This window comes from Acerihabitans arboris, assembly GCF_010131535.1.
Lineage (GTDB): Bacteria > Pseudomonadota > Gammaproteobacteria > Enterobacterales > Enterobacteriaceae > Acerihabitans > Acerihabitans arboris.
In genome coordinates this window covers 1-55,690 of the sequence record NZ_WUBS01000015.1, presented here as the reverse complement: position 1 = coordinate 55,690, position 55,690 = coordinate 1, and the positions used below count along the sequence as shown (strand labels likewise).

The following is a 55,690-nucleotide window of genomic DNA, read 5'->3' as shown; positions in this document are numbered from 1 at the left end:
GCGCCGCGAGGACAGATCGCCCATCACGTTGCCCATGAAATCTTCCGGCGTTTCCACTTCCACCGCCATCATCGGCTCCAGCAGGATTGGCTGCGCCTGGCGCATCCCGTCCTTGAACGCCATCGACGCCGCCATGCGAAACGCATTTTCGTTGGAGTCGACTTCATGATAGGAACCGAAGAACAGCGTCGCCTTGACGTCGACCACCGGATAGCCGCCCAATACGCCGGACGTCAGCGTATCCTGGATGCCCTTGTCGATAGAGGAAATATACTCGCGCGGCACCACCCCGCCTTTAATGGCGTCGACAAACTCATACCCTTTACCGGCCGGCTGCGGTTCGATTTTCAGCACCACGTGCCCATACTGCCCGCGGCCGCCGGTCTGCTTAACGTATTTGCCTTCCACTTCTTCCACGGTTTTTTTAATGGTTTCCCGATAGGCCACCTGGGGTTTACCCACCGAAACCGCCACGCCGAACTCGCGGCGCATGCGCTCCATCAGGATTTCCAGATGCAGCTCGCCCATCCCGGAGATAATGGTCTGGCCGGATTCATCATCGGTCTTGACCCGAAACGACGGATCCTCCTGCATCAAGCGACCCAGCGCAATACCCATTTTTTCCTGGTCGACCTTGGTCTTGGGTTCGATGGCCTGGGAAATCACCGGATCGGGGAATACCATCCGTTCGAGGATAATCGGATGGTCCGGATCGCATAGGGTATCGCCGGTGGTGACATCTTTCATGCCCACCGTGGCGGCGATATCGCCGGCATGGACTTCCTTAATGTCTTTACGTTCATTGGCATGCATTTGCAGCAAACGGCCCAGACGCTCTTTTTTTCCCTTCACCGGATTGTAAACCGAGTCACCGGTGGCAATAACGCCGGAGTACACCCGGAAAAAGATCAACTGGCCGACAAAGGGGTCGGTCATGATCTTAAACGCCAGGGCGGAGAAAGGCTCGGTATCGCTGGAATGGCGCTCCGCTTCCTTATCATCCTCGTCATGTCCAGTAATGGCCGGCACGTCGATAGGCGACGGCAAATAATCCACCACCGCGTCCAGCAGCGCCTGGACGCCTTTGTTTTTGAACGCGCTGCCGCACAACATCGGCACTATTTCATTGGCGATGGTGCGTTTGCGGATGGCGCCCTTGATCTCGTCTTCGGTCAGCGTTTCGCCGTTAAGGTATTTATCGAGCAGCTCTTCGCTGGCTTCGGCCGCGGCTTCCATCATATGGTTGCGCCATTCCTGGGCCGGGGCCAGCAGGTCTTCCGGGATATCCTGATAGGTGAATTTGACCCCCTGGGTAGAATCGTCCCAGACGATGATTTTCATTTTCACCAGGTCGACCACGCCCTGGAAACCCTCTTCCGCGCCCACCGGAATCTGGATCGGCACGGCCACGCCTTTCAGGCGTTTGGCAATCTGGGTCTGTACCCGGAAGAAATCGGCGCCGGTGCGGTCCATTTTGTTGACGAACGCAATGCGCGGCACCTTATACTTATTGGCCTGGCGCCAGACGGTTTCCGACTGCGGCTGCACCCCGCCCACCGAGTCATAGACCATTACCGCGCCGTCGAGCACCCGCATCGACCGTTCGACCTCGATGGTGAAATCCACGTGTCCGGGGGTATCGATAATATTGATATGATGTTCCGGGTAATTGCCGGCCATCCCTTTCCAGAAGGTTGTCGTGGCAGCTGAGGTAATGGTAATCCCACGCTCCTGCTCCTGCTCCATCCAATCCATCGTTGCGGCGCCATCATGTACTTCACCGATTTTATGGCTGACGCCGGTATAAAATAAAATACGCTCGGTGGTGGTGGTCTTGCCGGCATCTATATGCGCGCTGATGCCGATGTTGCGATATCGCTCTATGGGAGTTTTACGGACCATACAATTACCTTAAATGCCCTACAGGACAAATCCTACTGTGAAACACTCCCCTCCGGCCTATGGCGGCGGGGCATATGTAATAAAAAGTCTTATTAACGCGATCCCAGGCTATCCGGCAATGTTGCGTAAAAATGCCGGTGCGCTTTGCCAGAATGCTCCTTTTGCGCACTGTCTTCAACGTCCGCCGGCGGCTTTATTGATTACGCTGTCAACGTCACCGGCCGGCGCACGGTCGCGCCGCCGTTGACATTCCCTCCCGCCTAACGGCATACGCCAAAACCGCGCATGCCGAGATGGAAATGATTGGCATGGGCGGCGTTGTAATCGGGGCCGAGCGAATTGCCGAAAAAATCACAGCTTTGGCCGAACACCGCGTGAAGATAACGGGCCGCCGGATCCTCCCGCCGCCATTGTTGCAGCACCGGAATACGCCGTCCGTCCGCGAGGGTGAAGCCGGCGACATCCAGCGCGTCGGCCTCGGCATGTTCGCTCAGACGCCCTGCGCGACGATGATAGATGTTACGACAGGCATAACTGCCGAGATGATCAATCCGAGCTAAAGGGGAAGCCAAACTGGCCGCCGCCAGGGGCGCGGCCGCCTGGCCGACAAACATGGCGCTGCTTAACGCCAGCGGGCAACTGGCCAGGAAACTTGAACTGAGTGTCACCGGGCCGAAGCCGCGTATCCTGACGGGGGAAGATAGCGGACAGGGACCGGCGGCATCGGGCAGCGCGACAAAAGAGATGCGCCCGGCAGCGGAAGCCCGATCGAGCGCCGCCAGACAGGCTGCCGGGTCGGCGGCCAGCCGTTTGAGCTTGTAGCGGGTGACAAAGGTAGGCGGATCGTCAACCGACAGCGGGGCAAAGGGATCGTAGCCGGGCGGCAGCCGGGGGCGGATGCGGGGCGCCAGCACCGTTAACAGCAGAACCAGGACCAGCAGGCAGGCCAGCAATCGCACCTCTCCCTCTCTCCTTTGTTACTTTAACCGGCCGAACGCCGCCTTTTGTTAACTCAGTATAGACAGTGAAACGCATTGCCGGCGGAAACATACCGCGTCGCCTACCTGCCACGGCCGTAATCAAGTTATTTCCACATAATATGGTTAGATAATTTTAGACGTGGTTGCACTGATGTTTATCTGGACTGGCTATGATTAAAGCGAAGGCGAAAGGCCGTTTTTCGTAATCGGACCCATCCATAAATGAGCTGTTTGATTTGCTGTGAAGTCCTTGCCCGCCCCTCTGTGCGGGCTTTTTTTTGCCCTGCCGGCAGGCAGGTACCGGACGAAATCATCGTTATTACCGCTCTTATTGAACATATGCTGAGCTATCGCCCGGCGGGAGGTAAAAATTGTCGGTTTTAGTGTTTACGGATCCGCTATTTAGGTCCATACTTGCGTCGGTTTCATGTAGCAATGAGCTAGACTTTACGCCTCGAACTTCGGTTCGGGGCATCCTACCAAGATATACTTCGCTCTTCCGTTGCGTATTATCGCGTTAATTCCTCGACAAGCTATCGCCACTCTCGTTAAATGAATGCTCGCCCGGCCTCGGACGTCACAGCCATAGCCTGCGAACGGGCAACCGTACGCTCTTCTCGCCGTGATAATCCCTACAGGGCCGGGACGTCCCGCCAGTGCGCCGGCAGCAAGGCGGGCCAGCATAACCGCTGCGGCGGGTTGACCCAGCCCCGCGCAAGCAGCCGCGCCCTCAGGCCCTGCCAGAAAGTCTCGACATCATCGCGATTGATACCGCACATCGGTAGTGAAATCGGCATGGACCGGTCCGGACGCCTCGGAAAGTCGTCGGTCGGTCAACGATGACGGATGCACCTCGACCTCAGCAGGCCTGAAGGCGTACTCCCCCAGCCATTCAGCGTATCCCCGCACCACGAATCCCCCGGCGCGCCGCTGATATGCGTCGCGATCGGCCAGATAGACCCGGCGCAAGACGTACCAGGGCACGGTGGGCAAATCATGATGAACTAAATGATAGTTCAGATTAAGGAAAAGCAGCCGCCAGGGCCAGGCCGCCTCATTGATAACGGAGCGGGCCTCAGGCTCACGGGCGGCGCGATGCTCCATAAAGGAACGTATTTTGGTCATCGCCAGAGCCGGGTAGCTTATGGCCAGCAGGAAATATCCCACCGACAGCCCCGATAACGCCACCCAGTACAGCAAGGCCGCCAGCAGCGCGCCATGGGTCAGCCACATACCGATTGCGCGGCGATCGCCGCCGGCCACGGAGAACGCCATGCCGCGCAAAGCGCGGTAAATGTCCAGCGCCGGCCCTATCAGCAACCGTCCGGCAAAGGTATTGTGCCACCGCGCCAGGCGCCGACGCAGCGGCGAAAATCCCCGCCAGCGTTCAGCGCTGAAATAATAGCCTTCGGGGTCTTCGTCCGGATCGGTCAGGCGATCGTCGCGGTGATGGCGCAAGTGCGAGTCGCGATACAACCCGTAGGGATACCATACCGCCAACGGCGGCAGCCCGAACAGCCGGTTCAGCCACGGCAGGCGCGTCGGATGACCGTGAATCAGCTCATGCTGTAACGACATATACCAGGTGGTAAACCAGATCAGCAACGGCGTGCCGATCCAGGGTCCCAACGCCGTCCAATAGCCCACGGTGGCGAACCACCCGGCATATATGAACAATATCAGCCCCCAGGTGGGCAGTTCCCACCGCCACAGCCGGGTGGAGGCAAGTTGCTTGATGCGCGCGCGCTGCCCGTCGTGCAGATATTGGGCGCTTTTCCGGTCAGGCATTGGCATGGCGTATTCCCCGGCTGTTTTTTCGCCAGTATTCATCACGCCGGCGGGACAACAAAGGAATTAAAACGGCATTAAAAGGTTATAAATGATATAAGCGCCCCCCCTCGCCGCCGCCATGAACTGGAGATATTAACGGAGATTTGATCATGGCAAGTTATAACATTCGTGTTAATGCAAAAACCGCATAAGTAAATATATTATTTATATAACAATAGGTTACAAAACAGATGTTTTTTATAACGCTATAAGGAAATTGGCCGCATCGGCTATGATGTCGACGGCGGTGAAATTATCAATCGCGCCCGGTTTCAGTATTTATTGTCTCCCGGGGCGTAAACCTCTTAAAGGAAGTCATTCGATGCAAATAAAACTATTGCCATTGGTTATCCTGGCGTCGCTGACCGGCGGCGCCCTGGCGGCAACCCCGCCCGGTATGCTGGTGGTAGCGCAATCCCTGGATGACATCGTGAGTCTCGATCCGGCGGAAAGCAATGAATTGTCCAGTATTCAAACCATACCCAGCCTTTATCAACGCCTGGTGCAGGCCAATCGCGACAATCCGGCCAACGTCATGCCGGTGCTGGCCGCCGGTTGGCAAGGCGACGCGGCGGCCAAGACCCTGACGGTAAAGCTGCGCCCCGGGGCGACTTTTGCGTCCGGCAATCCGGTGACCGCCGATGACGTGATCTTTTCCTACACCCGCGCGGTGAAAATGAATAAATCACCGGCGTTTATCCTTAACGTGCTCGGCTGGCAGCCGGAAAACATAACCGCGCGATTAAAAAAAATCGATGATGAGACCGTGCAGCTCAGCTGGACTGCCGACGTCAGCCCGGCGGTGGCGTTGAATATCCTGTCGACGCCCATTGCGTCCATCGTCGACAGCCGCACCGTGGCGGCTAACGTCAAGGGCGATGACTTTGGCAACGCCTGGCTGAGGATGCACTCCGCGGGCAGCGGTCCGTTTACCATGCGGGTATACCAGCCGCATCAGGCGATAGTACTGGATGCCAATCCGCGGGCGAAGGACGATCGGCCGCTGCTAAAAACCATTATCATCAAAAATGTGCCCGATCCCAGCTCCCGCCGCCTGCTGATACAGCAAGGCGACGCCGATGTCGCCCGCGACCTTGGTCCGGACCAGACCGCGGCGCTCGGCGGCGAGCCCGGCGTAAAAGTGCTGTCCATCCCGTCGGCGGAACAGAATTACCTGGTGTTTAATACCGGCAATACCGCCAATCCGCTGTTAAACAACCCGGCGTTTTGGCAAGCGGCCCGCTATCTGGTGGATTACCAGGGCATTACCCGGGATCTGCTGAAAAACCAATACTTCGTTCATCAAAGTTTCCTGCCGGTGGGGCTGCCCGGAGCGCTGGAGGATAATCCCTTTACCTTCGATCCCGCCCGCGCCAAGGCCATCCTGGCCAAGGCCGGCATCAGCAACGCCGCCCTGACGCTTGACGTCGAGAATAAATCGCCCTTTATCACCATCGCGCAATCGCTGCAGGCCAGCTTTGCCCAGGGCGGAGTGAAGCTGGAACTGCTGCCGGCCGCCGGCAGCCAGGTCTACGCGCGGGTTCGCGCCCGACAGCATCAGGCGGCGATTCGCCTGTGGATCCCGGATTACTTCGATGCCCATTCCAACGCCAGCGCTTTTGCCTATAACGACGGTAAATCCAGCACGGTGGCGGGCCTGAACGGCTGGCAAATCCCGGGCTTAAACCAGCGAACCCTGGCGGCGGTGGCGCAGGCCGATCCCGCCAAACGCCGCGACCTGTATCGCGATATGCAACAAGAACTATTGCGCAATTCGCCTTATGTATTTATCGATCAGGCAAAAACCCAGGTGGCACTGCGCGACAACGTTAAGGGTTACCAGCAGGGGCTGAATGCGGATATGGTATATTACGATCGCGTCAGCAAATAACGCGGGACGGTCCCGCAGGGACTGGTACCACGGCGGGGCGGGAAATGGATTGCCGCCGCCGCGGGTAGCGGGATCCCATTCCCGTTGCCCGCGGTCAATGGTTAAACATCGGCCGCGATTGGCCGATAAATTTAACGATACTTAAGCGCGGCTGAGGAAATCGTCAAGGAATGAACAGGTTTGAGCGGCACGGTTTGCACTATATATGCAAAGAAGATCCTGAATTCGCCATTTTTTATCAGGAATTTCAGGCAATTCATGCTCGTCCGTCCCTGGCTGATTTAAGGGCAAGACTGGCGACCGACCGCCCATCGCGAATCCCTCCGGTTGTCAATAGATAGTGCTGTTGATGGGTATTAACGGGAACGTTGGAAAAAGGCGAATTCCGCCGCCATCCAGCATAATAAAGGATGTTGAAGAGACGAGGTTAAGGATAATTAGTGGAACGTATGAGCGATTTACGACTTTTTATCGAAGCGGCGATGCTTGGCAGCTTCTCGGCGGCCGGGCGTAAGCTGGGCTGTTCACCCGCGGCGGCGAGCGCCTGCATCGTCCGCCTGGAAACCGGCCTTAAGGTGCGATTGTTTGAGCGGACCACCCGCCAGCTCAGGTTAACCGACGAGGGCAAGCTGTTCCTCAGCTATAGCCAACGCGCGCTTGAGCAGTTTAACGACGTCACTGAACTGCTACAGTCGGGCAAAGATGAAATCAAAGGCACGATACGCATTTCCGCCCCTTCCGATTTCGGTCGTAACCGCCTGGTCAGCGAGCTGGAAGGCTTTCGCCACGATTTTCCCTGCGTCAGCCTGATCCTCTCCCTGACTGACTCCATCTCGAGCCTTATCGGCGACGATATTGATATCGCCATCCGCTACGGCCAGCCCGTGGACAGCAGCATGACGGCCCGCAAACTGGCCGAGAGCCATCGGGTGGTGTGCGCCGCGCCGTCGCTTTTGGCGCGTCTGGGCAAACCCCCGGCGCCCATCAGCCTGCAGGGGCTGCCGACCATTGTCCTGCTTAACGCCGCCGGCCGCCAGGATCAGTGGAGCTATCGCGATGAAACTAACGCGCTGCAGCAGATTCTCGTCACCCCCACCCATACCACCAACGACGGCGATATCAGCCGCAAATGGGCCATTATGGGTTACGGCTTCGCCTATAAGTCCATTCTTGATATCAGGAACGATCTGGCCGAGGGCCGGCTGGCGACGGTACTGGACGATTATTTTATTGAACCGGCGCCCCTGTATGCCCTCTTTAACCGCAATAAATTTCAGCCGCCCCGCATGAAGCGACTGCTGGATTTTCTGTTTAACCACCTGACATAACGTTCGGCGGCCAGCGAAAACCTATTACATTGGTTCGTTAGGTACGATACCCGCCCGGCCTGGGCTGAGATTACCCTGTCCCCGGCGCAGATTATTCTGTTTTGGTTAAAAATGCTTCCTGCCCCACCCCTCTTAACGCCGCCACTGCCATGGCCTATGATTAAATCAGGGTCCTTTGTTAATATCCGGAGAATGCTATGCAGATCGATCTGGCAGGAAAAACCGCTATTGTCACCGCCTCCACCGGCGGTATTGGATTTGCCATCGCCACCGGGCTGGCGCGCGCCGGCGCGGCGGTGGTAATCAATGGCCGAAGCCAGGCCACGGTGGACAAGGCGTTGGGCAAGCTCAAGCAGGCATTGCCGCAGGCCAATATCAAAGGCGTGGTGGCCGATCTATCCGATGCTGCGGGCGCGGCGCGGCTGACCGGCGTCGTCCCCGCCGCCGATATCCTGGTTAACAACGCGGGCATCTACGAACCCAAGCCTTTTTTTGAAATCGACGATAAGGAGTGGGAGCGCTATTTCCAGACCAACGTGATGTCCGGCGTCAGGCTGGCCCGCTTTTACCTGCAAGGGATGCTGGATCGCGACTGGGGACGCATGGTGTTTGTCTCCTCCGAGTCGGCGCTCAATATCCCGCCGGAAATGATTCATTACGGCATGACTAAAACGGCGCAGCTGTCCATTGCCGGCGGCCTGGCCAAACTTGCCGCCGGAACCCAGGTCACGGTGAATTCCGTGCTGCCCGGCCCCACGCTGTCCGAGGGCGTGCGGGAAATGCTGAAGGATTCCGCGCGCGAGGCGGGCGTAAGCATTGAGCAAGCCGGGGCTGATTTTGTGCGTAACCATCGCTCCAGCTCGATAATACAGCGGCTGGCTACCCCTGAGGAAGTGGCCAACCTGGTGGTCTACACCTGCTCCCCGCAGGCCTCGGCCACCACCGGCGCGGCGTTGCGGGTGGATGGCGGCGTGGTGAACAGTATCGTCTGAGGTGAATGTGGGCTGAGGGAAACATCATGCGAAAAATTAAGGCATAGCTGGCAAATTCGGGCATAATCACCCCATAAAATTTGTTAACCGGATGTAAAGGTATTGCTATGCAAGATGAGGCAAACGTGGAGATACGGCAAAAAATCCTGCAATCCGTCACCACCGTCGCCAAGGTGGTGTTTCCCACCACGATAAATCATCACTCGACGCTGTTCGGCGGCACCGCCCTGGCCTGGATGGACGAGGTCTCGTTTATCACCGCCACGCGCTTTTGCCGTAAACGCCTGGTTACGGTATCGACGGAAAAGATCACCTTCATCCGGCCCATTCCCTCCGGCACCATTATAGAACTGGTGGGCAAAGTTAGCCGCGTGGGCAGGACCAGTGTCACCGTGGATGTCGTTATTTTCCTGGAAAATATGTACCAGCCGGGCCGGGAACAAGTGGTGCATGGCCAGTTCAATTTTGTCGCGGTGGACGAGAACGACAAGGCCACTCCGCTGTTTTAAACCGCGATGCCAGGCGGCGTTTGCTTAAACAGGGCAAGGCTAGCCGATGAAAAATTCCCCTGGCGGGTTAACCAAAGCTGACTGATTTTGTTAATCGCCTTGGGGGTGATTGTGAAAAGATGCTCTTTTTTATGTGATGTGCGTCACAAATATTTGCATTTATGTGACGGAGGTCATATTATAACCCCATCAAACGCAAACACTGTACAGGGTAAAACCTGATGAGGGGAAGAGCATGAAATTCCGTAAATTCCTGAAAAAAATCCTGCTGTCATACGTTAATACCGTGAAAGATGTGCCGCCAGGCGCCATGTATTAATTTGCATGACCTTTAAAAAGCTGCTTATGGCAGCTTTTTTTATTTGCATAACACCCTGTTTTGCCGCAACTCAATGCTGGCAGATTTTATTTTCGCCGGTGGTAAAACCCGCGTCCCGCGCAACAAATTTTCCGCGGGCGGCCAGGAAGTCAACCAGCGCGCGCGCGTCCAGGTCGGCGGCCGAACAGGTATGAAACCGGGCATCCGGCCCAAACCTGGCTTCAATACCGGCGACGAGCGTGTTGGTGGTGAAGGACTCCTGCGTGGCGAGCATCATATGCAGCACTTCATGTCCATGTATGGATGTCATGGCCGATAACCCTATTATATTATCTGCGTGTAAGCATAATTTACCCTACCGGGCCGGCATATCAACTTTTATCCGCGGTATCCCAATACTGATACTGAGTGGCGGTACTGCGATGCCTTCTGATAATGGACTGCGGGAAAATTTCCGTTTCACGGCCGTAGCTCAAAATACAGTTGCCCACGTCGTCGTTGCGCTGGCACTCTTCCACTTTGGTTATCTGGCTGACCAACGTCCTTGAAATGGAAAAAGAACCTGCCTCCCGGCCATTCGGATCATATTTATAGCTGGTTTTACCGTGCATAGAGGTCATTGAGCTAAAATAGCCATTTTTATCATATGCATAGGTGTATTCATCATTACTAAACCCATCGGTCCCACGGGCGGTGCTTGTGATCAACCGCGATTTGTTATCGTAATCGTAGGTCGTGGTGGTAAATCCCGGCCGATCGTTAATGGTAAAGGCATCGGTCGATGAGGTGATCACGCCCTTTTTGCCGACAAAAAAACGGCTTTTGCCTTGCTTATGGTTAACCACCCTCTGCGCGCCGTCTTTGTCGACGATAATGGCGATATCGTACGCGGTCTCCCACCCCTCCCCGGCTTTTACCGTGTGATTTGACATGCGCAGCGTCATACGCCCTTCCGTCTTATGGTAATCGTACCCTTCCTCGACCAGGCGGCTACAAGGGTCAAAACTGATGCTTGAACGGGCCTGCTCATCCAGATCTTTTCCCACCATGCCCGCCACCACCAACCTGATGTTACCTTTGGCGGTACCGCTTAGCATGATTAAGTTATTGCTGTCATTGATGATTTTGTTGGCCAATGGGCATTTATTTTCGGCCGCGGCCGCGTTGGCGGCAAAGCCAGCGAACAGGGACAACAAGGCCAATCGGTAAATAGGTTTAATCATTTTTATTCCCAGGCATGCCTGTTATCCGGCCATTAACAAGATAAGTCAGGCGGTTACAGCGATTTATAGTTCTTATGCACAGCAAAAGTATAGGCCATGCCGCCCGCCATGTTAAGGTGGCGCCATGATAGTTGCGGTGGCCCGCCGTTTTATAGTATGGCCATTATGCGCGGGAGTTAGCGGAGGACATACATGAGCATTGACTGGATGCATTTTACCCCCTGGCGCGCGCTGACCGGCGGCTTACTGATTGGGCTGGCGGCGGCGCTGCTCATCTTGCTCAACGGCCGGGTTGCGGGGATCAGCGGGATATTGGGTAGCCTGCTTGCGCCCAGGCGCAAGGGTTGGCAGGCCATGTTTATCCTTGGGCTGGTAATCGCGCCGCTCATCTATCGACTCGTCAGCCCGTTGCCGGAGATGCGGTTTACCCACTCCTGGCCCTGGCTGGCGGTGGCGGGCATATTGGTGGGTTTTGGCACCCGCCTTGGTTCGGGATGCACCAGCGGACACGGCGTATGCGGCCTGGCGCGGCTGTCGCCGCGTTCGCTGGCGGCCACGGCGGTATTTATGCTGTTTGGCATTATCACCGTGTTCGTTATCCGCCATCTGCTCGCCGGGGTGGCGTTATGACGCAGCTGTCAGGATTCATCGCCGGCCTGATCTTCGGCATCGGTTTACTGATTTCCGGCATGTCCGATCCGGAAAAAGTAGTGGGTTTCCTGGATATCGCCGGCCGGTGGGATCCCTCACTGGCCTTGGTGATGCTGGGCGCCATTGCGGCGGCCAGCATCGGCTTCGGGCTGGCGAAGCGCCGACCGTTATCGCTGCTTGGCCAGCCCATGTTGCTGCCTGCATCGCGGGCCATCGACCCTAGCTTAATTGCCGGCAGCGTGGTATTTGGCATCGGCTGGGGCATAGCGGGCATTTGCCCGGGACCGGCGCTGGTGCTACTGGGCGCGGGAATCTGGCAGGGCGTGGTTTTTATCGTGGCGATGCTGGCCGGTATGTATTTGTATCAGCTGGCATATAAACCCGGAGCGCAACCGCGCGGGAAATAGTCCGTTGGGTCATGGATCGGCCGAAAGCACCTTGCATTCGCCTATGGTTAAACTGTATATTTAACCAGTAAAAATAAAAGGATGGATCATGCGTGTTGAACTGATTTACGACAAAAGAAACTTCGGGTCATTGGCCAACGCCGGTAGTCTTATCCTGGCCGAGCTGACCAAACGCGTCCAGCGGGTTTTCCCCGACGCCGAGGTCAAAATCAAGCCGATGCAGCGCAACGGTTTGGAAACCGATGCCAGTAAAAGCGACAAGGCGATACTAGCGCGTCTTGTTGAGGAAATGTTCGATGACTCGGCGGAATGGCTTACCGTTCCTGAGTGATATATAAATGCGCCCCGGCGCCGTCCGGGGCGACATTATCCTAAGACCGGTGGGATTCCCGCCACGCTTTCACCCTCTCTTTTGTCACTTCCTTTTTATAGCAGATCGGCGAATATCCCCCTGCCCGGCTCCAGGCGCTTCTGCCGCCGCAGGAACTGCCGTTCCTGGCGGAGTTATAAGGACAAGGACAGTTTCCCGGATAGCTGCTAATGGATTCATCGATAATACTTTGCTTAACCTGCTCGTCGCTGACGGTGGATTTAGCGATGGCCGATCCGGCGGTAAACAACAATGAGGCACTGAACAGGGCGTAAATAAAGGGCTTTAACGCGCGCATGATAAAATCCATCGACTGGTGTTGATTCAGTATTAGCGCGCATCAACCGCACATGATTTGATCGTGGGCAGGATATGGCAACATTTTGCCCAATATTTATGCTATTGCCCCTCTACGGCGTAAAAAACCGCTGAACCGGCCCGGGGATGCGCTTGCCAATCTCGGTAAACGCTGCCCGAGTCGGGCACGGCGCGTTGGTATCGGCCGGGACCGGGCCCTTATTCGGACGGCGGAATGATGGTCTTCCCATCATGCGCGGCCTGTTCGATGGCTTTGGTCTGCCGGCGCTGGAAATAAAAATTGGTAAAATATGTGGCTATGCCAATTACCACGCCCAAAATGATGGCGATTTTGTTCCAGTCCAGATTGGATAGCCAGATGCCGCACTTCCCCATCGCGATAAGAAAACCGGACATAGAATAGGCTCCTGCGGTAGTCAATTTTCCGGGCATAGTCTTTCTCCCGCCAGCCGTTCAGAGGGTTCCGGCAGGAAACACGCCTTTGCCGCACAAGGGCGTCCCCCATCGGTCGTCTATTGCTCGATAATCCGCGCCTCGCTGATGCCGCCGTATTCGCCGCAAAAACAATTGCCGTAAGAGATGCATTGTTCCCTGCGGGCGATAAGCGCATCGCGCAGGCGTTCTTGCGCATCAGGGACGATATCTATTACCGCCAGCCACTGACGCGCGGCGCGGCGCCACAAATATGAACGCTCCAGCCGCTTCGCCAGGGCGACTTCTTTTTCAAAATCGGTCATTCCGTTTTATCCCCTCCTTTCCCGCACCGTGCCGGGCGGCGGTGCCGGATTGATCCTTCCACCGCGGCGGCCGCTTCCCCGACATTATGGTAGGAAATATGGTCTTTTTTCTTCATTAAGACCGTGATGTCAGATATACTGACCTTTAAATAGTAGGATATCTGACATTAAAAAGTCAATAAAACTTACATCATATGATGGTAGGATTACCTACATGGAAATGAGTAGTCGTATTCGCGCCAGGCGAAAAGAGTTAAATATCACCCAACAGGTCCTGGCCAATCTGGTCGGGGTCAGCCGTGTCACGGTGACGGGATGGGAGTCGGGCGATTATCAGCCCGGCGGCGCCAATCTCCAGGCGCTGGCCGCGGCGCTGCAATGCCGGCCCGCCTGGCTGGTCGACGGCAAAGGCGAGGCAATGGCCGACAGCCCAGCGCCACTGCCGACCGCGCGCTTCGGCATCAAGGAAATCCCCGTATTATCCTGGGTGCAGGCCGGAATATGGACCGAATCGGAAAAGCCCGTCACCCTGGACGATGCCAGGGATTGGATCTATACCACGGCCTCGGTCTCGGAATTTGCGTTTGCGCTGAAGGTCAGGGGCGATTCCATGACCAACCCCCACGGCGCGCCCAGCATTCCCGACGGTTCCGTCGTGGTGGTCGATCCGGATTTCGGCGGCAGGGATGAAGCCAATGGCAAGATTGTCGTCGCCCAGCTGGAAGGCAGCAATGAGGCTACGCTCAAGAAATTTACCACCGACGGGCCGTTTAAATATCTGGTGCCGCTCAATCCGAGCTATAAAATGCTCGAAGTGAACGGCAATTGCCGGATTATCGGCGTAGTTAAACAAATCATCATGGATCTGTGACTCGCAGTGGTGTTTAAACGGCGATGAAAACATATTTTGCCCGCCCAGCGTCAGATTTCCGACCTCGGCAGGCATTTACCCATTGCGTCAGTTTTGCAACATCCCGGCGCGGGTTTCGTTATATCGAGCTTTGGCCGCCGTCCACCACCAACGCCGGCCCCGTCACGTAAGATGCCCGGTCCGACAGCAGGAATAACGCGACCTGCGCTACTTCCGCCTGCAGGCAAAAAAAAGCCCGCAATCAATTCCGCGGGCAAAGAACACAATGAAAAAATACCAGCTCCATAGGGAAGCCAATTGTAAGATAGCAAAACGGCTAAAAAAGGTTTGTATTCTGTGCGTACAGAATAAGCGGGGAGATGTTACAAAATAAAAACGAGCGAAACGTTCAGCATCCGCAGGGATGCGGCAGGTCGAGGTATTGCATAGCCGCCGCCGGATTTGCCGCCGGGGCCAACGGTCCGGGCAAAGCTTATTCCCGGCGGTGCTTACGGCCAGGAGTGAATCCAGCAGATGCCGGCAGCCAGGATGAAAAAAGCCATAAAGCACAACGTCGTCACCTGGGAGTATGATAGTTCGCATTTTTCATTAGTCATTTTCTTTCCTCGCTAATCAAACATGCCCATGAAGTTGCCATTACCTTCCAGGCCCTCGGAGCCATGACAGTAATGACAAAGGCACTGCCGATACCTTCGGCGGGTTATTCCTGCCCATCGCCGCTTATAAAGCTATACCAGCGACTCTTTATAAGATCAACACCCTGTTAGAAAAGCGTTATGAATAATTAGTTCCGTGGACGAGCAATAAAAGCACGGTTAATTCATTATTAGTATTTACAGCGCGTTGCAGGGCGCGCGAATAATCTGAATAGTTTTCGCCTTTAAATGAGCGGCGACAGGACATGCCGCTGTGTGCCTCGGCCATCAAACCACAACGAGTGCCTGGAAAAATGCTAAGCGGATTGCGCTGCGAGCAATGAACCATGCGCTATGGGGAACGGCCCATTGATCATCACCCGTCAATCACTATAAATAGCCTGGTCTGTTCATAAAGTATTGAGAATTGATATGCGATCGTAGGTTCCATGAAATTCCTTTTTGCTGTGTATCTTTGGGCCTGCCCTGGCCCCTTTTTTTATAGTCGGACAAAGCCCTAAGGAATTATTTGACCAGGATATGCCATAAGAATGATTGACTGGATTTATTCATGACGGCGGTTGAATCATTATTATTTGGTGAAAGCCCGCCACATAACGTCAAACCCCGCTGCTTTGTACGCATCGATTTCATCGGGTTCGCGTAATGCAAATTCCATCGTGGTTTGGGCAAGCGCCATAAAAATAGCATCCGCAAAAGCCGATTGGCCTTTTATTAACACCCCTTCAATGACGCAGGCCTCGGAGAGTTCCTCGAGATCGGGAAACAGCTCAGCCACACAGGCGATGGTGGCCGGCCTGATCTTGTCAGAAACGGCCAACTGGCGCATAGCCTTGTTGGCTGCCGGGTTAACGAGCCCCCACCCGATGTAGCTGTTCCATACGGAACGCGCGCGCTCTTTAACCTGATCCGTGCGGAGATAATCCTCCATCATCGCATTGCACAGGTTTTGCTTTAGATGGAAATAGAGTTCGTTAAGCAGATGGTCTTTAGTGGCGAAATACCGGAAGAGCGTCCCTTCCGCCACGCCGGCTTGGGCCGCTATGCGCGCGGTCGACGCGCCCAGTCCATGCTCCGCCACGGCATCCACCGCTGCCTCGAGCAATGCGAGCCTTTTCTCTTCACTTTTCGGACGAGCCACGCTACCCACCATTTTTACCGTAATAAACAAGATTGAACCATGCCGGTCCGCCATTTGGCAATTATCAGCCTGTAGACGCTATGTTGAAGATCACGTTGATCTGTTCATCCGCGGCCCCTATGATGAGTATGTAATCACTCACATTCAAGTGATTTATCGATGCTCATGCAACAAGCCCGAGGCTTCTGGCGAACGCCCCCTTACCGATGCCGGTGAATAAGTCACGGATAACGGTGATATGGGAGCATAAATCCGCCATCAAAAAAATTATCTTAACGGTCGTATTCATGATGTTATTAGGTAGCGCCAGCGGTATTTCATCGCTTTTTTCCAGACCGGAATTCGGCAAACTGCCCGCCGGTCAACGCCTTGAGCGCATCAAGGCATCGCCGAACTACGCGGATGGGGCGTTTCGCAATCAACTCGCCACCACCCTGTTTTCAGACGGGGCGGGGCACTTTTCTGTCCTCTGGGAATTTATGTTCGGCGGCCACCGGCGGGTCAAACCCGCCGGCGCCTTGCCGGTGGTTAAAACCAACCTGAAAGCGCTTAACAGAGACCAAGACGTGGTGATATGGCTCGGCCATTCATCCTATTTTATGCAGCTTGGCGGGCACCGGATCCTGATCGATCCGATTTTCAGTGCCTACGCGGCGCCTTTTTCTTTCTTAAACCGGGCGTTTAAGGGCGATTACCCTTATTCCGCCGCGGATATGCCCGGCATCGATTACCTGATTATTTCCCACGATCACTGGGATCATCTGGATTACCCGACCCTGGCCGCGCTGAAGCCGAAAATAACGGCGATCCTCTGCCCGCTCGGCGTCGGGGCGCACCTGGAATACTGGGGTTTTGCCCCCGATATCATCCATGAATCCGACTGGGGTCAAAAATGGACGTTTTCTCCTGGTTTGACCGTCCATGTCCTGCCCGCCCGTCATTTTTCCGGCCGCGGCCTCACCAGCAACAAAACGCTTTGGGCCAGCTTTATGCTGGAAACGCCCCTGCGCCGGATCTTTTATAGCGGCGACAGCGGCTACGGGCCGCATTTTGCCCGGATTGGCGACATGTTTGGCGAAGTCGATCTGGCCATTATGGAGAACGGCCAGTATGACAAAAGCTGGAAGTATATTCATATGTTGCCTGAACAGGTTGCCCAGGCCGCTACGGAGCTGGGCGCTAAATCACTGTTGCCCGCCCACTCGGGAAGATTCTCCATGTCCAACCACGCATGGGATGATCCCTACCGACGGCTGGCCGCCGCCAGCGCGGATAAACCCTATAAACTGCTGACGCCCGAGATAGGCGAAGTGGTGGTGGTCGGCAACGCCGGGCAAATATTCAACGCGTGGTGGGAAAATAAAGGCCTTTAAATCGACAGAACGTCAGGAAGGCAGCGAGGCCTTATGCAGACGGGTCAGGCTATCCTGCGCATGGCGGCGTAAAAGCGCGCCCGACCGTGCCGAGTCTCGTGAGACGATCGCCGCAAATATCTCGGCATGCTCCCTTAGCGAAAGGTTAATGGTTTCCGGGTTTAACTTGAAAGTATAGCTCCTGAACAATTCCAGCTGGACCACCAGCCTGCGGTAGGTATCGTACAGCGACGGGTTGCCGGTATATCTCGCCAACAGGTCATGGAACTGAAAGTTCAGCGCCGTATAGGCGGCAACATCCTGGCGCTCGACCGTCGCGGCCATCTGTTCAAGAGCCTGGCGGATCAGCATGGCGCCTTCCTGCGCCAGATTCTGTGCCGCCAGCATTCCTATTAGTTCCTCCAGCGGGATACGCACCTGGTAAATGTGTTGCGCCTGCGCAAGATCAAGCCGGCGTATCCGCACGCCGCAATTTTTCTCGAACATCACTAACCCGCGCTCCTCCAGCATCCTGAACGCTTCCCGGACCGGCCCGCGGGAAATCCCCATTTCCGTTGCAATCGCCGCTTCACGCAGCGGCGTGCCGGGTAACAGTTGTCCGGCAATAATGCGCCGTTCCAGCTCCTCATGCACCAGGGTCGTGAGGGATTGGGTCCGTAGCAGCGTGATGCTTTCTGGCGTATTCATAGCCGTCCCAAATTGTGATTTACATTCAGTTTATCAGATATCATTGCGGCTGGCTAAATGGTAAATTGTCAACAATGTGCAATATTACAGGATTACCATCTTCTGGTGGCACTACCAACCCGTAATTCGCAAAGGAGTAAGCATGAATAGTCCAATCAATGTTAATGGCAAAAAATACCGCCGGTCCGAACGTCCTGTGGTGGTGGTCTGTATTGACGGAGGAGATCCGGAGTATTTGCAAAAATTCCTCGCCGACGGCGTGCTTCCCAACCTCCGGCGTTTTATCCAGGAAGGGTACGCAACGGTGGCGACAGGCTCTATGCCGTCCTTCACCTGCCCGAACAACATGTCCATCATTACGGGCGTCCCGACGGCGAAACATGGCATTTCGGGTAACTTCTACCTGGACACCAACACGTGGGAGCCGGTAGTGATGACCGGGCCGGAGCTGCTGCGCGGCGAAACCATTCTGGCCGGTTTTGCAAAAGCAGGCGCCGGGGTGGTCTCCATCACCGCGAAGGATAAGTTACGACGCCAGCTGGGCAAGGGGCTGGATGTCAGCCAGGGCCATATTTCTTTTTCGTCCGAATGCGCGGACCGCTGTACCCTGGCTGAAAACGGCATTAACAACGTGCTGGAATATGTCGGCATGGCAAAGCCCGACATGTATTCCATGGAACTGTCGCTGTTTGTGCTGGAAGCGGGGATTCGGTTGCTGAAAGAGCGGCGCCCCAACCTGATGTATCTTTCGTTAACCGACTTCGTCCAGCACAAATGGGCGCCGGAAGAAGAGGAAGCACGGCAATTTTACCAGAAACTGGATGACGCTTTCGGCCGCCTGGCGCAAGAGGATATCGTGCTGGGCCTGATCGCCGATCATGGCATGAGTGACAAAAGCAACGACGAAGGTGAACCGAACGTCATCTGGCTGCAGGATATTCTTGACGCCGAGTTCGGTGCAGGGGAGACCACGGTGGTCTGCCCCATCACCGATGCCTTTGTGGCGCACCATGGCGCCCTGGGCAGTTTTGTGCGGGTATGGAGCAAGGGAAATATCAACGTGCGGACGATCGTCGATCGCATCGCCGCCGTGGAGGGCATCGATCTTTCCCTGGATAAGATCACCGCCTGCCGCCTGTTTGACCTGCCTGAGGACAGGGAAGCAGATGTGGTGGTGATATCCCAAAAGAACGTATGTATCGGCAGTTCCGCCGGACTGCACGACCTGACCGGGCTGAAAGGCCACCGCCTGCGTACCCATGGCGGCGTGACCGAGTGCAAAGTGCCCTTTATTCTGAACCGCCCCCTTAATGCGGAATACCGCAACCATGTGGCCTGTTCGGATATCAAGAGCTACCAGATTTTTGACTACGCCATTAACGGCACCCTGTAACCAGGCCCCGCGGGCGGCGCGTTTTTATCACTCATAGCCACGCGCCGGGTTAACGCGGCGCCAGCTGACTGATAAACAGCCCCGCGGCGCTGACCGCATCAATGGCTATCTTGCCCAAATGCTGACGAATGCTGTCGGCCAGCGCGATGGTGGAAAAACCCGTACAGGAGAAGGCAATCACCTGCGCGCCCTGGCGATAAAGCGTATCGGCACAGGACAGCGCGCTTTCCCGCCCCTGCGGAGTTAACAGGTCTGTGGTGTTAAATACCCCTTCCGGCCGCGCATAGATGACCGATTCCCCGAGCAGTTGTTTAAACGGCAGCGGCGCATCCGCCCCAATACCCATCACCGCCGCCGGCCGTTTAAGCATGGCAGCCACGCTTGCGGACGCGCTGCCGGCGCTGATAATGGGGATGGTTACCGCCCGGCGCAGCTCCGCCAGTCCCGGATCGGCCGCGCAGCTCAGGAACAGCGCGCTACAACCCTCCGCCTGTAACGCCTGCCCCAGCGCGACAATCTTCGGTACCGCCAGGATCTGGCTGGCATCGTCATAAATCCCTTTGCGCTGATCGGGAATGCAACGACTCAGGGACACAATGCCGTACTCCCGTTGAATCAGACGGCCATGCTCTTCCACAAACTGCCGATCGTCGTGGGTTAGAACCCTGATAATACCCAGCATAAAAGACTCCTGTTGAAAAAATCGATGCTCGTGGCCGGGGTGCCGCCGCCCGGGACCCAACGCAATCAGCGCGGCAATCACCATAAAACCCGGGGCGGTGAAACGCAAGGTTTTGCCCGCCGGCGCAGGTTGGTTTTTCGGGCAAAGCGCCGCCGTTAATGCCGGCATCGATCCTGAATAGTGCGAATAAACATCAAAAACGAGATTTTGCTCACTGAAACCAGATAAATAAACGTTTATCTATATGACATAAACGTTTAGGTACGCCTTTAAAAAATAGTTTGTAAAGGAACGCGAAAATGCGCAAGGTCACCATGCGGGATGTCAGCCGCGCCACGGGTTTATCCATGTTCACGGTTTCCAAGGCGCTCAACGGCGGCGAAGGCGTGTCGGAGGAGAGCCTCAAGATGATCCTGCTGGCGGCGCGGGAACTGGGTTATGTCCCCAACCGGGCGGCGCAGGAACTGCGCCGCTCCAGCCGGGATTCGGTGGCGGTGATCACCGCCGATGCGTCTAACTCCTATTATCTTAACCTGATGTCCGGCATCCAGCATACCCTGCGGCCCTCGAACTGGACGGTGGTGGTGGGCGACGTGGCGGTGGACGGCGTGTACGACCCTTGCCTTGAAGACCGCATGATCAAAAGGCTTATCGAGTCGCGCATGGCCGGCGTCATTTCAACCCTGACCCTAAGCCCCGACAATATCCGGCTGCTGGAGACATGGGATATCCCCATCGTTTTTGTCGACTCCGCTCCGGTGGGTGAAAATACCTATCCCAGCGTAACCACCGACAACTTCAACGCCAGCCTGCTGGTGGGCGATCATCTGGCCTATCACGGCTACCGCGAATGGCTGTTCCTGATCTACCCGGAAAAATGGACCACGCGTTTTGAGCGTGAACGCGGCATACGCGAGGCCGCCAGGCGCCACGGCGCCCAATTGGTGGTGCTGGAAAGCGATAACGACACGCACTCGGCATACGCAAAACTCGGACAATACCTGGAAAAAACGGCGCGATTGCCGGATGTGCTGATTGCCGGCAACAACCCCCTGCTGCTGGGAGCGTTAAAACTCCTGCAGGACCGCCGGATAGCCATACCCGCCGACATGGCGCTTATGGGTTATGACGAATTCGACTGGGCGCCGCTGCTTAATCCACCGCTTACCACCCTGAACGAACACAGCGAAGAGATTGGCCGGCGCGCGGCCGGATTGCTGGTGGCGCTGATCGGTGAGCAAACCGGGCCGGATAACGCGGCGCCCTCTTCCGCCTCCCGGCGGGAGTATCAACAGCAGGTGCCGGCGGAGCTTATCGTCCGCCAATCCTGCGGCTGCGGACTTCCCGCGTTGCCAAAAAAGAAAAAAGAGTCGTAACCGGGGCACGGTTTTCTCAGGATGTCCCGGCGCGCTGTACCTACACCTGTGCTATCCAACAATACGTGAAGTGAAGGGGAACCTAATGAAAATAATCCATAAAGCATGTTTGTCCATGGCCATTACCGCCGTGGTCGCCGCCACGCTCGGTTTTGCGCCCGCCGCCCTGGCGCAGGACGCCCCGAAAAAGATCGCCCGCATCGGGCTAATGGTCCAGGACATGTCGAATCCGTTTTTTTCCGCCATGACCAAAGGCGGCAAAAAAATGGCCGCCGAGATCGGCGCGACGCTGAACGTGCAGGACGCCCAGCTGGATCTGTCGAACCAGAATACCCAGATCGACGCCTTTATCCAGCAGGGCGTGGATCTGATCGTTATCTCCGCCGTGGATGAAGCGGGGATCGAGCCGGCCATCGACCGGGCCAAGGCCGCGGGGATCATTGTGGTCGCGGTGGATACCCCGGCTAAAGGGGCGGACGCCGCCGTTATGACCAACGCCGTGCAGGCCGGTGAAAAGTCATGTGACTATCTGTTCACCCAAATGGGCGGCAAAGGGGAAGTGCTGCTGGTGGACGGCACGCCTATCCAGACCATTATTGACCGCATCAAGGGCTGTAAAAACGTCGCCAAAAACTATCCGGGCATCAGGATCGTTGGGCAGCAATCTTCCCGCAATGACCGGGCCTCCGGCCTGGCGGTAACCACCGATATGCTGACCGCCCATCCCGATGTTACCGGTATTTTCGGCATGAACGATCCTTCCGCCCTGGGCGCCGTGCTGGCGGTTGAACAGGCGGGCAAGGCGGGCGACATCAAGGTGACCGGCGTTGACGGCAGCCCGGAGGCGGTTGACGAGCTCAAACGCTCCGGCTCCCCGTTTATCGGCACCGCCACGCAAAACCCGGGAGAGATGGTGCATCAGGCGATCAGGATTGCCCAGGACATCGCGGCCGGCAAACCGGTTGCCTCGCGCACCGTGCTTATTCCCAGCGTGCTGGTCACGCGCGGCAACGTGGCCGGCTACCCGGGCTGGTAAGCGTTGAAACACCAACACGGGCGGGATGGGCGATACCGCTTGTCCCGCAGGGTGACGACGATGGCTGATATCACAGAACAACCCCTGCTCCGGCTGGAGGGGATTTCGAAACGCTATGGCGCTACGCTTGCGCTCAACGACGTCCGCTTCGATCTGCGGGCCGGGGAGGTCCACGCCCTGATGGGCGAGAACGGCGCGGGTAAGTCCACCCTGATGAAGATCCTGTCCGGCAATGTGACGCGCGATAGCGGCCGGATCCTGATCGACGGCCGGGAGATCGATATCCGGACGCCGCGCGACGCGCGCAATAACGGCATCGCCATCATTCACCAGGAGCTTAACACGGTGCCGGATATGACGGTGGCCGAAAACCTGGCGCTGGGCCGGGAGCCGGTCACCCGCCTGGGGATCCTGGATCGGGAGCGTATGTATCGGGAGGCGCGGCAGAAACTGGCCCGTATCCACGCGGATATCGATCCCCATCAGCCGCTCGGCGCGCTGAGCATCGGCCGGCAGCAAATGGTGGAAATTGCCCGCGCCGTCAGTGAGGATGCGCGCGTCCTGGTGCTCGATGAGCCGACTGCCGCCCTATCCCGCCCCGAGGCGCAGGCGCTCTACGCCATCATTAATCAGATGAGCCGGGCGGGCGTCGGTATGATTTATATCTCGCATCGTATGGAGGAAGTCTGGCAACTGGCGCATCGCATCACGGTGTTTCGCGATGGCGGCTGGGTGGGCACCCGGGACATGCGCGATATCTCCACCGCCGAGGTGGTGCGCATGATGGTGGGACGGCAAATCGTTGATCTGTACCAGCACGCCGCCCGCGCGCCGGCAGAGGTGCTGCTGGAGGTGACAGGCCTGGCGGGAGACAAGGCGGGCCCGGTGGATTTTCAGGTACGGGCCGGGGAAGTGGTGTGCATGGCGGGGCTTATCGGCTCTGGCCGGACCGAGGTCGCCCGCCTGCTGTTCGGCGCCGACCGGCGCACGGCGGGCCAGGTGCGCCTGGCGGGGCGGGAAAGCGCCCCCGCCGATCCGGCTGCCGCGATTGCCGACGGCGTCGGGATGGTATCAGAGGATCGCAAGTCGCAGGGACTGTTTCTGGATCACTCCGTGGAGCGCAATATCGCCCTTAGCTCGCTTGACCGCTACGTCATCGGCGGCGTGGTCAGGCGGCGCGCCGTGCGCGCCGCCGTTTCCGAACAGATGACCAGGCTCAGGCTGCGGCAGAACGCGCTCGACCTGCCGGTGAAGGATTTATCCGGCGGTAACCAGCAAAAGGCGGCGCTGGCGCGCTGGCTGCTGCGCGACTCCAGACTGCTGATCCTCGACGAGCCTACCCGCGGGGTCGACATCGGCGCCAAGCGGGAAATTTACGAACTTATCGATCAACTGGCCCGGGCCGGCAAGGCGGTGCTGGTGATTTCATCCGATTTACCCGAAGCCATCGGCATCAGCGACCGGCTTCTCGTGATGCGTAACGGACGCATCGTCCATGAAATGCCCTCCGCAACGGCAACGGAAGAGACCGTGATGCTGCACGCCACGGGCACGTTTGCCGGCCAGGCGGGGAAAGGTGAAGGTATGCAATATGAACAAAGATAATCCAGTATCCGCAACGCCGGCCGCCACGCCCGCCCGGACGCCGTTTGATTTTGCCAGATGGTGGGACCGGGTGGGCATTTTGATGGTGCTGATTGTCCTGGTGGCGCTGATGTCGATGTTTGCCCCGAACTTCAATCGGGTGGACAACCTGCTGAATATTGCCCGCTCCATATCCGTGAACGCCATTCTGGCGGCGGGACTAACCTTTGTCATCCTGACCGGCGGCATCGACCTGTCCGTCGGCTCCATCGTCGCCGTCTCAGGCGTGGTGTCGGTGGTGGCGGCCATGGCCGGCTGGCCGGCGCCGGCGGCAATCCTGGCGGGCACGCTTGCCGGAGCCGCCTGCGGGCTTATCAACGGCGCGCTGACCGCCTACCTGTCGCTGGCGCCGTTTATCGTCACCCTGGGCACCATGACGTTTTTGCGCGGGCTGGCTTATACCATTACCGAAGGCCAGCCCATTGTGTCCAGCAGCCTGAGCTTTCGCGAGCTCGGCAACGGCTACCTGGCCGGCATCCCGATTCCGGTGATTATCATGGCCGCGGTGTATGTGCTGGCGTGGTTTATTCTGGAGCGCACCCGCTACGGGCGCCACCTGTACGCGGTAGGCGGCAATGCCCAGGCGGCGCGCCTGGCCGGGGTGCGGGTCAATCGCATCATTACCTCGGTTTATGTTATCGCGGGCATCTGCTCTGGCCTGGCCGGCATTATCTTTGCAGCGCGGGTTATCTCTGCCCAGCCTACGGCGGGCACCGGTTATGAACTTGACGCCATCGCCGCGGTCGTGCTGGGGGGCACCAGCCTGGCCGGCGGGCGCGGGCGCATTATAGGCACGCTGATTGGTTCCATAATCCTCGGCGTGCTGAGCACCGGGCTTATCCTGCTCAGCGTCCCCTTCTTCACCCAATTGTTGATCAAAGGGATCGTTATCATCCTGGCGGTGGCCATCGACGGGCTGAAACAACGTCCGGAGCTGTTCACCTCCCGGCACCGGAAAAAAATCACGCCGCCATAACGCATCCTGGATTATCCCTTTTCGGTCTGCTGTCGCGGCGGCGGGCCTCACGCCTCTTGTTCTGGAGATCACGCATGTCAGATACCATTACCATCACGGATCCGCTGCCCGGGCAGCGGGTATATGAACCCGTGATATTCACCATTAAACGGGATCTTGCCGACGACCTGTGGCTGGCCACCGCCGACGGCGGCGAACAGGTGCTCTGCCAGCGGCTGGCCGCCGGTTCGGGCAATGGCCGAACCCGCCTTATCGCCACCGTCAGCTTTGCGGGCCGGCTGCGTTTAACGCTTGACCGGCCCTGTACGGTGGAGGAAGCCGCGCAGGCCGGAGGAATTCAGGTGCTGACCGGCAAAGAGGCGGACTGCTTCGCGCGCCTCGATACCGGCGCCTTCGATCTGGAATTGTGCCACGGCTCCGCCCAGGGGGTAGGCTCATCAAAGTGGGGCATCCGCCATTTCCGCGCCGTCGAGGACGGTTTTGAGCTGTTGCCGTCCGGCAATAACGCCATCGGCGGTTTCTACGGCCCCTTCTTCACCCCGGAGAACGGGCTGATTAACCCGCCCGAACATACCAGGGTAACGATTGAAACCGTGGAATGCGGGCCGGTGCTGCATCATTACCGCATGCATGGACAGATCCCCGATGGCCTGCTGCCGGAACTGCGCGGCAAGCGCTTTACCATCGACTGGCAATTCACCTACAACACCCCGTTCTTCCAGCGCCGCTACCGGGTCGATAGCTTCCAGACCCTAATCAACGGCCGCTCGGTGACCGACAAAATCACCGTGGGCGATGAGTTTGAGGGCGGAGCCGGAGCGCTGGTATTTGACCGGTTTGCCGCCTATGGCGGAACGCGTTATCGCGCCGGGGATCCCTACGCCGGCGAGCTGGTGGCCATGGTGGCCGATACGGTCGCCAACTCGGCAAACCACGGCCCGAAATTCGAGGAGTTTCGCGCCCGGCTGGCGGATATGGCGTCGGCCCACTGGGATCTATACTGGCGTCTGTTCTGCGCCTGGGAAAAGGTGCTCGACGAAGACGAACTGCAGGAAAGACTGGCCCGCGTAAGAGCCAGGGCGCACGTTAGCGCCGATATGAATAACCGCCCCTGGATCCTGACGGATCGGGCGGTGGATGTCTCCGCCGTGCCGCATGAAACGATCTTCCCGGGACCGGCCAGCAAAACGGTGGAATACCACCAAGCCTCGGGGCGCGCCATGGTGTGGTGGACGTCCCAACCGTCCGGCGCCTTTCAGATTGTGCAGCGCCGTCAGTCCGGCTGGGTAAACTGGGGCACCAACGGCGAAAATGAATGCCCGGAGCTGCCGACGGGAGTGGAGATCAAGACCGCCTACGGACGGGTTGCCGAACGCTGGACGCAGGTTGCCGACCAGCTTGAGACGCCGCCGGTGGTTACGGTAGATAAAGGAGACCGCTGATGATTCTATGCTGTGGCGAAGCGCTGATCGATATGCTGCCCCGCGCGACCGCGTCCGGGGAGACCGCCTTTCTGCCCTGCGCCGGCGGGGCGGCGTTCAATACCGCGATTGCCCTGGGGCGGCTCGGGGTGCCGGCGGGGCTATTTTCCGGCCTGTCGGCCGATTTTATGGGGGAGTTACTGCGCGACGCCCTGACGCGCGCCAATGTTGATTACGCGCGGGCCGCCAGCTCTTCCCGCCCGACCACGCTGGCTTTTGTGCAACTGGTCGACGGTCACGCGCGCTATGCCTTCTATGACGAAAATACCGCTGGCCGCATGCTGGCGCACAGCGACCTGCCGGCCCCGGATAACGATACGACCGCCTGCTTGTTTGGCGGCGTTAGCCTGATCGCCGAACCCTGCGGCGGCGTCTATGAGGCCCTGATGGCCCGTGAAGCGCCGCAACGCGTCATGTTCCTCGATCCCAATATCCGCGCCAACTTAATGACCGACCGCGAAAAACATCTTGCCCGCCTGCGGCGCATGATAACCCTGGCGGATATCGTCAAGCTGTCCGATGAGGATTTAGCCTGGTTCGGGGAAAGCGGCAGCGACGAGGACATCACCGCCCGCTGGCTGGCTAGGGGCCCCCGCCTGGTGGTGATCACCCGGGGCGCGGCCGGTGCCGACGCCTACTCGGCCACCGCCAGGGTGCGCGTTGCGGGGAAGAAGGTCCCCGTGGTGGATACGGTGGGCGCCGGGGATACCGTCAATGCCGGGATATTGACCAGTCTTCACCGGCAGGGGCTGCTTAGCAAGGCGGCGATTGCGGGACTAAGCGGGGAGCAGATACGCGCCGCGCTGGAACTCGGGGTTCATGCGGCCGCGATTACCGTGGCGCGGGCCGGGGCTAATCCGCCATGGGCTAGCGAAATGACCGGCGGGTGAAGCGGCGCGGCAAGGGATAGGGAATAAGCGGGCGGCAAAGGATTATTACCCGGCCGTCGGCTTTTGCTTTGGCCATAATGAATTGCTACGCCCGGCCCCCCCTGCGATATGAACGGTTTTTAACCTTTTCAGCCGCTGTTTTTCCGGCAATAAACGCATGATCGGAATTGTAATATTCCCATTCACTGTATCGCCCTGACAATACGATATCGTGAAGCAATAACCACTGACGCACAATTTCAACATTTTGTTACCGGGCATGATCGTAAATTACGTAGGCATAAGGAATGTCGATTTGATTAGCGGTCATAACAAGATCATTTGCGGTAAACATACCCACCGCAATGCATTCGGCGATACATCTGTCGATAAGCTGTTTTCCCTCGGCAGGCAGTGGTTTCAGGGGAGAATAGGTGATTTCGCACGTCAGTCCGCATCCACCGGGTGGGTTGCACAAGGGGCTGGCGTTCCTCTGGATAAAAATCCGGTGAAAAACGGTATCACCGGCAAAATAAATCCAGTGTTTGTCCATTAAATTTGCCCGTCCTATGCCCAGGTTTACACAGCGAACCGAGACATGGCGTAATCCCGCCGCCGCCGCCCTGACCGCCAAAGAAACCTCGTCCCCCATCACAAGGATAAGCTCCGGAAGCGGCATAGTGCTGATGCCCTGTCGCCTCATTTAATGAGAGTAATTCACCGAGTCGGTTTCGATGATCCGCGGCTTCAAAGCCCGCCTGCCAAAAATTGCTGAATATATTCACTCCAGCGCCTCTGCATATTAAAATTTCACCTATCACTTAAACGGCAGAGAAAAATAGCGATCTTCAACCAGATATGCAGGCATGGGGCGTAACGTCCCATTCGAATTACTGAATGATAACAGGGTTAATTAAGCTATATTTTTAGTTTAAAATGACTGTGGATCTCAGGTGCTAGCCGTAAAAAATATTGAAAAAAAAGTGGTAACTTAATGTAGTGTCTTCAGGAAACCTCGCTGCCTGAAACGATCGCCGAGGCTTAAAAAAAACTTATCTGTGGTTCAGAAAACCATAGAACACCAGAAAAATTTCGCTAGCCTAGCATCTCTCCTTTTTTACAATTATTTATTATATGATTGTTTTTAATATAAATAAAAGCTCACTCCGCGTTGTATTCAAAATTAACGCTTTAAAATATATAATGATTTATCTTTAGTTTTGCTGAACAGTAAATCAAAATTTTTCGTAATAACCTTACAAACGTTTCTAGCGGTGGATTGTTATTAACATTCACATGTACTTATAGATGCCAGCGTTGAACCGGTGTCACCTACCCTCTATCACTATGCCGATGTGTTTTGTTTTAACAGCGGCTGACCATCATCACGTTCGCGCAACAGGGTACGCTGAATGAGTATGGCGACCTGAACGCCCTTTTCGCTTTGATGGATGACGGGGAGGCGAAGGCGGGACGCGGCCTCATATCCATGCCTCGGCATTCACCTGCACATTTTTTCCTCCACGGCTCTCGCAGCCGTTATGACGGGATAAGCCATAAATTTTGCAGCCTAGTAGCCATGCCGCCGGTTTAGGGCCAGGCATGGAATACTCTATTAGTCTTAAAGCTGGCATGGCCATTATGTTTATCAGTAAAACTTAACTATCCTTATTCTTGTGAATAATTGAAAGAGGGATAGTTATGTCTGAGATTACAAAACCAAATAATGAAGCCATCGGCGATGCTGTGGACAAGGCAAAGAACAAAACTGAACAATTTGCTGGGGCAGCCCAGAAAAAATTCGGTGAGGCGATCGATTCTCCCGAACATGAGGCTAAAGGCGCGGCCAGGCAGGCCACGGCTAGAGTCTCTGAAGCTCTGAACGATGCGGCGGCAGGCGTTCGTGAGCAGGTTCGTGAAAACCCGCTTATTGGACTTGCCGCAATTGGAACCATCGGGCTACTGCTTGGCTTTATACTGGGCCGCAAATAACCTCCCGGGGCGCCCATAGCGCCCCTATCCACTCGGTAAACTGCGTAGTCCGAGTAAATTATTGCCAAAATACGTCCTAGCTTAAGCGCTATCCCTTCAGCTTAACCCCTCCGGTTTTTAGTATCATTGCATTGAGATCGCCCTGCCAGTTTCCGCTTTTCGGAAATAGTCCGATTCGACATATCATTACCTTCAGCCAAAACCCCGCTATAATCTGCCAAACGATGGAGGATTTATGGGCGAATTACCAAGCGTTGCCGAGACGTCGGCCGTATCCCGGGGGAAAAGGATAAGCGGATCCTTGCGCATTTCGCCGTACCACAGGATCCCGCGGCCGAGGTGGGGAAAGATACTGCTGCTGACGGGCGCGCTGGCCATTGCCGCCTGTTCATCTCATTATGAGGGTAAAGAGTGCACGGGAAAAGTGCGCAGCCTGGCGGGGCAGCCGCTCGGCACGGTGCAGGCGCTGATTCTTGACAAATTTACCTCGTTCCAGGTCAGGCTACCGGAAAAAGAAATCGATAGCGGGACCTTATTTAGCGCCGATCACACTAAATATGTGCCTTCCGCGGTAACGCAGGAAGGCCTTTTAGCCCAACGGTTATCCGATAACCGTTTTAGTATTATCAATGCGCCGCAGGATCAATGGATCAGCTACACCTGTCCCTAACGGCGTTTTGCTCTTGCCATCATAAGAATATGGGAAAGATTTTTTATAAACCCATAGTTCTCCATGCTATATCGTACTCATTCCAATAAATCGGCAGGATTCATTTTGAACTCACCTAAGATAACACATGCAATGACCAGCATTCGTTTTCCTATTGTTCCCCGCTGACGTCATCAGGGGGAGAAATAGCCGTGGGGCGAATGAAGGTTTCTATTCGGTCAGTCCGGTCGGTGTATAATATACCATTCAAATGGTCAACTTCATGCTGAATGACGCGTGCATGAAAGCCCATAGCCTGACCTTGCAACGGACGGCCATTAATATCCCGCGCCGTATACGCAATGTGCCGCCAGCGCTCTACATAGCCACGATAACCTGGAATACTGAGACATCCCTCCCAGCCATCGGCTTTATCATTACCTATTGGCGTGATCTCCGGATTAATTAACAGGGTCAAGGGAAGCGGGTCAATTAACTCACCGTCGCGTTCAATGGCCTGCGCCACTTCCACCACGATCGCGCGCCGCAATACGCCCAATTGCGGTGCCGCCAATCCTACACCTTTTTCCTGGCGCATGATGAGCACCATATTATCGACCAGGTCTTGCAGTTCTGCCCCGAAGGCAGTGATCATTTCGGCTTTCGCCCGCAGCACAGGATCAGGCGCATAAATTAAAGAGTAATGAGTCAATTATTGTTTCCTCTCATATTATACTGCCTTTGCAGGCTGAGATTAATTTTGATTGGCGATAATACCTTGTCGCCGTAGCAGGTTGGACGAAGGTGCGAGTATTATCGCTTGGCGATCAATCTCAGTTATCGGCCAATTATTCATGTCGCCGAAATCCCTTTTTTTATCCTTCCATAGCCTGGATTTGTTGTCAATCCGTCAAACAATGCCTAAACGTTTCCAGGTCAAATCGGATGTCACTGATCGTCACTTTGAGGGTGGTTTATCAGTACCGTCCGTTAACAGATATGTGGAGGCATATCCAGGCGAGTTGCCTCAGCGCGCGTTGTCCTGCTGGCCTGCCGGGAGCGCATCGCTCAGGAATCGTTCAACATTTTAAACACAAAAAACCAAAGCCTGCAGTGAAGTTCGCGCTTTCTACCGGCCTGCGGCGTTCGAACATCACTAATCTGGCATTGCAGCCTGTGAACATCCCGATGTCAAAGCCATGCACTTTTGAGATTATCGGCGAACCTCGGCTTATCCGATACCCTTACGGCGTCAGGTGTCCCAGTGATTCATGAGGCCGTTCCCGGTGATACTCATCCAGCCATTTTCAGTAATATCCCGGACCTCATGCAGTGTCCTGAACAGATAAAAATCCAGCACCTCATTGCGGTAAGTTTTATTGAAGCGCTCGATATAGGCATTATGTGCCGGCATGCCGGGTTTAATTAATTCCAGGCCCACATTCCGTTGTTCTGCCCATTCCGCCAGCGCCAGAGAGATAAGCTCTGGCCCGTTGGTATAAGCATAACAGTACAGTAGCGGTACATGAACACGCCGTTACATGCTAACATCCCAATTGCCACTATTAACCGTAACGGCAACAATTGGCCATAAACTCGCTAATAAAAATAGCTGAAACCATTTTTGCAAAAAAACATCGTAACTATTTGTTTTAAAATGAATTTATTTCAATGGTGCCGATAATAGGAGTCGAACCTACGACCTTCGCATTACGAATGCGCTGCTCTACCAACTGAGCTATATCGGCATGATGAGGCGGTGTCATGCGGGATGAATCTCGGGGGGACACGTTATGCAAAAGCGGTTAAAGAGTCAATAGGCGGGCGTCCGTATGCTGATAAAAACAGCAAATAGGCGTTTAAGATCAACCCGTGACCACATTATCGCCATCTGTTCTTACCCCAAACCCCTGACTTCCACCTTCCCCACCTTGTTCTATAGTAAGCACTAACCATCATTCAACCGCATGTCCGCCCCGCATCGGTCGTTCCAGGAGAAAACTCATGCGACTACAAGGCATACACCACGCCGCGCTGGCAGTACAGGATATGGACCTCATGCTGGCATACTACCGCGACACGCTCGGCCTGCATCCGCACCCCGCCAAACGCAATTGGCTGGGCGCCGGCCGGGGTTTTTGCCTGCACCTGATGCCGTCGAACGGCACGCCGGCGCCACGCGATCCCGCTAGTCACATCGCCATCCAGGTAGATAACCTTAACCACTGCGCCGCCTGGCTGCTGGCAAAAGGTCTACGGCCTTACCAGATGTCCATCTCCATGGCGGTATTTTGGCTAACGGATAGCACCGGCCCGCTGGATAACGGTATCGGCACCCTTTTCCTGGATGATCCGGAGGGCAATACACTGGAGTTTATACAACGGGGTCGAGGGATATTCAGCGAATATGACGATGGCTTGGACTGATATATTGCTAGACGGGTCTGGGACCAGTCGCAGCGGCTAGCGGGTAAATCAGAGAGTAAGCGCCTGCTATCACTATAACCGTTTAACCGGTGGATGCCGTAATCAGCTCCCGCTCAGTTCCGGCAGGCTTGGATGCCAAGATCGGCACCCGCCTAACCTCGGCAAGCACCAATGCCGACCATGGCACCCGTGCGTGCCACTGTTCACGCCCGGCTCAAATTATCCCCATACCCGATCCACTTATAAGTAGTTAGCGCTTCCAAACCCATCGGACCGCGCGCATGAAGCTTCTGGGTGCTGACCGCCACTTCCGCGCCCAGGCCGAACTGGCCGCCGTCGGTGAAGCGGGTGCTCGCATTCACATATACCGCCGACGAATCCACCTCGCGTACAAAACGCTCCGCGCTAGCCAGCGATTGCGTCAGGATGGCATCCGAATGCTGGGTGCCATGCTTGCGGATATGATCCACCGCCTCGTCAAAACCGTCGACCACCTTGACGTTTAAATCCAGCGATAGCCATTCATTGTGGAAGTTGGCCTCCTCCACCGGCACGCAGGCCGCCGGGCCATCGGCCAGATAAGGCCGGGCGGCGCCGTCGGCGTGCAACGTCACGCCCAGGGCATGCATATGCCGGCTTAAACGGCTCAGGAACGCCGGGGCGACGGCTTTATGTACCAGCAGGGTCTCAAGGGAGTTACAGGCGCTGGGGCGCTGGATTTTTGCGTTTTCGATAACCTTGAGCGCCGGCTCAAAGTCGACGGTTTCATCGGCATAGATATGGCAGACGCCGATGCCGCCGGTAATCACCGGAATAGTGGAATTTTCGCGGCACAGCTTATGCAGCCCCGCCCCGCCGCGCGGGATCAGCATATCCACGTAGCGGTCGAGTTTCAGCAGTTCGTTGACCAGGGCGCGGTCGGGATTCTCGATGGCCTGCACCGCGCTCGGCGGCAGTTGGCAGCCCAGCAGCGCCTGCTGGATCACCTTAACGGTCGCGGCATTGGTGCGGAAGGTCTCTTTGCCGCCGCGCAGGATCACCGCGTTGCCGGTTTTCAGGCATAGGGCCGCCACGTCCACCGTGACGTTGGGGCGGGCTTCATAAATCACGCCCACCACGCCCAGCGGCACGCGGCGGCGTTCCAGCTTCAGGCCGTTGTCCAACCGCCGGCCGTCGATAACCTGGCCGACCGGATCGGTCAGGCGGCAGACCTGGCGCACGTCGGCGGCGATGGCGGATAAACGCGCCGGCGTCAGCAGCAGGCGATCCAGCAGGGCTTCGCTCAGCCCGTTTTGCCGCGCGTCGGCCATATCCAGCGCGTTAGCCCGCAGGATGTCGTCGCTTTGCGCGTCCAGGCGATCGGCAATGGCCAGCAGGGCCCGATCTTTGTCGGCGCTGCTCAGCACGGCCAACTGCCAGGACGCCGCTTTGGCGTCTTTGCCCATTTGCTCAAGCATGGCTACTCCTTAATAAATAATCATATCGTCGCGGTGGATGGCGACCGGCCCATACTCGTAGCCGAGGATTTGGCTTATCTGCTGGGAATGTTGCCCGGCAATCATACGCAGCGCATCGCTGTTGTAGCGGCTGACGCCGTGGGCCAGATCCTTACCGTCCAGGCCGCGGATGCGCACCACCACGCCGCGGGAAAAGTCGCCTTCCACCGAACGGATGCCCTTGGGCAATAACGAGCTGCCCCGTTCGCGGATCGCCGCCAGCGCGCCGTTATCGACGGTGATATCACCGGCGGGCGGCGGCCCGAACAGCCAGCGTTTGCGGGTTTCCAGCGGCATTTCCAGCGCATGGAAGCGGGTGCCTACCGGCAGATCCGCCATCATATCGCCGATGACGCCCGGCTTGCTGCCGGCGGCGATCACCACGTCAACGCCCGCCCGGCTGGCCACGTCCGCCGCCTGGATTTTGGTCGCCATGCCGCCGGTGCCCAGACCCGAGACGCTGTCGCCGGCAATGGCGCGCAGCGCGTCGTTAATCGCCGTGACTTCGGTAATCAGCGTGGCGTTGGGGTTGGTGCGCGGGTCGGCGGTGTACAGTCCGGCCTGGTCGGTCAGCAGCAGTAATTTATCGGCGTCCGCCAGAATAGCCACCAGCGCCGAAAGATTATCGTTATCGCCAACTTTGATTTCGGCGGTGGCCACAGCGTCATTTTCATTGATCACCGGCACGATGCGGTTATCCAGCAGCGCGCGCAGCGTGTCGCGGGCGTTAAGGAAACGTTCGCGATCTTCCATATCGGCGCGGGTCAGCAGCATCTGGCCGATATGGATGCCATAAATGGAAAACAGCTGTTCCCACAGTTGGATCAGGCTGCTTTGGCCAACGGCGGCCAGCAGCTGTTTAGAGGCAATGGTCGCCGGCAGTTCGGGATAACCCAAATGCTCGCGCCCGGCGGCAATGGCGCCGGAGGTGACGATGACAATTCGGTGGCCGGCGGTGTGCAGTTGCGCGCACTGGCGCACCAGCTCGACGATATGGGCGCGGTTAAGCCGGCGCGATCCGCCGGTCAATACGCTGGTGCCCAATTTCACAACCAATGTCTGGCTGCCATCCATAACATATCTACCGTAATGAGGTTAAAAGGCGTGCCTGGTCTTTATAAAAAGAAAAAGCGTTATGCCCGCCAGCATAACGCGAAATGAGATAAAAAGCAGGTGCGCGGTGGGGTTAGTCTTTCAGCACAAACGGCGTTTCTTTGAAGTTATCGGCGGGTTCCAGCGTCATCTCCAGGGAGACGATATAGGCGCGCAGGCGCTGGTGGAAAGCGCGCAGCGAGCTTTCGAGCTTGGCGATCGCTTCGGGCTCGCTGATTTTTTCTTCATTCCAGCGGCCGGCTTTGTCGAATATACCCAGATGATAGGTGTAAGTGTAGCGTTTCTCTTCGGCTTCCAGATCGATCCACCATCCCAAGAATTCCCGTTTTTCCGGCGAGGGCTGCATGTTGATGCATACCGCCAGGCAATCAAAGAAAAAATGATTATCGCTGCACTGCCCTTCGCGAATATAGGGACCGAGCGCGGTAAAACCTTTCATCAGTCTGCTTTTCGGGTGTCCACTTACTAACGCCATGCTGATAACCTCAAATTACTCAAAATGAATTTTACACTTCTTTGTTTAGCAAACTAATAGGATTAAGCAACCCAGATTAATCACATTTTGCCAGCCATTCACGGATTTCGAGCAATGCCCGGTGAAAATTATGATAAACCGGCGCCGATTTTACCTGGAACAGCTTGCCTGACAGGGAGGACGACGCCACCAGCGCCGCCTCTTCCTTCGGGCTAAAGGGATCGTTGTCCCAAAACCCCGCCAGCATCGGCGTCGGGCAGCGCCTGCCCAGCAGCCCTTGGGTTTTCAGGGAATAACGGCCCAGCTCAATTTTCAGCGCCGCGTCCGAGGCGTGGGCCATGCCCATGCGGCTGGCCAGCACATCCATATACATATCCGGCGCTTTATCCTGCCGTACCGGGTCGGTGAGCAGGGCGTGCACTATCGGGCCAAGGCAGGCCACGCCGCGCAGGCGCTGCGACTCCAGATACGCCAGCCGGACGGCGATATTGGCGCCGAAGCGAAAGCCGAACGCCGTGACGCGCCTGGAATCGATCCAGGGGATGCTCGCCAGGCCTTTCACCACCTGCTGATGGAGAAAGCTGGAATCCTGGTTCAGGGTCCATTTCGACGAAAAACCGATGGACGGCATATCAATGGTCAGCATCGCCAGTCCCGCCGGGGCGAAATAGTCATGGAACAGGCGATAGGTATCGTTTTGCAGCATATCCAGGCCGCCGCACACCAGTACGGTGGGAAACGGCCCCTTACCTTGTTCCGGCAAATGCAGGAAGCCGGTCACGAGGCCGCCGCCGGCGATCGGGAAGTTCAGCGCTTTCAGCTCATAGCTTAACCGGCAAGCGGCTTCCTCCCAGGCGCGGTTGGCCAGGGTTTGCGCCTGCTCAGCCAACAGGTCGCCGCACAGGTGGGGGTAGGCGGCCACGCTGTAGAAATTGGCCGCCCGTAGCCAATGCTGTCCGGCCAGCGCCGGATCCGGCTCATCCATGCCGCGCTGTTGCCACACCATGCCCTGATGGGACCATTCATAAATCCAGTTGCCGGGCCGGTAGCCGATCACGGTATCCAGCAGGCGTTCGTCGGTCCGGTCGCTTTTGCTGGCGGCAATGCGGGCCAACACCTCTTCTATTTCCCAGGGATTGATACCGCGCCAGATCCATAGCAGACGGTTGAGCATGCGATACCAGTTGCCGGGGTTGGTGCCCTCAAGGGCGGCAAGGATAGGAGATTGACCGCCGGCATGGCGTGGCCGGCTGACCAGCGTGGAGGTTTCCTGTTGCTTGAACGTGGGTTTAAACAGTGTTTCGCTCAGATTGGTGCCGCTCATTGAGCTATCGCCTCCGCAAACCGTTTGCCATAAATAAGAAGCTAAAGAATAAGTGGGTCATATTAGCAAGGTTACTCATTAAACGACAAACAAACAAACGCCCGGCGTGTTGCCGGGCGTGCGGTCGGGAACATATCACCTGCTATCGGCCGGAAAAACGGCCGTAGCCGGGGGGGCGAACGCTTATTTGCCAACCAGGGGGGGAATAAACACCACGCCCATATCCCACGGCTGCTCAATCCAGGTGTCCTGCGGGATATCGACCATATAGTCGTCCACCAGCGGGCGACCGGCGGGTTTGGCGAAAATCGTCACGAAATGCGCTTTGGGATACATATCGCGAATGGCTTTGGCGGTGCCGCCGGTATCCACCAGGTCGTCAATGACGATAAAACCTTCGCCGTCGCCTTCGGCGCGTTTGAGCACCTTGAGCTCGCGCTGGTTGTTATGATCGTAACTGGAGATGCAAACGGTATCCACATGGCGGATATTCAGCTCGCGCGCCAGCAGCGATCCCGGCACCAGACCGCCGCGGCTGACCGCGATAATACCTTTCCATTGTTCTGCGGGGAGTAGCCGCTGGGCCAGTTTCCGCGCCTGAATTTGCAACATGTCCCAGGTTACGACGTATTTTTCGCTCATAAATGCTGTCCCAGCCGGATGGGGTCGGCCTAAAAGTACAGGGAAAAAAGGTTGCGCGAGATTATAAAGACGCCACCGCGGAAATACCAGCGCTACCGCCCTTTTTAACCGCGGTTTCACCATCGGTCAAAGTAAAGTGGTATTCTTTATCCCTCTTTGGTAACCATCCGACCGTCTGCGGGCTGTTAATGACGACCAGACCGGGTCTTACGTTGTAACAGGAGTTTTTATCGTGTCTGAACTGACTCAACTTTCACCTCAGCCATTATGGCAAATTTTTGCCAAAATCTGCTCCATTCCGCATCCCTCCTATCATGAAGAGGCGCTGGCCGCCCATATTTTACATTGGGCGCAGGAAAAAGGGCTGCATGCGGAACGCGATGCGGTCGGCAATGTCTTGCTGCGTAAGCCCGCCACGCCGGGCTATGAAAAACGCCAGCCGGTGGTATTGCAGGCGCACCTGGATATGGTGCCGCAGAAAAACAGCGACACCATCCACGATTTTGCCACCGATCCCATCCAGCCCTATGTCGACGCCGACTGGGTCAAGGCGCGCGGCACCACGCTCGGCGCCGATAACGGCATCGGCATGGCTTCCGCACTGGCGGTCCTGGCCGACGACAGCGTGCAGCACGGCCCGCTGGAAGTGTTGCTGACCATGACCGAGGAAACCGGCATGGCCGGCGCCTTTGGTTTGCAACCCGGCTGGCTGCAGGCCGAGATCCTGATCAATACCGACTCCGAGGAAGAAGGCGAAATCTATATGGGTTGCGCCGGCGGGGTGGATTTCAAGACCATCCTGCCCCTGGAGCGCGAGGCGGTGCCGGCCGGTTACCAACCCCTGAAACTGACGATCAAGGGCCTGAAAGGCGGCCACTCCGGCGCCGATATCCACCTGGGCCTGGCCAACGCCAATAAGCTGCTGGCCCGTTTCCTGTCCCTGCACGGCCAAAAGCTTGATATCCGCCTGCTGGACCTTAACGGCGGCACGCTGCGCAACGCTATCCCACGCGAAGCTTTTGCGACGCTGGCCCTGCCGCAGGAAAACGCCGAAAGCCTGCATGCCCTGGCGCAGGAATACCTGGCGGTGATCAAGGCTGAACTGGCGGCGGTGGAAAAGAAACTCGCGATCCAGATTGAACCGGCAACGTCAGACGCGCAGGCGCTGACCAAAGGCTGCGGCGATCGTTTTATCGCCCTGCTCAACGCCATGCCCAACGGCGTGATCCGCATGAGCGACGATGTGAAAGGCGTGGTGGAAACTTCGCTGAACGTCGGCGTGGTGTCGACAGAAGCCGATCGGGCGCATATCCGCTGCCTGATCCGCTCGCTTATCGACAGCGGCAAAGAGGATGTGGTGGGCACGCTCAGCGCTTTGGGCCGCCTGGCCGGCGCCGAAACCATCGCCAAGGGCAGCTACCCGGGCTGGAAGCCGGACGCCAACTCACCGGTGATGCATATCGTGCGCGAGACCTACCAAAAGCTGTTTAACAAAACGCCGAATATTCAGGTGATCCACGCGGGCCTGGAATGCGGATTGTTTAAAAAGCCTTATCCGCAGATGGATATGGTTTCCATCGGGCCGACCATTACCGGACCGCATTCCCCGGATGAACAGGTGCATATCAAAAGCGTCGGCCAATACTGGATATTGCTCACCGCGCTGCTGAAAGCCATTCCTGAAAAGAACTGATGTCGGTCAACCGCGCCTCACGAAAGAGGCCGGTGCAACATATCGTCTTCCCAATCGAGCATCAGCTGACGCTCGATTTGCGGGTCCAATAACGTCACATGCAGCCCCACCAGGCGCACGCCGCGATCGCCGCGCCGTTGCTCCCACGCCTGGCGCGCCGTATCCAGCAAATCCGCTTTATTCAACCGCGTCCACACATGCTCCTGGGTGGTTTGCTGGAAATCGGCGAACTTTAGCTTTATTCCCTGCCGGGCAATTTGCAGATCCGGCCTCACCCGGCCGAGACGCCGCTCCAGCTCCGGGTAAAGCTGCTCGATAATCGCCGCGCAGTCCGCCCAATCGACAATATCTTTCGCCAGGGTACGCTCGACGCCGACCGATTTGCGCAGCCGATCGGAAGAGACGTCCCGCTCATCGATACCCTGCGAACGCTCCCAGATCACCCGGCCGAACTTACCGAACTGCCGCAGCAGCGCCGCCAGATTGCAGCGTTGCACGTCCAGGCAGGTGTTTAATCCCATCTCGGCCAGCTTTTTGGCGGTGACCTTGCCGACGCCGGGTATCTTGCTCAACGGCAGTTGCGCCAAAAATGCCGGCACCTGTTCGGGGGTAATGACATATTGCCCGTTGGGTTTATTAAGGTCCGAGGCGATTTTGGCTAAAAATTTTACCGGCGCCACCCCGGCCGAGGCGGTGAGATGAAGCTCGTCGGCAATCTGCTGGCGGATGGCCTGGGCCATCAGGGTCGCCGACCCGTTGTGATGGGGGCTTGCGGAAACATCCAGATAGGCCTCGTCCAGCGACAGCGGTTCAATCAGCGGCGTGTATTGGCCGAAAATGTGGCGGATATGCTCCGAGGCTTCCTTATAGGCAGCCATGCGGCCGGGCAGCAGTTTTAGCTGGGGACATAGTTTCAGCGCCATGGCGGTGGACATGGCGCTATGCACGCCGAACACCCGGGCCGGATAATTGGCGGTGCTGATCACCCCGCGCCGATCCGCGCTGCCGCCGATGGCGATGGGAATATCGCGTAAAGTCGGATCGTCGCGCATTTCCACCGCCGCGAAGAAGCAATCCATATCGACATGTATGATTTTACGCATTTACCCCCCCTTAACTGTACAAGTATACAGTAAGGCGACGAATTTATACAAAACGTATCTTGATAAATATACAGGCAGTGATATCGTGTCGCTGTTTTAGTTGTTTTATTTGACGTTTTTAAAAGGGTCCGCCGACAATGTCCGTTGTCTGGCATCTTTATTATTTTGACTACGCAGGAATGACAATGGGCAAAATCGCACTGTTATTTGCGATATTGTTTTGTATACCGGCCATGACGTCCGTCAGTTACGCCAGCGAGCAGGCGCAGACGCAGGTATCGAAAGAATTAAAAGCACAATTATTAGGCTCACCGGTTTTTATTCAGATCTTTAAAGAAGAAAGGACGCTGGAGCTGTATGCCAAGCTGGGTAACGAATACCGCATGCTGGGCAGCTACCGCATCTGCAATTTTTCCGGCGGCCTGGGTCCCAAACGCCGGGAAGGTGATTTTAAAAGCCCGGAAGGGTTTTATTCTATTACCAATCGTAACCTGAATCCGAATAGCCATTATTATCGGGCGATCAATATCGGGTTTCCTAATGCCTATGATCAATCGCAAGGGTATTCCGGCGCCATGCTGATGATTCATGGCGATTGCCGCTCGATAGGCTGTTATGCCATGACCGACGGTTATATCGCCGAGATTTATCAGTATGTGGAATCCGCATTGCTAAACGGCCAGGCGCAGGTGAGTATCCATATTTTCCCGTTCCGCATGACGGAGGCAAACCTGCAGCGCCACCGTTTTTCGACTTATTACCCATTCTGGCGCTCGCTCGAGCCGGGCTACGCGTATTTTGCCCGTTACCGCCAGCCGCCGGCGGTGGGGGTGGTTAACGGTCAATATACCGTCAGCGCGCCGCTGCAGTTAAACAGCGGCACCCCCGTGATCTCACAGTTCGCGCTCACCCAGCCGAAATAACACCATCTCGCCTGGCGCTACCTTGTGCCAGGTTTCATTCCCGGTCAGCGGCTGCGTAGCGATAACGGTAACCACGTCGTCCGGCGTGGTCTGCTGCTGGAAATCGATCTCCACATCCTGGTCAAGCAGCGTCGCCTTGCCAAACGGCGCCCGCCGGGTGATCCAATAAAGATCGGTGGAGCAGTACCCCATCACAAAACGGCCGTCCGACAACAGCATATTAAAGATGCCTTTTTGTCGCAGCTCGCCCGCAAGCGCGGCAATATACCTAAATACCGCCGGCCAGTTTGCCGGAGTGCGTGGATAACGGGCCGCCAGCCTGGCCAGCAGCCAGCAAAAGGCATATTCGCTGTCGGTCTGGCCCACCGGGCGATAACATCCGGTAGCCAAATGACGAAATCCCCTGAGCTGGCCGTTGTGGGCAAAGGTCCAGTTGCGTCCCCACAGCTCGCGGGTAAAGGGGTGGGTATTTTCCAATGACACCTCGCCGCGATTGGCCTGGCGGATATGCGACACCACCGCGCAGGATTTAATCGGATAATCCTGCACCAGCCGCGCGATAGGCGAATTGAAACTCGGCAACGGATCCTTGAAGGTCCGGCAGCCCAGTCCTTCATAAAAGGTAATACCCCACCCGTCCTTGTGCGGCCCGGTACGGCCGCCGCGTTGTACTAACCCGGTAAAGCTGAAGCAAATGTCCGTCGGTACATTGGCACTCATCCCGAGCAGTTCGCACATGACCCGTCTCCTATACCATGACGTTTTAAGGCCGTAATTACGCGCCCGCCGCCATTTCTTTCTCGATCAGCTGGATCAGGATATGGATCGCCTTGATATGGATTTCCTGAATGCGATCGGCATAACCAAAATGCGGCACGCGGATTTCCACATCGGCGGTGCCGGCCATTTTGCCGCCGTCCTTGCCGGTCAGCACGATAACCTTCATGCCTTTGGCGCGTGCCGCTTCCACGGCGCGGATAATATTGGCCGAGTTACCGGACGTCGAGATACCGAGCAGTACGTCGCCTTTATTACCCAGCGCCTCCACATAACGCGAAAACACAAAGTCGTAGCCGAAATCGTTACTCACACACGACAGATGGCTGGGATCGGAAATGGCGATGGCCGGATAGGCCGGGCGGTTATCGCGATAACGGCCGGTAAGTTCCTCGGCGAAATGCATGGCGTCGCAATGCGAGCCACCGTTGCCGCAGGAGAGTATCTTGCCGCCGGCTTTGAATGAACCGGCAATCAGCACCGCGGCGTCTTCTATCGACTGCAGGTGGCGATCGTCGCTGAGGAATTTGGCAAGCGTTGCCGCGGCTTCGTTAAGTTCACTACGAATCAAGTCCTGATACATGGGTCCCTCGGTATAGGCTGGCTAAATCAATCATTATTCCAGCCATCAGTTTACCGGATTGACGAAACCACGAGAAGCGAAGTTAACCGTCTACCCTTGCGTTACCACATGGAATTTGCTGTTTGTGAGCCAGGTTATGATTGTTATGCGGGTACCAGGAGACGCCGCCGTCTTCCGTACGCCGACAGGGTGGACGCCCGCCGGTGTGTTTTCATGCGCCCCGGCCCGGCCTATTTCACCAGCGCCTCGGTGGAAATGGTAATCACCACGGCGTCGCTGACCATAGGCACGTATTTGTCCATGGCAAAATCAGAGCGCTTGATGGTGGTGACGGCATTAAAACCGACCGCCTGTTTTTTCGCCATCGGATGTTCGCCTTTCTTGTTCAGCACCGCGTCCAATATCACCGGCTTGGTGATGTTTTTGATTTTCAGGTCGCCATACACTTTATATTTGTTTCCGCCTTCGCTGACGATTTTTGTGCTGCGGAAGGTGGCCAGCGGATAAGCGGCCAGATCGAAATAGTCCTTGCCCTTGAAGTCATCCGTCAGCTTTTGGACATGGGTATCGACCGTGGCGACCGGGATGGACACATCCACCGTCGAACGGGCGATATCGGCGTCATTTAACTGGATATTACCGGAAACATTGGAAAAATCAGCGGTCGGATTGGAGAAGCCGAAATGGTTCCAGGAGAACACCACCGAGGTATGCGCAGGATCCATGGCGTAGGTCTGGGTCGCCGCCTGGGCAAAGCCGGAAAGCAGCCCGAAGCCGATAACCAGGGGTGCTGCGATTCTTTTTGCGTTAATCATCTGTCTCTCATTTCGTTGCGGTTCGAAGGAGCAATTATAGTCGCCTTTTTATGCCCGTTATGTTGCCGAAATAATTTGTCGTACTAATTCAATCCTTTTGACCGCCGTAGCGTATTTTAGCCGTATACCCATCTAAACGTCCCGATTGTTAATTACGCTGAGCATGTTATATTGAGGTAAAAACCGGCTTTTAAGAGTGGTATTTAGCTATGAGCAGTATCTACGTTCCGCAAAGCAAGCTCCCCGCGCTGGGCACCACTATTTTTACCCAAATGAGCGCGCTGGCGCAGCAGCATCAGGCGATTAACCTGTCGCAGGGATTTCCGGATTTTGACGGCCCCGATTACCTGAAGGCCCGGCTGGCGCATCACGTGGCCCACGGCGCCAACCAGTATGCCCCGATGACCGGCGCGCTGCCCCTGCGCGCGGCGATTGCCGATAAAACCGAACGCCTCTACGGCTGGCGCCCCGATCCGGATCTGGAGGTCACGGTAACCGCCGGGGCCACGGAAGCCCTGTTTGCCGCCATCAGCGCGCTGGTGCGCAGCGGCGATGAAGTGATCTGTTTTGATCCCAGCTATGACAGCTATGCGCCGGCGGTCACCCTGGCCGGAGGCGTGACCCGCCGCATCGCGCTAACGCCGCCGGCGTTTCGCGTCGACTGGACGGCGTTTGGCGCGCAGCTTAACGACCGCACCCGCCTGGTGATCCTCAACACGCCGCATAATCCGTCCGCCACCGTCTGGCAGGACGAGGACTTTGTCCAGCTCTGGCAGGCCATCGCCGAACGGGAAATTTATGTGCTGAGCGACGAGGTTTACGAACATATCTGTTTTGCCGCCGGCGGACATGCCAGCGTGCTGACCCATCCCGAGCTGCGCCAGCGCGCCATTGCCGTTTCGTCGTTCGGCAAAACCTATCATATGACCGGCTGGAAGGTGGGCTATTGCGTGGCGCCGGCGGCGCTCAGCGCAGAGGTGCGTAAAATTCACCAATACCTGACGTTTTCAGTGAATACCCCGGCGCAGCTGGCGTTGGCCGATATGCTGCGCGACGAGCCGGGGCATTGGCAACAGCTGCCCGATTTTTACCGCGGCCGGCGCGATCACCTGGTGCAGGCGCTGGCGCCAAGCCGGCTAGAGCTGTTGCCCTGCGAGGGCACCTACTTCCTCCTGGCCGACTACAGCGCGATATCGGATATGGAGGATGTAGCGTTCTGCCGGTGGCTGACGGTTAACGTGGGCGTGGCCGCCATTCCTTTGTCGGTATTCTGTGCCGAGCCGTTTCCGCACAAACTGATCCGGCTGTGTTTTGCCAAGCAGGATGTCACCCTCGATGCCGCCGCGGAGCGTTTATGTCAACTTTGAACATCAGCCTGTTGCAGCAGCCGCTGGCCTGGATGGATGGCGAGGCTAACCTCAACCATTTCGACCGCCTCCTGGCCGAAATCCAGGGGCGCGATTTGGTTATCCTGCCGGAAATGTTCACCACCGGTTTTGCCATGGAGGCGGCAGGCCGCGCGCTGCCGCAGGGCCGGGTGGTGGAATGGCTGCAGCAGTGGGCTAAAACCACCGGCGCCATGATAGGCGGCAGCGCGGCTATCGGCGCGGCGGACGGCGCGGTCAACCGCTTTTTGCTGGTGGAACCGCAGGGCCGGGTCCATGTCTATGATAAACGCCACCTGTTTCGCATGGCGGATGAGCATCGGCATTACCAGGCGGGCCAGAAGCGCGTGGTGGTGGACTGGCGCGGCTGGCGCATCCTGCCGCAGGTCTGTTATGACCTGCGTTTTCCAGTATGGTCGCGCAACCGCCAGGATTACGATTTGGCGCTGTACGTCGCCAACTGGCCGGCGCCGCGCGCCAATCACTGGCAAACCCTGCTGGCGGCCCGCGCCATCGAGAACCAGGCCTATGTGGCGGGCTGTAACCGCGTCGGCACCGACGGCAACGGCCATCAGTACAGCGGCGACAGCATGATCATCGACCCGTCGGGGAATGTGCTGGCCAAGGGCGCGCCCGGGCAGGAGGCGCGCCTGGACGCCAGCTTATCCCTCGACAGCCTGCGCGAGTATCGTCAAGCCTTTCCCGCCTGGCTTGACGCCGATACCTTTACGCTCGATAACTGACGCCCGGGGGCACTGACAAGGCAACCGCGCGCCGCGCCCGGGCTTTGCGATCCTGCGGCAACAATGGTTCAACTGCCCCGGTAGGTGGACCAGCCGTAGGGGCTGATCAACAGCGGCAAATGAAGGTGCTCCTGGCCCTCCAGCACAAAAAAATCAACGATCGCCGAGCCGTATAAGGCGTCGACGCCCTGCCGGGCAAACCAGGCGCCGAACGCGGCGCTCAGGCGGTAATGGCCCGGCGATATGCCGCCGGGCGTCAGCGTCGCCAGCCGGCCGTCGCTGTCGGTCTCCCCGCTGGCGGCGGTCTCCCACGTAAAAGCCTGCTCTTTTTCCAGCTTGACCTTGACCCGCGCCGCCGGTTTACCCCGAGAGGTATCCAGGATATGGGTGGTAATATTGCAACGGCTCATCAACATGGCGCCAGCTCCTGCTGTAAGCGTGACAGGGCGATTTTCCTTAACTGCAGCGCGGTCTCGCGTTGTTCCTGTTCGGGGCTGTGCTCCAGGCGCTGGCGCAGGCGCGCCAGGATGTCGTGGCCGCCGCGTCCCGCGGCGTGAATCAGGAACACCTGCCCGAAGCGTTGTTCGTAGCGCCGGTTGCCTTCCAGCAGATCGGCCGCCAGCCGTGCGTCGGCGGGATCGACCGCCGACTGCTCGCGACGGGAATGCCCGGCGTCGGCGCCATGGCCGACGGGGCGCTCGCCGATGCGGGGATGGCGCGCCAGCGCATTGCTCACCTGTTTCGCCCGCCAGCGCAGGGCCAACGCCCCGGCATACTCAATCAGGCTATCCGCGCTGGCAAACGGCCGGGCGGCAATAATATCCCAGGACCATTCGGGTATGGCCGCGCAGGCGAGCAGCATCGCCGCCGCGGTTTCAGGCGGGGCCAGGTTAAACTCATCCAGGGTAATAGGCCGTCTCCTCTATTATTTACGCCGTGAAGCGCCTGGCTCGCGCCGTCGCGATAATATAGGCGGGACAATATGCTGTCCTCAACGCCATATCTCATTCATCCGCATGTCTGCGCACCGCCCTGGGGCAGGATAGCGACAGGAAAACCATGCCCGAACATCCGCCGGACCGCTCCCCATTCATAGCCATCAATGCTGCAACTACCGTGCCATGGCAAAAAAACGGTTTTTACCGGCGGGTGCCGGCGTGACGGCGATTGTAGCGCCGGCAGGATGCTGGAGGCGGGCGGCGCGTGGAGGAATAAGACCTTAACCAAGCGCACCAGAAAAGGGCAGGCAGGCGGAACGACGCACCATTAAGCGGCACGGGCAGCAGGGCAAATACCGTGCGCCGCCAACGCAGGGGTGGCCATCATTACAGCCCGGCCTGCCGGCATATTGGAACGCCTCTTGCTTAATCCAATCAGTGTTGACCCTATTTCGTTGACAGGGAAAGCAATATGCCGAAACACGCGATCGAGCAGGGCGGCCATGGTGTCTTTGCAAGTTCTGAATATGCGGAATTGAGAAAAGATAATGATACCGGCGGACGCCGGTGGTGCTACTCTAGCCGATACCCCTGGGCATCGGAGCAGCGCGGCATTGTCAACGTGACCATAGCAAGAGTAAACGTAGCATGAAAAGTGAATATATCGATCGCCCGGCGATCCTGGCGGAGGTTAACGCCGCTTATTACCAATATGAACAGGCGCTGATCACCAATGATGTTGCCATTCTCGATGAGCTGTTTTGGCACGATACCCGCACCGTCAGGTATGGCGCCGGTGAAAATCTTTACGGCATCGAGGCCATCCAGGCTTTCCGCGCGTCGCGATCGCCGGTGGGGCTGGATCGGGTGCTGCAGAACACCGTGATTACCACTTTCGGCGACGATCTGGCGGTGGCCAATACTGAATTTACCCGCGAAGGCAGCGACAAGATCGGCCGCCAGACCCAGACCTGGGTCAAACTGGCCTGTGGCTGGCGTATTGTCGCCGCGCATATCAGCCTGATGGGCTGATACACCACTCTCCTGCGGCAATGCCGATCCATAGCGGCGCAGGAGTCCTTTCAGGTGGGTTTCTCTTGCTGCGCCGGATGGCCCGCCGCGAAGGGATGATGGGTGATCCAGTGGTCGGCGATATCCTGCCGGCGACAAATCCACACCCGTTCATGCTGTTGCACATGATCCAGGAAGCGTTGCAGCGCGCGAAAACGTCCAGGCCGGCCCAATATCCGGCAGTGCATCCCCACCGACAGCATTTTCGGCGATGTTTCCCCCTCGGCATACAACACATCAAAACTGTCTTTCAGGTAACAAAAGAACTGTTCACCGCTGTTAAACCCCTGCGGCGTGCTGAAGCGCATATCGTTCGCCTCGAGCGTATAAGGAATAATCAAATGCGGCTTGACCGAGCCGTCCGTACACGCAACCTGGGTCCAGAAAGGCAAATCGTCGCCATAGTAGTCGCTGTCATATAGAATGCCGCCGTGTTCCACCACCAGACGGCGCGTATTCGGACTATCGCGCCCGGTATACCAGCCCAGCGGCGTCTTGCCGAACAGCTCGGTCAACACGTCTATCGCCTGTTGCATATGCTGGCGTTCGGTCTTGGCGTCCATTCCCTGGTAATGCAGCCAGCGCCAGCCATGGCTGACCACGTCGTAACCCGCGCCTTTTATCGCCTCGACCACCGGCGGATTGCGCGCCAGCGCCATGGCCACGCCAAACACGGTCAGCGGCAGTCCGCGTCGTTCAAACTCCTGCTGGATGCGCCAGAAACCGGCGCGGGAACCATATTCATATAGGGATTCCATCGACATATGGCGCTCGGAGTAACTGGCGGCGCCGATGATATCTGAAAGGAATTGTTCAGAGCCCGTGTCCCCGTGCAATACGGTATTTTCGGAACCTTCTTCATAGTTCAGCACAAACTGCACCGCAATCCTGGCCTGGTTCGGCCACGCGGCATGGGGAGGCTTGCCGGCATAACCGATAAGATCGCGTGGATAGTTTTTATTGAACGAAAAGCTCTTTTTGTCGGTCGCTTCACTCATGATCGGTTCCTTTTGTAGAGCTGGTATTTTAGTTTAGTCCGCCAAAAGGTCCGGTTAGTTCTTTTGTATGAGAAAATTAACCTCGCGATCTCCTGATGCGCGATAAGACACCTGCGGTATATAAACGCCGGCGCGGGCTATTGCATGGCATGGGGTCATATCCTACTATTGCTCCACCAACGGCCATGGCTACGCATGGTGGCCGTATCCTCTTTTGATTTGCCGTGGAGTGAACGTTATGCCTCTGGTCCGTATCGATATCAAGAAAAATCCCGACCCGACCTATGTCGCCCGCGTCGGGAAAGTCGTCTACCAGGCGATGAAAAGCGCCATCAATGTGCCCGAACATGACAATTTTCAAATTCTCGGCGAGCATGACGGCGATCATTTTATTTATGACGCCGGCTATCTCGGCATTAACCGCACCGATAAACTGGTCATCATCCAGATCACCCTCAATGAAGGGCGCAGCATCGAACAGAAAAAATCGCTCTATAAAACCATCGCCGGCGGACTGCGCGAAGCGCTGGGCGTATCTCCCGAGGATGTTTTTATTAATCTTATCGAAGTAAAAAAAGAGAACTGGTCGTTTGGCAATGGCATAGCCCAGTACGCCGGCTGATTGGCGTCTGGAACACTGTCGTTTGCCGCGCGGATCCTGACCCGCACTCTAGCCTTTCAGGCCGGGTGGCCTGTTTTTTCCCGCGGCCGAGGCGACCGGGTCCAAGCTACGCAGGGCCGGCTGGCGCATACCGATTCCGCCGCCGCCGGCAGCTCGCCGTTGGACAGCCTCAGGGTCTTAGCCGCTAACGCCGATGCCCGCCAGGACAGCGATGGAAGCCAATAACAGGAATTGCGCTGGTCGCGAGGGGGATTGAGTTGGTGTAAACGGGGGGCGACAGAAGAATTTGCCGGGACCGCCCGTGAATGTGGACCAGGCGTTTAAAACAACATGGGCCGCAGCGAAAACGCGGCAGCCCATTGGGAATTAGTTGGCGGTGTGGACGGGACTCGAACCCGCGACCCCCGGCGTGACAGGCCGGTATTCTAACCGACTGAACTACCACACCGCACATGTGCTTTGTCGGGAAAGCGAGGCGAATAGTACGGTCAGCGCCGGCCGGCGTCAATGCTTTTCACCGGTGACGGTATCGTTTGGCGATATTTTGGGCATAACGTTGTTTATTCAGCCGCAACAGCGGATTTTAATGCGTTTGGGGGTCCGTTTGCTCTTCGCTTTCCGGTCGCCACAAACAGCTGCCGCCCTTTTTCTTCACCAGGTCGAGACGGGATTCATGGGCCGCCATCTCGTCTGCGCTGGCATAAACCACCTTTAACTGCGACTGCGCGCGCACCACCCGTTGAATATTTTCGCCGCCCTCCGCATTGCGCCGTCCGCTCTCCCCTTCCATGGAAAACCGCATCGACGTCTGGCCGCCGGTCATGGCCAGGTACACTTCCGCCAGGATTTCGGAGTCAAGTAAAGCGCCGTGCAGCGTACGTTTGGTATTATCGATCAGATAACGGTCGCACAGCGCGTCCAGGCTGTTGCGCTTGCCCGGGAAAAGCTTACGCGCCAGGAACAGGCTATCGGTGACTTTGCAGAAGGTGTCGGTTTTGCCGATCCCGCGGTTAAGCTTGCCGAACTCGTAATCCATAAAGCCGATATCGAAGGGCGCGTTATGGATGACCAGTTCGCCGCCGCGAATAAACTCGAGGAACTCCTCGGCCACCTGCTCGAACGTGGGTTTATCCGCCAGGAACTCATCGCTGATACCATGAATATTATAGGCTTCCGGATCAATCAGCCGATCCGGTTTCAGGTAAACGTGGAAATGCCTGCCGGTGAGCCGACGGTTGATTACCTCGACCGCGCCGATCTCGATAATTTTATGGCCTTCGTAATGAACCCCCAGTTTGTTCATACCGGTGGTTTCAGTATCCAGAACAATCTGTCGCGTAATTCCAGTGCCCGTTGCGTTCATTTATGTCAGACTTGATTTTTTTAACATGAAGGTAGTCTACCAGAGATGCAGAAACAGGTAGAAATTTTCACCGACGGATCTTGCCTGGGTAATCCCGGGCCGGGCGGCTACGGTGCCATCCTGCGTTATAAGCAGCATGAAAAAATATTCAGCGCCGGTTACCGGCTCACCACCAACAACCGTATGGAACTGATGGCGGCCATCGTGGCGCTGGAGGCGCTTAAGGACCCCTGTGAAGTGGTTATCAGCACCGATAGCCAATATGTTCGCCAGGGCATTACCCAGTGGATTCACAACTGGAAAAAGCGCGGCTGGAAAACCGCGGAGAAGAAGCCGGTCAAAAACGTTGACCTGTGGCAGCGGCTGGATTTAGCGATCCAGACCCATGTCCTGCGCTGGGATTGGGTCAAGGGCCACGCCGGCCATCCGGAAAATGAACGTTGCGACGAGCTGGCCCGCAGCGCGGCGGGCAACCCGGCGTTCGACGATATCGGCTACCGGCCGGAAAAATAGCGCCGGCGTCAATTGCTGCGGCTGGCGGCGCCCACAGTGCGCCGCAGGGATGCCTTGAGGCTCTTGCTTTTTAACGGGTTAAGCGTCAGCGGGAACGTGCGTTTGCGCGCGACAATCACGCTCAGGCAGCCGATGGCGGGCAGATGCTCGCTCAGCAGGCGTCCGCCGCGCCGGCGCCAGGGCAGGACCTGGAAGCGCGACCGATGCATTACCTCGAAATTAAGCACGCTTAGCCAGTCCAGCAACCGCATCTGGGTATACATTCGGCTGCGGTAGGGCTGGCGGCGCTGCAGGATCGGGCAGAGTTTGCCGATGCCGAGCAGGCTGACCGGATTAAAGGTGCTGATAATCAACCAGCCGTCGTCAATCAGCACCCGGTCGACTTCTCGCAGCAGGCGGTGCGGATCCGACGTGTAGGATAGCGTATGCGCCAGCAGGCAGGCATCGGTGGACTTATTGGCGAACGGCAGTTGGAAGGGATCGGCGATAACGTGCAGGTTATCCCCTCTGGTGCCGACGGTGACCTGATGTGAAATAGCGCATTCGCTGGTATCGATATCCCCGCTGAGCGCGCCGATCTTAATAAGATGAAATCCGAATAATCTAGGCCACCATGGCAGCAGGCTGGTGTCCAGTGCCCGACGATAGTTGTCTCCGTATGGGAGGTCGTCCCATGAGGTTGGCGCGATAATAGGCTGGGTAATTTGCGCTGGTTTCATGTTTGACTATCTTCTTAAGTGCCATAAGAAAAAATGAACAGAGGTGAACGATGAATCTTATCAGCATTCCCGCGTTTGCGGATAATTACATTTGGCTTTTACATAACGACCAGCAGGAATGCATTATCGTCGATCCGGGCGAGTCCGCGCCGGTGCTGGCGGAGCTTGCCGCGCGCCGCTTAACCCTGAAAGCCATCCTGTTGACCCACCATCATCACGATCACGTGGGCGGCGTGGCCGAACTGCTCAGGCATTTCGACGTCCCGGTCTATGGCCCGCAGGAAACCGCCGCCAAGGGTGCCGGGCACGTTGTCGGGGAAGGGGACCGGGTAAATGTGCTCGATATGACCTTTTCAGTGCTGGCGTTGCCCGGCCACACCCTTGGTCATATCGGTTTTTACAGCGCGCCTTATTTATTCTGTGGCGACACGGTCTTCTCCGCCGGCTGCGGGCGTTTGTTCGAAGGCACGCCAAAGCAAATGTACAAGTCTTTTCAGAAGGTTAAGCAGCTTCCTCCCGAGACATTGATCTGTGCCGCGCATGAGTATACTTTAGCCAATCTGGCCTTTGCGCGCTCGATATTACCCGAAGATTCAACGATCGCCGCTTATGAATGCGAAATTAAGCAATTACGGGCAAAAAACCAAGCCAGCCTGCCCACAAAACTACGTTTAGAGGGCAAAATTAACCTTTTCTTACGTTGCCATGACGTTGATTTACAAAGAAAGTTAGACCCACTTCACACACTCCACGAGGAATGGCGTATTTTTGCCTTATTACGGGAGAAGAAGGATCATTTCTGAAGGTTTTAGTTGTAATGTCGGAATGTTCAAAGTATTATTGCTTGTCTTTTAAGCAACTATTGACATACAGATGAAGACTCATGCGATCTTAATCGCCTCGGTCTTGCTCGTGGGTTGCCAGTCGTCCAGGTCGGATGATTTGCCACCCGAACAGCATGCACAGAGTGTTTCTTCGGCAGGTCAAGGTGAAGCAGGAAAGTACACAGACGGCCGAGAGACCTCGGCGCGATGGCTTGGTGATTCAGGTCTCGCGCAGCCCGATTTGTGGAACTTCATTAGCGACGAGCTGAAGATGCAGATACCGGAAAACGCCCGGATCCGCGAGCAAAAAAAGCGTTATTTAAGTAATAAGAGCTATCTCCACGATGTAACATTACGGGCAGAGCCGTACATGTACTGGATTGTCGAGCAGATTAAGCAACGAAAAATGCCGATGGAACTGGTACTGCTACCCATAGTGGAGAGCGCTTTTGACCCAAAGGCAACATCCGCCTCAAACGCGGCTGGCCTTTGGCAGATTGTGCCCACAACTGGCAGGAATTATGGTTTAAAGCAAAACCAATGGTATGACGGCCGGCGTGATGTCGTGGCGTCCACCACCGCTGCACTCGATATGATGCAACGTCTCAATCGCATGTTCGATGGCGATTGGCTGTTAACCATCGCGGCTTATAACAGCGGCGAAGGTCGTGTCATGCAGGCGATGAAGTCCAATAAAGCGAAGGGGAAACCCACCGATTTCTGGGCATTGTCACTGCCGCGCGAGACCACTATCTACGTTCCGAAAATGCTTGCGCTTAGTAATATTATTAAGAATAGCAAACAATACGGAGTTGTCCTGCCTAAAAGCAATGGCGATCATGCCTTGGCACGAGTGGAAGTGGGTCAGCAGATTGGTTTGAGCCAGGCGGCTGAAATGTCGGGACTGTCGTTAACGAAGCTGAAAAGCTTCAATACCGGCTACAAACGTAACGTAACCGCGCCAAACGGCCCGCATTACATTATGTTGCCCAAAGCCCATGCCTCTCAGCTCAGGGATTCGCTGGCGGTTGGTGACATCGCAGCGGTGCAGCAATCCACCCAGCTGGCGGATACGGCCGTCAGCAGCGCGAAATACCAAGTACGTTCCGGAGATACCTTATCGGGCATTGCCAAGCGTCTGAACGTGAAGACGGGCGACCTGTTAAAATGGAATAACTTGCGTAGCGGCAGCAGCCTGAAAGTCGGGCAAACGCTGCAACTGGCCAATAACAGCAGCGGTAGTATCACCTACCAGGTACGGAAAGGTGATTCGCTGGCCAGCATCGCCAAACGGCATGGCGTCGATATTCAGGACGTCAAACGCTGGAACGGCGCGCTGGATAACGCCAGTACCTTGCAACCAGGCATCAAGCTAACGTTGTTTGTTAACGGCAAGGCTACGGATTCCTGAAGGGGTCAAGTTTAAGGCACAATAAAAACAAGCACTCCGGTGCTTGTTTTTTTATGCCTGGATCCTAACCCATTCACCTAGCCAACGCTGGGTATACCGACTATTTTGGTTTCCGGCACCGATTTATCGGTGCGCTTATGAGGTTCAAACTCAACCAGCAGCGGATTGTGGTCGGATGCCTGCGTGACTAGTACCGATGCCTCGGTTACCTTCAGCCCCCGGTAAAAAACAAAATCCAGCGGTCGGCCAAAAGCGCGGCGTCGCTGATCGTCAATAAATTTCACTTCGCGCAGCGTCATGCGATCGGCAAAACGGTATAAAGCCGTAATACGTTGCCGGCTCCAGGCGTTAAAATCCCCCGCCATGATAACCGGTCCCTGATGATTCAGGATCTGCTCGCCAATCGGTCCCAGCTGCTTGCTATAGACATCCACGCCCAGGCTGAAGTTAACCGCGTGGATATTGACCACCATCATCAGTTGGCCGTCGTAGAGGGGATAAACGGTAACCAGGGCGGATTTAGCCAAACGCAGCAGCGGCTCACGTTCACGCAATGGGCAGCAATAAACCGGATGTGCCGCCGACAGCGTCATTACCCCTGACGGGTGCTGCGGAAAAACCAGCGCCGGCACCTGATCGGTCGCCAGATAGTTCGATGTGGCAAACCTTACCAGCTCAGGGGTGGTTTGTGCCTCCTGCAGTAATACCAGTTGGGCATCCTTTCCAAACCCCTGCAGCACAGAGAGCCAATCAGCACGCTGCTGTTTGTAGATATTCCAGACCATTACCCGCAACAGCTTGGATCCCGGCAGCGGTTCTCCGGGGGGCAACGCTTGACCAAGGCGACTGAAGGCTAATGGGGGGAAAATACGCTCAACCGGCTGTCCCGCAACATACCTGACTGAATATGTTTTTTTTGCCACGGTTACCGCCTATTTAACTGTTTCTTTAGCGTCTGTGGGATGATGAATTGGATCATATGAATAGCTATTTTTTTCCCGCAGACATTGGTACGACCAGAATCTTTTATAAAAGTTTTAACCTATAAATTCAACGCTGACGTAAACATGGAACCAACTTCACTCAGTGTACCATAAAATTTGTTTTAACCGGGGCCGCAGGCCTCCCTGCCCCGTCGCCCGACGGTTAATAGTGAAATTAATAGTCTCCGTAGTTAATCGAAGGCATATGATAATCAATGACTTTAGCCGGGAGAGTCCCGGCTGCGGATGGGCAGTGAGAATTAAAAATATTTGTCGCAGTCATGGCAAGCGAAATTTTAGGCATAAAAAAAGCCCTGAACAAATGTCCAGGGCTTTAATCAGTGTGGCGGTGCGGACGGGACTCGAACCCGCGACCCCCGGCGTGACAGGCCGGTATTCTAACCGACTGAACTACCGCACCACGATTCGGTACTACACCCAAACATAACATTTGCGGGGTCAACGC

At 56.6% G+C, this 55,690-nt stretch carries 58 protein-coding genes, 3 tRNA genes and 2 pseudogenes (1 of these 63 cut by a window edge); 29 read left to right on the top strand and 34 right to left on the bottom strand.

Going from position 1 to position 55,690, the window contains the following annotated elements:
• From fusA to GRH90_RS19635, 4 genes are all read right to left on the bottom strand, one after another.
• Positions 1-1,902, bottom strand: partial view of an elongation factor G gene (fusA, locus tag GRH90_RS19650; protein WP_162367657.1) — the 5' portion only. The gene continues 198 nt to the left of window position 1, outside the view; 1,902 of the gene's 2,100 nt are visible here — the first part of the coding sequence; it begins with the start codon at positions 1,900-1,902; its stop codon lies beyond the left edge, outside the window.
• Positions 1,903-2,162: 260 nt separating this feature from the next.
• Positions 2,163-2,861, bottom strand: a complete 699-nt coding sequence (locus tag GRH90_RS19645) for an extensin-like domain-containing protein (RefSeq protein ID WP_376766094.1) — start codon at positions 2,859-2,861, stop codon at positions 2,163-2,165.
• Between the two features lie 653 nt (positions 2,862-3,514).
• Positions 3,515-3,679 carry a hypothetical protein gene (locus GRH90_RS19640; protein ID WP_162367656.1) on the bottom strand — a complete coding sequence of 55 codons (165 nt, stop codon included), beginning with the start codon at positions 3,677-3,679 and terminating at the stop codon, positions 3,515-3,517.
• Positions 3,639-4,676 (bottom strand): fatty acid desaturase, encoded by a 1,038-nt coding sequence (locus tag GRH90_RS19635; RefSeq protein ID WP_162367655.1) that lies wholly within the window; start codon positions 4,674-4,676, stop codon positions 3,639-3,641. Before GRH90_RS19635 ends, GRH90_RS19640 begins: the two co-directional genes overlap by 41 nt.
• A 358-nt stretch (positions 4,677-5,034) precedes the next feature.
• Here GRH90_RS19635 and GRH90_RS19630 point away from each other — a divergent pair, with 358 nt between their 5' ends.
• From GRH90_RS19630 to azuC, 5 genes are all read left to right on the top strand, one after another.
• Positions 5,035-6,603, top strand: coding sequence for an ABC transporter substrate-binding protein (locus tag GRH90_RS19630; RefSeq protein WP_162367654.1), 1,569 nt, complete (start codon positions 5,035-5,037; stop codon positions 6,601-6,603).
• 449 nt (positions 6,604-7,052) lie between these two features.
• Positions 7,053-7,931 carry a LysR family transcriptional regulator gene (locus GRH90_RS19625; protein ID WP_162367653.1) on the top strand — a complete coding sequence of 293 codons (879 nt, stop codon included), beginning with the start codon at positions 7,053-7,055 and terminating at the stop codon, positions 7,929-7,931.
• A 197-nt stretch (positions 7,932-8,128) separates the two neighbouring features.
• Positions 8,129-8,923: an SDR family NAD(P)-dependent oxidoreductase gene (locus GRH90_RS19620; protein WP_162367652.1), complete on the top strand. Its 795-nt coding sequence runs from the start codon at positions 8,129-8,131 to the stop codon at positions 8,921-8,923.
• A 107-nt stretch (positions 8,924-9,030) separates the two neighbouring features.
• Positions 9,031-9,432 (top strand): acyl-CoA thioesterase, encoded by a 402-nt coding sequence (locus tag GRH90_RS19615; protein ID WP_162367651.1) that lies wholly within the window; start codon positions 9,031-9,033, stop codon positions 9,430-9,432.
• A gap of 235 nt (positions 9,433-9,667) precedes the next feature.
• Positions 9,668-9,751, top strand: coding sequence for a stress response protein AzuC (gene azuC / locus GRH90_RS26725; protein ID WP_162367771.1), 84 nt, complete (start codon positions 9,668-9,670; stop codon positions 9,749-9,751).
• A 70-nt stretch (positions 9,752-9,821) separates the two neighbouring features.
• Here azuC and GRH90_RS19605 read toward each other — a convergent pair whose 3' ends face one another.
• Positions 9,822-10,061 carry a YecH family metal-binding protein gene (locus tag GRH90_RS19605; protein ID WP_162367650.1) on the bottom strand — a complete coding sequence of 80 codons (240 nt, stop codon included), beginning with the start codon at positions 10,059-10,061 and terminating at the stop codon, positions 9,822-9,824.
• Positions 10,062-10,122: 61 nt separating this feature from the next.
• Positions 10,123-10,974: a hypothetical protein gene (locus GRH90_RS19600; protein ID WP_162367649.1), complete on the bottom strand. Its 852-nt coding sequence runs from the start codon at positions 10,972-10,974 to the stop codon at positions 10,123-10,125.
• Between the two features lie 192 nt (positions 10,975-11,166).
• Between GRH90_RS19600 and GRH90_RS19595 the strand changes: the two genes are divergently transcribed.
• The 3 genes from GRH90_RS19595 to GRH90_RS19585 all read left to right on the top strand — a co-directional run bounded on the left by GRH90_RS19595 (position 11,167) and on the right by GRH90_RS19585 (position 12,363).
• On the top strand, positions 11,167-11,604 hold the full coding sequence (locus tag GRH90_RS19595) for a YeeE/YedE family protein (RefSeq protein ID WP_162367648.1): 438 nt from the start codon (positions 11,167-11,169) through the stop codon (positions 11,602-11,604).
• Entirely contained in the window at positions 11,601-12,032 is a 432-nt protein-coding gene (locus tag GRH90_RS19590; RefSeq protein WP_162367647.1) for a DUF6691 family protein, read from the top strand. Before GRH90_RS19595 ends, GRH90_RS19590 begins: the two co-directional genes overlap by 4 nt.
• 88 nt (positions 12,033-12,120) lie before the next feature.
• Entirely contained in the window at positions 12,121-12,363 is a 243-nt protein-coding gene (locus GRH90_RS19585) for a DinI-like family protein (RefSeq protein WP_162367646.1), read from the top strand.
• 40 nt (positions 12,364-12,403) lie between these two features.
• On the opposite strand, the gene GRH90_RS19580 is transcribed toward GRH90_RS19585, so the two are convergent.
• The 3 genes from GRH90_RS19580 to GRH90_RS19570 all read right to left on the bottom strand — a co-directional run bounded on the left by GRH90_RS19580 (position 12,404) and on the right by GRH90_RS19570 (position 13,457).
• Positions 12,404-12,700, bottom strand: a complete 297-nt coding sequence (locus GRH90_RS19580) for a hypothetical protein (protein WP_178113255.1) — start codon at positions 12,698-12,700, stop codon at positions 12,404-12,406.
• A 218-nt stretch (positions 12,701-12,918) separates the two neighbouring features.
• Entirely contained in the window at positions 12,919-13,152 is a 234-nt protein-coding gene (locus GRH90_RS19575; RefSeq protein ID WP_162367645.1) for a phage holin, read from the bottom strand.
• Between the two features lie 80 nt (positions 13,153-13,232).
• Positions 13,233-13,457, bottom strand: a complete 225-nt coding sequence (locus tag GRH90_RS19570) for a PerC family transcriptional regulator (protein WP_162367644.1) — start codon at positions 13,455-13,457, stop codon at positions 13,233-13,235.
• A 214-nt stretch (positions 13,458-13,671) separates the two neighbouring features.
• Between GRH90_RS19570 and GRH90_RS19565 the strand changes: the two genes are divergently transcribed.
• Positions 13,672-14,328, top strand: a complete 657-nt coding sequence (locus tag GRH90_RS19565; protein ID WP_162367643.1) for a LexA family protein — start codon at positions 13,672-13,674, stop codon at positions 14,326-14,328.
• Positions 14,329-14,446: 118 nt separating this feature from the next.
• On the opposite strand, the pseudogene GRH90_RS19560 reads toward GRH90_RS19565, so the two are convergent.
• Both GRH90_RS19560 and GRH90_RS19555 read right to left on the bottom strand, forming a co-directional pair.
• Positions 14,447-14,542: pseudogene (locus GRH90_RS19560) on the bottom strand (SDR family oxidoreductase); the annotation flags it as partial.
• Positions 14,543-15,555: 1,013 nt separating this feature from the next.
• Positions 15,556-16,125 carry a TetR/AcrR family transcriptional regulator gene (locus GRH90_RS19555; RefSeq protein ID WP_162367641.1) on the bottom strand — a complete coding sequence of 190 codons (570 nt, stop codon included), beginning with the start codon at positions 16,123-16,125 and terminating at the stop codon, positions 15,556-15,558.
• Positions 16,126-16,382: 257 nt separating this feature from the next.
• On the opposite strand from GRH90_RS19555, the gene GRH90_RS19550 reads away from it, so the two are divergent.
• Positions 16,383-17,498, top strand: a complete 1,116-nt coding sequence (locus tag GRH90_RS19550; RefSeq protein WP_162367769.1) for an MBL fold metallo-hydrolase — start codon at positions 16,383-16,385, stop codon at positions 17,496-17,498.
• A gap of 12 nt (positions 17,499-17,510) precedes the next feature.
• Here GRH90_RS19550 and GRH90_RS19545 read toward each other — a convergent pair whose 3' ends face one another.
• Positions 17,511-18,185, bottom strand: a complete 675-nt coding sequence (locus GRH90_RS19545) for an FCD domain-containing protein (RefSeq protein ID WP_162367640.1) — start codon at positions 18,183-18,185, stop codon at positions 17,511-17,513.
• Positions 18,186-18,327: 142 nt separating this feature from the next.
• On the opposite strand from GRH90_RS19545, the gene phnA reads away from it, so the two are divergent.
• Entirely contained in the window at positions 18,328-19,578 is a 1,251-nt protein-coding gene (phnA, locus tag GRH90_RS19540) for a phosphonoacetate hydrolase (protein ID WP_162367639.1), read from the top strand.
• 49 nt (positions 19,579-19,627) lie between these two features.
• Here the strand turns inward: phnA and GRH90_RS19535 are convergent, their stop codons facing one another.
• Positions 19,628-20,428: an aspartate/glutamate racemase family protein gene (locus GRH90_RS19535; protein WP_246236161.1), complete on the bottom strand. Its 801-nt coding sequence runs from the start codon at positions 20,426-20,428 to the stop codon at positions 19,628-19,630.
• A gap of 131 nt (positions 20,429-20,559) precedes the next feature.
• Here GRH90_RS19535 and GRH90_RS19530 point away from each other — a divergent pair, with 131 nt between their 5' ends.
• From GRH90_RS19530 to GRH90_RS19505, 6 genes are all read left to right on the top strand, one after another.
• Positions 20,560-21,636 (top strand): LacI family DNA-binding transcriptional regulator, encoded by a 1,077-nt coding sequence (locus GRH90_RS19530; RefSeq protein WP_162367638.1) that lies wholly within the window; start codon positions 20,560-20,562, stop codon positions 21,634-21,636.
• Positions 21,637-21,721: 85 nt separating this feature from the next.
• Complete coding sequence (locus GRH90_RS19525; RefSeq protein ID WP_162367637.1) at positions 21,722-22,672, top strand: ABC transporter substrate-binding protein; 951 nt, start codon at positions 21,722-21,724, stop codon at positions 22,670-22,672.
• A 60-nt stretch (positions 22,673-22,732) separates the two neighbouring features.
• Positions 22,733-24,277 (top strand): sugar ABC transporter ATP-binding protein, encoded by a 1,545-nt coding sequence (locus GRH90_RS19520; protein ID WP_162367636.1) that lies wholly within the window; start codon positions 22,733-22,735, stop codon positions 24,275-24,277.
• The gene (locus GRH90_RS19515) at positions 24,264-25,292 is read left to right on the top strand and encodes an ABC transporter permease subunit (protein ID WP_162367635.1); all 1,029 of its coding nucleotides are present in this window, start codon (positions 24,264-24,266) and stop codon (positions 25,290-25,292) included. The genes GRH90_RS19520 and GRH90_RS19515 overlap by 14 nt, the downstream gene beginning before the upstream one ends.
• Positions 25,293-25,366: 74 nt before the next feature.
• Positions 25,367-26,734, top strand: a complete 1,368-nt coding sequence (locus tag GRH90_RS19510; protein WP_162367634.1) for a hypothetical protein — start codon at positions 25,367-25,369, stop codon at positions 26,732-26,734.
• Positions 26,734-27,663 carry a carbohydrate kinase family protein gene (locus GRH90_RS19505; protein ID WP_162367633.1) on the top strand — a complete coding sequence of 310 codons (930 nt, stop codon included), beginning with the start codon at positions 26,734-26,736 and terminating at the stop codon, positions 27,661-27,663. Before GRH90_RS19510 ends, GRH90_RS19505 begins: the two co-directional genes overlap by 1 nt.
• Positions 27,664-27,913: 250 nt before the next feature.
• On the opposite strand, the gene GRH90_RS26615 is transcribed toward GRH90_RS19505, so the two are convergent.
• Positions 27,914-28,195: a hypothetical protein gene (locus GRH90_RS26615; protein WP_178113251.1), complete on the bottom strand. Its 282-nt coding sequence runs from the start codon at positions 28,193-28,195 to the stop codon at positions 27,914-27,916.
• 1,148 nt (positions 28,196-29,343) lie between these two features.
• On the opposite strand from GRH90_RS26615, the gene GRH90_RS19495 reads away from it, so the two are divergent.
• On the top strand, positions 29,344-29,634 hold the full coding sequence (locus GRH90_RS19495; RefSeq protein WP_162367632.1) for a CsbD family protein: 291 nt from the start codon (positions 29,344-29,346) through the stop codon (positions 29,632-29,634).
• A gap of 235 nt (positions 29,635-29,869) precedes the next feature.
• Complete coding sequence (locus GRH90_RS19490; protein WP_246236159.1) at positions 29,870-30,304, top strand: hypothetical protein; 435 nt, start codon at positions 29,870-29,872, stop codon at positions 30,302-30,304.
• Positions 30,305-30,455: 151 nt separating this feature from the next.
• Here GRH90_RS19490 and def read toward each other — a convergent pair whose 3' ends face one another.
• The 3 genes and pseudogenes from def to GRH90_RS19475 all read right to left on the bottom strand — a co-directional run bounded on the left by def (position 30,456) and on the right by GRH90_RS19475 (position 32,031).
• A complete protein-coding gene (gene def, locus GRH90_RS19485; RefSeq protein WP_162367631.1) occupies positions 30,456-30,995 on the bottom strand; it encodes a peptide deformylase in 540 nt (179 codons plus the stop codon).
• Between the two features lie 532 nt (positions 30,996-31,527).
• Positions 31,528-31,778 (bottom strand): annotated as a pseudogene (locus tag GRH90_RS19480) (integrase core domain-containing protein); the annotation flags it as partial.
• Positions 31,779-31,955: 177 nt separating this feature from the next.
• Positions 31,956-32,031 (bottom strand) — tRNA-Thr (locus tag GRH90_RS19475).
• A gap of 256 nt (positions 32,032-32,287) precedes the next feature.
• On the opposite strand from GRH90_RS19475, the gene GRH90_RS19470 reads away from it, so the two are divergent.
• Positions 32,288-32,710: a VOC family protein gene (locus tag GRH90_RS19470; protein WP_162367630.1), complete on the top strand. Its 423-nt coding sequence runs from the start codon at positions 32,288-32,290 to the stop codon at positions 32,708-32,710.
• Positions 32,711-32,913: 203 nt separating this feature from the next.
• Here GRH90_RS19470 and proA read toward each other — a convergent pair whose 3' ends face one another.
• The 5 genes from proA to gpt all read right to left on the bottom strand — a co-directional run bounded on the left by proA (position 32,914) and on the right by gpt (position 37,760).
• On the bottom strand, positions 32,914-34,167 hold the full coding sequence (gene proA, locus GRH90_RS19465) for a glutamate-5-semialdehyde dehydrogenase (RefSeq protein WP_162367629.1): 1,254 nt from the start codon (positions 34,165-34,167) through the stop codon (positions 32,914-32,916).
• A 9-nt stretch (positions 34,168-34,176) separates the two neighbouring features.
• A complete protein-coding gene (gene proB, locus GRH90_RS19460; RefSeq protein ID WP_162367628.1) occupies positions 34,177-35,280 on the bottom strand; it encodes a glutamate 5-kinase in 1,104 nt (367 codons plus the stop codon).
• A 112-nt stretch (positions 35,281-35,392) separates the two neighbouring features.
• Positions 35,393-35,794, bottom strand: coding sequence for a sigma factor-binding protein Crl (gene crl / locus GRH90_RS19455; RefSeq protein WP_162367627.1), 402 nt, complete (start codon positions 35,792-35,794; stop codon positions 35,393-35,395).
• A 76-nt stretch (positions 35,795-35,870) separates the two neighbouring features.
• Entirely contained in the window at positions 35,871-37,118 is a 1,248-nt protein-coding gene (gene frsA / locus GRH90_RS19450) for an esterase FrsA (RefSeq protein ID WP_162367626.1), read from the bottom strand.
• 183 nt (positions 37,119-37,301) lie between these two features.
• Positions 37,302-37,760 (bottom strand): xanthine phosphoribosyltransferase, encoded by a 459-nt coding sequence (gene gpt, locus GRH90_RS19445; protein ID WP_162367625.1) that lies wholly within the window; start codon positions 37,758-37,760, stop codon positions 37,302-37,304.
• 232 nt (positions 37,761-37,992) lie between these two features.
• Here gpt and pepD point away from each other — a divergent pair, with 232 nt between their 5' ends.
• On the top strand, positions 37,993-39,453 hold the full coding sequence (gene pepD, locus GRH90_RS19440) for a beta-Ala-His dipeptidase (RefSeq protein ID WP_162367624.1): 1,461 nt from the start codon (positions 37,993-37,995) through the stop codon (positions 39,451-39,453).
• A gap of 17 nt (positions 39,454-39,470) precedes the next feature.
• On the opposite strand, the gene dinB is transcribed toward pepD, so the two are convergent.
• On the bottom strand, positions 39,471-40,556 hold the full coding sequence (gene dinB, locus GRH90_RS19435; RefSeq protein ID WP_162367623.1) for a DNA polymerase IV: 1,086 nt from the start codon (positions 40,554-40,556) through the stop codon (positions 39,471-39,473).
• A 185-nt stretch (positions 40,557-40,741) separates the two neighbouring features.
• Here dinB and dpaA point away from each other — a divergent pair, with 185 nt between their 5' ends.
• A complete protein-coding gene (gene dpaA / locus GRH90_RS19430; RefSeq protein ID WP_162367622.1) occupies positions 40,742-41,479 on the top strand; it encodes a peptidoglycan meso-diaminopimelic acid protein amidase in 738 nt (245 codons plus the stop codon).
• Here dpaA and GRH90_RS19425 read toward each other — a convergent pair.
• The 3 genes from GRH90_RS19425 to GRH90_RS19415 form a co-directional block, all read right to left on the bottom strand.
• Entirely contained in the window at positions 41,450-42,217 is a 768-nt protein-coding gene (locus GRH90_RS19425; RefSeq protein WP_162367621.1) for a class II glutamine amidotransferase, read from the bottom strand. The two genes, dpaA and GRH90_RS19425, sit on opposite strands and share 30 nt — an antisense overlap.
• A gap of 37 nt (positions 42,218-42,254) precedes the next feature.
• Positions 42,255-42,839: a D-sedoheptulose 7-phosphate isomerase gene (gene lpcA / locus GRH90_RS19420; RefSeq protein ID WP_162367620.1), complete on the bottom strand. Its 585-nt coding sequence runs from the start codon at positions 42,837-42,839 to the stop codon at positions 42,255-42,257.
• Between the two features lie 230 nt (positions 42,840-43,069).
• Positions 43,070-43,654, bottom strand: a complete 585-nt coding sequence (locus tag GRH90_RS19415; protein ID WP_162367619.1) for a YceI family protein — start codon at positions 43,652-43,654, stop codon at positions 43,070-43,072.
• A gap of 209 nt (positions 43,655-43,863) precedes the next feature.
• On the opposite strand from GRH90_RS19415, the gene GRH90_RS19410 reads away from it, so the two are divergent.
• Entirely contained in the window at positions 43,864-45,021 is a 1,158-nt protein-coding gene (locus tag GRH90_RS19410; protein WP_162367618.1) for a pyridoxal phosphate-dependent aminotransferase, read from the top strand.
• Positions 45,009-45,782, top strand: coding sequence for an amidohydrolase (locus GRH90_RS19405; RefSeq protein WP_162367617.1), 774 nt, complete (start codon positions 45,009-45,011; stop codon positions 45,780-45,782). The genes GRH90_RS19410 and GRH90_RS19405 overlap by 13 nt, the downstream gene beginning before the upstream one ends.
• Before the next feature lie 68 nt (positions 45,783-45,850).
• Here GRH90_RS19405 and uraH read toward each other — a convergent pair whose 3' ends face one another.
• Together uraH and uraD are read right to left on the bottom strand one after the other, a co-directional pair.
• Entirely contained in the window at positions 45,851-46,198 is a 348-nt protein-coding gene (gene uraH / locus GRH90_RS19400; RefSeq protein WP_246236157.1) for a hydroxyisourate hydrolase, read from the bottom strand.
• Positions 46,192-46,671, bottom strand: a complete 480-nt coding sequence (gene uraD, locus GRH90_RS19395; protein WP_281352784.1) for a 2-oxo-4-hydroxy-4-carboxy-5-ureidoimidazoline decarboxylase — start codon at positions 46,669-46,671, stop codon at positions 46,192-46,194. The genes uraH and uraD overlap by 7 nt, the downstream gene beginning before the upstream one ends.
• 697 nt (positions 46,672-47,368) lie before the next feature.
• On the opposite strand from uraD, the gene hpxZ reads away from it, so the two are divergent.
• Positions 47,369-47,752 (top strand): oxalurate catabolism protein HpxZ, encoded by a 384-nt coding sequence (hpxZ, locus tag GRH90_RS19390; protein ID WP_162367616.1) that lies wholly within the window; start codon positions 47,369-47,371, stop codon positions 47,750-47,752.
• A 50-nt stretch (positions 47,753-47,802) separates the two neighbouring features.
• Here the strand turns inward: hpxZ and puuE are convergent, their stop codons facing one another.
• Positions 47,803-48,789, bottom strand: coding sequence for an allantoinase PuuE (gene puuE, locus GRH90_RS19385; protein ID WP_162367615.1), 987 nt, complete (start codon positions 48,787-48,789; stop codon positions 47,803-47,805).
• 238 nt (positions 48,790-49,027) lie between these two features.
• Here puuE and GRH90_RS19380 point away from each other — a divergent pair, with 238 nt between their 5' ends.
• The gene (locus tag GRH90_RS19380; protein ID WP_162367614.1) at positions 49,028-49,411 is read left to right on the top strand and encodes a tautomerase family protein; all 384 of its coding nucleotides are present in this window, start codon (positions 49,028-49,030) and stop codon (positions 49,409-49,411) included.
• A 371-nt stretch (positions 49,412-49,782) separates the two neighbouring features.
• Here the strand turns inward: GRH90_RS19380 and GRH90_RS19375 are convergent.
• Both GRH90_RS19375 and dnaQ read right to left on the bottom strand, forming a co-directional pair.
• Positions 49,783-49,859, bottom strand: a tRNA-Asp gene (locus GRH90_RS19375).
• A 135-nt stretch (positions 49,860-49,994) separates the two neighbouring features.
• On the bottom strand, positions 49,995-50,774 hold the full coding sequence (gene dnaQ / locus GRH90_RS19370) for a DNA polymerase III subunit epsilon (RefSeq protein WP_162367613.1): 780 nt from the start codon (positions 50,772-50,774) through the stop codon (positions 49,995-49,997).
• Between the two features lie 45 nt (positions 50,775-50,819).
• Here dnaQ and rnhA point away from each other — a divergent pair, with 45 nt between their 5' ends.
• A complete protein-coding gene (gene rnhA, locus GRH90_RS19365; protein ID WP_162367612.1) occupies positions 50,820-51,287 on the top strand; it encodes a ribonuclease HI in 468 nt (155 codons plus the stop codon).
• A gap of 8 nt (positions 51,288-51,295) precedes the next feature.
• Here the strand turns inward: rnhA and GRH90_RS19360 are convergent, their stop codons facing one another.
• Complete coding sequence (locus GRH90_RS19360) at positions 51,296-52,006, bottom strand: class I SAM-dependent methyltransferase (protein WP_162367611.1); 711 nt, start codon at positions 52,004-52,006, stop codon at positions 51,296-51,298.
• Between the two features lie 50 nt (positions 52,007-52,056).
• Here GRH90_RS19360 and gloB point away from each other — a divergent pair, with 50 nt between their 5' ends.
• Both gloB and mltD read left to right on the top strand, forming a co-directional pair.
• The gene (gloB, locus tag GRH90_RS19355) at positions 52,057-52,809 is read left to right on the top strand and encodes a hydroxyacylglutathione hydrolase (protein ID WP_162367610.1); all 753 of its coding nucleotides are present in this window, start codon (positions 52,057-52,059) and stop codon (positions 52,807-52,809) included.
• A 70-nt stretch (positions 52,810-52,879) separates the two neighbouring features.
• Positions 52,880-54,241 (top strand): murein transglycosylase D, encoded by a 1,362-nt coding sequence (mltD, locus tag GRH90_RS19350; protein ID WP_162367609.1) that lies wholly within the window; start codon positions 52,880-52,882, stop codon positions 54,239-54,241.
• 77 nt (positions 54,242-54,318) lie between these two features.
• On the opposite strand, the gene GRH90_RS19345 is transcribed toward mltD, so the two are convergent.
• Both GRH90_RS19345 and GRH90_RS19340 read right to left on the bottom strand, forming a co-directional pair.
• Positions 54,319-55,164, bottom strand: a complete 846-nt coding sequence (locus GRH90_RS19345; RefSeq protein ID WP_162367608.1) for an endonuclease/exonuclease/phosphatase family protein — start codon at positions 55,162-55,164, stop codon at positions 54,319-54,321.
• 404 nt (positions 55,165-55,568) lie between these two features.
• A tRNA-Asp gene (locus tag GRH90_RS19340) sits at positions 55,569-55,645 on the bottom strand.
• Positions 55,646-55,690: the final 45 nt, after the last annotated feature.

Coding starts and splice junctions, on each gene's coding strand:
- GRH90_RS19640 (WP_162367656.1), bottom strand. CDS start 3,679: ATGCCGATTTCACTACCGATGTGCGGTATCAATCGCGATGATGTCGAG.
- GRH90_RS19635 (WP_162367655.1), bottom strand. CDS start 4,676: ATGCCAATGCCTGACCGGAAAAGCGCCCAATATCTGCACGACGGGCAG.
- GRH90_RS19630 (WP_162367654.1), top strand. CDS start 5,035: ATGCAAATAAAACTATTGCCATTGGTTATCCTGGCGTCGCTGACCGGC.
- GRH90_RS19625 (WP_162367653.1), top strand. CDS start 7,053: ATGAGCGATTTACGACTTTTTATCGAAGCGGCGATGCTTGGCAGCTTC.
- GRH90_RS19620 (WP_162367652.1), top strand. CDS start 8,129: ATGCAGATCGATCTGGCAGGAAAAACCGCTATTGTCACCGCCTCCACC.
- GRH90_RS19615 (WP_162367651.1), top strand. CDS start 9,031: ATGCAAGATGAGGCAAACGTGGAGATACGGCAAAAAATCCTGCAATCC.
- azuC (WP_162367771.1), top strand. CDS start 9,668: ATGAAATTCCGTAAATTCCTGAAAAAAATCCTGCTGTCATACGTTAAT.
- GRH90_RS19605 (WP_162367650.1), bottom strand. CDS start 10,061: ATGACATCCATACATGGACATGAAGTGCTGCATATGATGCTCGCCACG.
- GRH90_RS19600 (WP_162367649.1), bottom strand. CDS start 10,974: ATGATTAAACCTATTTACCGATTGGCCTTGTTGTCCCTGTTCGCTGGC.
- GRH90_RS19595 (WP_162367648.1), top strand. CDS start 11,167: ATGAGCATTGACTGGATGCATTTTACCCCCTGGCGCGCGCTGACCGGC.
- GRH90_RS19590 (WP_162367647.1), top strand. CDS start 11,601: ATGACGCAGCTGTCAGGATTCATCGCCGGCCTGATCTTCGGCATCGGT.
- GRH90_RS19585 (WP_162367646.1), top strand. CDS start 12,121: ATGCGTGTTGAACTGATTTACGACAAAAGAAACTTCGGGTCATTGGCC.
- GRH90_RS19580 (WP_178113255.1), bottom strand. CDS start 12,700: ATGCGCGCGTTAAAGCCCTTTATTTACGCCCTGTTCAGTGCCTCATTG.
- GRH90_RS19575 (WP_162367645.1), bottom strand. CDS start 13,152: ATGCCCGGAAAATTGACTACCGCAGGAGCCTATTCTATGTCCGGTTTT.
- GRH90_RS19570 (WP_162367644.1), bottom strand. CDS start 13,457: ATGACCGATTTTGAAAAAGAAGTCGCCCTGGCGAAGCGGCTGGAGCGT.
- GRH90_RS19565 (WP_162367643.1), top strand. CDS start 13,672: ATGGAAATGAGTAGTCGTATTCGCGCCAGGCGAAAAGAGTTAAATATC.
- GRH90_RS19545 (WP_162367640.1), bottom strand. CDS start 18,185: ATGAATACGCCAGAAAGCATCACGCTGCTACGGACCCAATCCCTCACG.
- phnA (WP_162367639.1), top strand. CDS start 18,328: ATGAATAGTCCAATCAATGTTAATGGCAAAAAATACCGCCGGTCCGAA.
- GRH90_RS19535 (WP_246236161.1), bottom strand. CDS start 20,428: ATGCCGGCATTAACGGCGGCGCTTTGCCCGAAAAACCAACCTGCGCCG.
- GRH90_RS19530 (WP_162367638.1), top strand. CDS start 20,560: ATGCGCAAGGTCACCATGCGGGATGTCAGCCGCGCCACGGGTTTATCC.
- GRH90_RS19525 (WP_162367637.1), top strand. CDS start 21,722: ATGAAAATAATCCATAAAGCATGTTTGTCCATGGCCATTACCGCCGTG.
- GRH90_RS19520 (WP_162367636.1), top strand. CDS start 22,733: ATGGCTGATATCACAGAACAACCCCTGCTCCGGCTGGAGGGGATTTCG.
- GRH90_RS19515 (WP_162367635.1), top strand. CDS start 24,264: ATGAACAAAGATAATCCAGTATCCGCAACGCCGGCCGCCACGCCCGCC.
- GRH90_RS19510 (WP_162367634.1), top strand. CDS start 25,367: ATGTCAGATACCATTACCATCACGGATCCGCTGCCCGGGCAGCGGGTA.
- GRH90_RS19505 (WP_162367633.1), top strand. CDS start 26,734: ATGATTCTATGCTGTGGCGAAGCGCTGATCGATATGCTGCCCCGCGCG.
- GRH90_RS26615 (WP_178113251.1), bottom strand. CDS start 28,195: ATGGACAAACACTGGATTTATTTTGCCGGTGATACCGTTTTTCACCGG.
- GRH90_RS19495 (WP_162367632.1), top strand. CDS start 29,344: ATGTCTGAGATTACAAAACCAAATAATGAAGCCATCGGCGATGCTGTG.
- GRH90_RS19490 (WP_246236159.1), top strand. CDS start 29,870: ATGGGCGAATTACCAAGCGTTGCCGAGACGTCGGCCGTATCCCGGGGG.
- GRH90_RS19470 (WP_162367630.1), top strand. CDS start 32,288: ATGCGACTACAAGGCATACACCACGCCGCGCTGGCAGTACAGGATATG.
- proA (WP_162367629.1), bottom strand. CDS start 34,167: ATGCTTGAGCAAATGGGCAAAGACGCCAAAGCGGCGTCCTGGCAGTTG.
- proB (WP_162367628.1), bottom strand. CDS start 35,280: ATGGATGGCAGCCAGACATTGGTTGTGAAATTGGGCACCAGCGTATTG.
- crl (WP_162367627.1), bottom strand. CDS start 35,794: ATGGCGTTAGTAAGTGGACACCCGAAAAGCAGACTGATGAAAGGTTTT.
- frsA (WP_162367626.1), bottom strand. CDS start 37,118: ATGAGCGGCACCAATCTGAGCGAAACACTGTTTAAACCCACGTTCAAG.
- gpt (WP_162367625.1), bottom strand. CDS start 37,760: ATGAGCGAAAAATACGTCGTAACCTGGGACATGTTGCAAATTCAGGCG.
- dinB (WP_162367623.1), bottom strand. CDS start 40,556: ATGCGTAAAATCATACATGTCGATATGGATTGCTTCTTCGCGGCGGTG.
- dpaA (WP_162367622.1), top strand. CDS start 40,742: ATGGGCAAAATCGCACTGTTATTTGCGATATTGTTTTGTATACCGGCC.
- GRH90_RS19425 (WP_162367621.1), bottom strand. CDS start 42,217: ATGTGCGAACTGCTCGGGATGAGTGCCAATGTACCGACGGACATTTGC.
- lpcA (WP_162367620.1), bottom strand. CDS start 42,839: ATGTATCAGGACTTGATTCGTAGTGAACTTAACGAAGCCGCGGCAACG.
- GRH90_RS19415 (WP_162367619.1), bottom strand. CDS start 43,654: ATGATTAACGCAAAAAGAATCGCAGCACCCCTGGTTATCGGCTTCGGG.
- GRH90_RS19410 (WP_162367618.1), top strand. CDS start 43,864: ATGAGCAGTATCTACGTTCCGCAAAGCAAGCTCCCCGCGCTGGGCACC.
- GRH90_RS19405 (WP_162367617.1), top strand. CDS start 45,009: ATGTCAACTTTGAACATCAGCCTGTTGCAGCAGCCGCTGGCCTGGATG.
- uraH (WP_246236157.1), bottom strand. CDS start 46,198: ATGTTGATGAGCCGTTGCAATATTACCACCCATATCCTGGATACCTCT.
- hpxZ (WP_162367616.1), top strand. CDS start 47,369: ATGAAAAGTGAATATATCGATCGCCCGGCGATCCTGGCGGAGGTTAAC.
- puuE (WP_162367615.1), bottom strand. CDS start 48,789: ATGAGTGAAGCGACCGACAAAAAGAGCTTTTCGTTCAATAAAAACTAT.
- GRH90_RS19380 (WP_162367614.1), top strand. CDS start 49,028: ATGCCTCTGGTCCGTATCGATATCAAGAAAAATCCCGACCCGACCTAT.
- dnaQ (WP_162367613.1), bottom strand. CDS start 50,774: ATGAACGCAACGGGCACTGGAATTACGCGACAGATTGTTCTGGATACT.
- rnhA (WP_162367612.1), top strand. CDS start 50,820: ATGCAGAAACAGGTAGAAATTTTCACCGACGGATCTTGCCTGGGTAAT.
- GRH90_RS19360 (WP_162367611.1), bottom strand. CDS start 52,006: ATGAAACCAGCGCAAATTACCCAGCCTATTATCGCGCCAACCTCATGG.
- gloB (WP_162367610.1), top strand. CDS start 52,057: ATGAATCTTATCAGCATTCCCGCGTTTGCGGATAATTACATTTGGCTT.
- mltD (WP_162367609.1), top strand. CDS start 52,880: ATGAAGACTCATGCGATCTTAATCGCCTCGGTCTTGCTCGTGGGTTGC.